This window comes from Nocardioides aequoreus (assembly GCF_000720335.1).
Classification (GTDB): Bacteria; Actinomycetota; Actinomycetes; order Propionibacteriales; family Nocardioidaceae; genus Marmoricola; species Marmoricola aequoreus.
The window spans coordinates 450,980-505,532 of sequence record NZ_JOJN01000002.1 but is presented as its reverse complement, the minus strand read 5'-3'; the positions used below and the strand labels follow the sequence as shown (position 1 = coordinate 505,532).

The 54,553-nt window shown below is 74.0% G+C and carries 58 protein-coding genes and 1 tRNA gene (2 of these 59 cut by a window edge); 32 read left to right on the top strand and 27 right to left on the bottom strand.

Annotation, left to right across the window (positions count from 1 at the left end):
- Positions 1 to 769, bottom strand: partial view of a hypothetical protein gene (locus IG63_RS0104975; protein WP_030483277.1) — the 5' portion only. It extends 182 nt beyond the left edge of the window; only the first 769 of its 951 coding nucleotides appear in the window; its start codon is at positions 767 to 769; its stop codon lies off the left edge, out of view.
- Between the two features lie 145 nt (positions 770 to 914).
- Between IG63_RS0104975 and IG63_RS21335 the strand changes: the two genes are divergently transcribed.
- Positions 915 to 1,331 carry an ImmA/IrrE family metallo-endopeptidase gene (locus IG63_RS21335; RefSeq protein WP_051706158.1) on the top strand — a complete coding sequence of 139 codons (417 nt, stop codon included), beginning with the start codon at positions 915 to 917 and terminating at the stop codon, positions 1,329 to 1,331.
- Here IG63_RS21335 and IG63_RS0104960 read toward each other — a convergent pair.
- Positions 1,296 to 2,522 (bottom strand): tyrosine-type recombinase/integrase, encoded by a 1,227-nt coding sequence (locus IG63_RS0104960; protein WP_157210027.1) that lies wholly within the window; start codon positions 2,520 to 2,522, stop codon positions 1,296 to 1,298. The two genes, IG63_RS21335 and IG63_RS0104960, sit on opposite strands and share 36 nt — an antisense overlap.
- A 79-nt stretch (positions 2,523 to 2,601) precedes the next feature.
- On the opposite strand from IG63_RS0104960, the gene IG63_RS22550 reads away from it, so the two are divergent.
- From IG63_RS22550 to IG63_RS0104940, 5 genes are all read left to right on the top strand, one after another.
- Positions 2,602 to 2,681: transfer RNA gene (locus IG63_RS22550), tRNA-Thr, on the top strand.
- Positions 2,682 to 2,734: 53 nt separating this feature from the next.
- Positions 2,735 to 2,911 carry a hypothetical protein gene (locus IG63_RS22545; protein ID WP_157210026.1) on the top strand — a complete coding sequence of 59 codons (177 nt, stop codon included), beginning with the start codon at positions 2,735 to 2,737 and terminating at the stop codon, positions 2,909 to 2,911.
- A gap of 105 nt (positions 2,912 to 3,016) precedes the next feature.
- Entirely contained in the window at positions 3,017 to 3,391 is a 375-nt protein-coding gene (locus tag IG63_RS20435) for a TraR/DksA family transcriptional regulator (protein WP_051706157.1), read from the top strand.
- Between the two features lie 34 nt (positions 3,392 to 3,425).
- The gene (locus IG63_RS0104945; RefSeq protein ID WP_030483273.1) at positions 3,426 to 4,709 is read left to right on the top strand and encodes an NAD(P)/FAD-dependent oxidoreductase; all 1,284 of its coding nucleotides are present in this window, start codon (positions 3,426 to 3,428) and stop codon (positions 4,707 to 4,709) included.
- Positions 4,710 to 4,863: 154 nt separating this feature from the next.
- Positions 4,864 to 5,286, top strand: a complete 423-nt coding sequence (locus IG63_RS0104940; protein WP_030483272.1) for a hypothetical protein — start codon at positions 4,864 to 4,866, stop codon at positions 5,284 to 5,286.
- A gap of 6 nt (positions 5,287 to 5,292) precedes the next feature.
- On the opposite strand, the gene IG63_RS20430 is transcribed toward IG63_RS0104940, so the two are convergent.
- Both IG63_RS20430 and IG63_RS0104930 read right to left on the bottom strand, forming a co-directional pair.
- Positions 5,293 to 5,667 (bottom strand): hypothetical protein, encoded by a 375-nt coding sequence (locus IG63_RS20430; RefSeq protein WP_036194408.1) that lies wholly within the window; start codon positions 5,665 to 5,667, stop codon positions 5,293 to 5,295.
- Positions 5,668 to 5,731: 64 nt separating this feature from the next.
- Positions 5,732 to 6,130 carry a hypothetical protein gene (locus tag IG63_RS0104930; protein WP_030483270.1) on the bottom strand — a complete coding sequence of 133 codons (399 nt, stop codon included), beginning with the start codon at positions 6,128 to 6,130 and terminating at the stop codon, positions 5,732 to 5,734.
- A 116-nt stretch (positions 6,131 to 6,246) separates the two neighbouring features.
- Here IG63_RS0104930 and IG63_RS0104925 point away from each other — a divergent pair, with 116 nt between their 5' ends.
- A complete protein-coding gene (locus IG63_RS0104925; protein WP_169741758.1) occupies positions 6,247 to 6,666 on the top strand; it encodes a CBS domain-containing protein in 420 nt (139 codons plus the stop codon).
- Here IG63_RS0104925 and IG63_RS0104920 read toward each other — a convergent pair.
- Positions 6,663 to 8,330, bottom strand: a complete 1,668-nt coding sequence (locus tag IG63_RS0104920) for an ABC-F family ATP-binding cassette domain-containing protein (protein ID WP_051706156.1) — start codon at positions 8,328 to 8,330, stop codon at positions 6,663 to 6,665. The two genes, IG63_RS0104925 and IG63_RS0104920, sit on opposite strands and share 4 nt — an antisense overlap.
- 316 nt (positions 8,331 to 8,646) lie before the next feature.
- Between IG63_RS0104920 and IG63_RS0104915 the strand changes: the two genes are divergently transcribed.
- Positions 8,647 to 9,072, top strand: a complete 426-nt coding sequence (locus IG63_RS0104915) for a RipA family octameric membrane protein (RefSeq protein WP_157210024.1) — start codon at positions 8,647 to 8,649, stop codon at positions 9,070 to 9,072.
- Here the strand turns inward: IG63_RS0104915 and IG63_RS0104910 are convergent.
- A complete protein-coding gene (locus IG63_RS0104910) occupies positions 9,048 to 11,228 on the bottom strand; it encodes a CocE/NonD family hydrolase (RefSeq protein WP_084596619.1) in 2,181 nt (726 codons plus the stop codon). The genes IG63_RS0104915 and IG63_RS0104910 overlap by 25 nt on opposite strands.
- 129 nt (positions 11,229 to 11,357) lie before the next feature.
- Between IG63_RS0104910 and IG63_RS0104905 the strand changes: the two genes are divergently transcribed.
- Positions 11,358 to 12,266 (top strand): NAD-dependent epimerase/dehydratase family protein, encoded by a 909-nt coding sequence (locus IG63_RS0104905; RefSeq protein ID WP_030483265.1) that lies wholly within the window; start codon positions 11,358 to 11,360, stop codon positions 12,264 to 12,266.
- Positions 12,267 to 12,351: 85 nt separating this feature from the next.
- Here IG63_RS0104905 and IG63_RS0104900 read toward each other — a convergent pair whose 3' ends face one another.
- From IG63_RS0104900 to IG63_RS0104870, 7 genes are all read right to left on the bottom strand, one after another.
- Entirely contained in the window at positions 12,352 to 17,310 is a 4,959-nt protein-coding gene (locus tag IG63_RS0104900; protein WP_084596618.1) for a peroxidase family protein, read from the bottom strand.
- Positions 17,311 to 17,415: 105 nt separating this feature from the next.
- Positions 17,416 to 18,096, bottom strand: coding sequence for a copper resistance CopC family protein (locus IG63_RS0104895; RefSeq protein WP_051706154.1), 681 nt, complete (start codon positions 18,094 to 18,096; stop codon positions 17,416 to 17,418).
- A gap of 5 nt (positions 18,097 to 18,101) precedes the next feature.
- Positions 18,102 to 18,602 (bottom strand): response regulator, encoded by a 501-nt coding sequence (locus tag IG63_RS0104890; RefSeq protein ID WP_051706153.1) that lies wholly within the window; start codon positions 18,600 to 18,602, stop codon positions 18,102 to 18,104.
- Positions 18,603 to 18,670: 68 nt separating this feature from the next.
- Complete coding sequence (locus IG63_RS0104885) at positions 18,671 to 19,966, bottom strand: sensor histidine kinase (RefSeq protein ID WP_157210023.1); 1,296 nt, start codon at positions 19,964 to 19,966, stop codon at positions 18,671 to 18,673.
- Between the two features lie 46 nt (positions 19,967 to 20,012).
- Positions 20,013 to 20,702 carry a response regulator gene (locus IG63_RS0104880; RefSeq protein ID WP_030483260.1) on the bottom strand — a complete coding sequence of 230 codons (690 nt, stop codon included), beginning with the start codon at positions 20,700 to 20,702 and terminating at the stop codon, positions 20,013 to 20,015.
- 144 nt (positions 20,703 to 20,846) lie between these two features.
- A complete protein-coding gene (locus IG63_RS0104875) occupies positions 20,847 to 21,731 on the bottom strand; it encodes an AfsR/SARP family transcriptional regulator (RefSeq protein ID WP_051706151.1) in 885 nt (294 codons plus the stop codon).
- A gap of 198 nt (positions 21,732 to 21,929) precedes the next feature.
- The gene (locus IG63_RS0104870) at positions 21,930 to 24,206 is read right to left on the bottom strand and encodes a PKD domain-containing protein (RefSeq protein ID WP_030483258.1); all 2,277 of its coding nucleotides are present in this window, start codon (positions 24,204 to 24,206) and stop codon (positions 21,930 to 21,932) included.
- 133 nt (positions 24,207 to 24,339) lie between these two features.
- On the opposite strand from IG63_RS0104870, the gene IG63_RS0104865 reads away from it, so the two are divergent.
- Positions 24,340 to 26,250 carry a cytochrome c oxidase assembly protein gene (locus IG63_RS0104865; RefSeq protein ID WP_030483257.1) on the top strand — a complete coding sequence of 637 codons (1,911 nt, stop codon included), beginning with the start codon at positions 24,340 to 24,342 and terminating at the stop codon, positions 26,248 to 26,250.
- Here IG63_RS0104865 and lepB read toward each other — a convergent pair.
- From lepB to IG63_RS0104850, 3 genes are all read right to left on the bottom strand, one after another.
- Complete coding sequence (gene lepB / locus IG63_RS0104860) at positions 26,166 to 26,672, bottom strand: signal peptidase I (protein ID WP_036194405.1); 507 nt, start codon at positions 26,670 to 26,672, stop codon at positions 26,166 to 26,168. The two genes, IG63_RS0104865 and lepB, sit on opposite strands and share 85 nt — an antisense overlap.
- Positions 26,669 to 28,375 (bottom strand): multicopper oxidase family protein, encoded by a 1,707-nt coding sequence (locus tag IG63_RS0104855; protein WP_036194403.1) that lies wholly within the window; start codon positions 28,373 to 28,375, stop codon positions 26,669 to 26,671. The genes lepB and IG63_RS0104855 overlap by 4 nt, the downstream gene beginning before the upstream one ends.
- Before the next feature lie 82 nt (positions 28,376 to 28,457).
- On the bottom strand, positions 28,458 to 29,639 hold the full coding sequence (locus IG63_RS0104850; RefSeq protein WP_051706150.1) for an MFS transporter: 1,182 nt from the start codon (positions 29,637 to 29,639) through the stop codon (positions 28,458 to 28,460).
- A gap of 216 nt (positions 29,640 to 29,855) precedes the next feature.
- Here IG63_RS0104850 and IG63_RS0104845 point away from each other — a divergent pair, with 216 nt between their 5' ends.
- Together IG63_RS0104845 and IG63_RS0104840 are read left to right on the top strand one after the other, a co-directional pair.
- On the top strand, positions 29,856 to 30,089 hold the full coding sequence (locus tag IG63_RS0104845; RefSeq protein WP_030483253.1) for a hypothetical protein: 234 nt from the start codon (positions 29,856 to 29,858) through the stop codon (positions 30,087 to 30,089).
- A 45-nt stretch (positions 30,090 to 30,134) separates the two neighbouring features.
- Complete coding sequence (locus tag IG63_RS0104840) at positions 30,135 to 30,950, top strand: FHA domain-containing protein (RefSeq protein WP_157210021.1); 816 nt, start codon at positions 30,135 to 30,137, stop codon at positions 30,948 to 30,950.
- A gap of 131 nt (positions 30,951 to 31,081) precedes the next feature.
- On the opposite strand, the gene IG63_RS0104835 is transcribed toward IG63_RS0104840, so the two are convergent.
- The 4 genes from IG63_RS0104835 to IG63_RS23495 form a co-directional block, all read right to left on the bottom strand.
- Positions 31,082 to 31,516 (bottom strand): YkvA family protein, encoded by a 435-nt coding sequence (locus tag IG63_RS0104835; RefSeq protein WP_030483251.1) that lies wholly within the window; start codon positions 31,514 to 31,516, stop codon positions 31,082 to 31,084.
- Positions 31,513 to 32,760, bottom strand: coding sequence for a Na+/H+ antiporter NhaA (nhaA, locus tag IG63_RS0104830; protein WP_051706255.1), 1,248 nt, complete (start codon positions 32,758 to 32,760; stop codon positions 31,513 to 31,515). The genes IG63_RS0104835 and nhaA overlap by 4 nt, the downstream gene beginning before the upstream one ends.
- Positions 32,761 to 33,259: 499 nt before the next feature.
- Positions 33,260 to 33,490: a DUF2510 domain-containing protein gene (locus IG63_RS0104820; protein WP_030483249.1), complete on the bottom strand. Its 231-nt coding sequence runs from the start codon at positions 33,488 to 33,490 to the stop codon at positions 33,260 to 33,262.
- Positions 33,491 to 33,638: 148 nt separating this feature from the next.
- Positions 33,639 to 34,040, bottom strand: coding sequence for a hypothetical protein (locus IG63_RS23495; protein WP_245604328.1), 402 nt, complete (start codon positions 34,038 to 34,040; stop codon positions 33,639 to 33,641).
- 54 nt (positions 34,041 to 34,094) lie between these two features.
- On the opposite strand from IG63_RS23495, the gene IG63_RS23490 reads away from it, so the two are divergent.
- The 8 genes from IG63_RS23490 to IG63_RS22005 all read left to right on the top strand — a co-directional run bounded on the left by IG63_RS23490 (position 34,095) and on the right by IG63_RS22005 (position 36,873).
- On the top strand, positions 34,095 to 34,361 hold the full coding sequence (locus IG63_RS23490; RefSeq protein ID WP_245604327.1) for an Asp23/Gls24 family envelope stress response protein: 267 nt from the start codon (positions 34,095 to 34,097) through the stop codon (positions 34,359 to 34,361).
- Positions 34,358 to 34,651, top strand: a complete 294-nt coding sequence (locus tag IG63_RS0104805) for an Asp23/Gls24 family envelope stress response protein (RefSeq protein WP_030483246.1) — start codon at positions 34,358 to 34,360, stop codon at positions 34,649 to 34,651. The genes IG63_RS23490 and IG63_RS0104805 overlap by 4 nt, the downstream gene beginning before the upstream one ends.
- Positions 34,652 to 34,658: 7 nt before the next feature.
- Complete coding sequence (locus tag IG63_RS0104800) at positions 34,659 to 34,919, top strand: hypothetical protein (RefSeq protein ID WP_030483245.1); 261 nt, start codon at positions 34,659 to 34,661, stop codon at positions 34,917 to 34,919.
- Positions 34,920 to 34,950: 31 nt separating this feature from the next.
- The gene (locus tag IG63_RS0104795; RefSeq protein ID WP_030483244.1) at positions 34,951 to 35,130 is read left to right on the top strand and encodes a hypothetical protein; all 180 of its coding nucleotides are present in this window, start codon (positions 34,951 to 34,953) and stop codon (positions 35,128 to 35,130) included.
- Complete coding sequence (locus IG63_RS0104790) at positions 35,123 to 35,494, top strand: Asp23/Gls24 family envelope stress response protein (RefSeq protein ID WP_051706149.1); 372 nt, start codon at positions 35,123 to 35,125, stop codon at positions 35,492 to 35,494. Before IG63_RS0104795 ends, IG63_RS0104790 begins: the two co-directional genes overlap by 8 nt.
- Before the next feature lie 15 nt (positions 35,495 to 35,509).
- Positions 35,510 to 36,073 carry a DUF6286 domain-containing protein gene (locus IG63_RS21330; protein WP_051706148.1) on the top strand — a complete coding sequence of 188 codons (564 nt, stop codon included), beginning with the start codon at positions 35,510 to 35,512 and terminating at the stop codon, positions 36,071 to 36,073.
- Positions 36,070 to 36,633 carry a hypothetical protein gene (locus tag IG63_RS21325; RefSeq protein WP_030483241.1) on the top strand — a complete coding sequence of 188 codons (564 nt, stop codon included), beginning with the start codon at positions 36,070 to 36,072 and terminating at the stop codon, positions 36,631 to 36,633. The genes IG63_RS21330 and IG63_RS21325 overlap by 4 nt, the downstream gene beginning before the upstream one ends.
- 66 nt (positions 36,634 to 36,699) lie before the next feature.
- Positions 36,700 to 36,873: a CsbD family protein gene (locus IG63_RS22005; RefSeq protein ID WP_030483240.1), complete on the top strand. Its 174-nt coding sequence runs from the start codon at positions 36,700 to 36,702 to the stop codon at positions 36,871 to 36,873.
- Between the two features lie 72 nt (positions 36,874 to 36,945).
- Here IG63_RS22005 and IG63_RS0104770 read toward each other — a convergent pair whose 3' ends face one another.
- Positions 36,946 to 38,739 (bottom strand): hypothetical protein, encoded by a 1,794-nt coding sequence (locus IG63_RS0104770; protein ID WP_030483239.1) that lies wholly within the window; start codon positions 38,737 to 38,739, stop codon positions 36,946 to 36,948.
- Between the two features lie 211 nt (positions 38,740 to 38,950).
- Between IG63_RS0104770 and IG63_RS0104765 the strand changes: the two genes are divergently transcribed.
- The 3 genes from IG63_RS0104765 (at position 38,951) to IG63_RS23200 (ending at position 41,087) form a co-directional block, all read left to right on the top strand.
- The gene (locus tag IG63_RS0104765; protein ID WP_030483238.1) at positions 38,951 to 39,454 is read left to right on the top strand and encodes a hypothetical protein; all 504 of its coding nucleotides are present in this window, start codon (positions 38,951 to 38,953) and stop codon (positions 39,452 to 39,454) included.
- 197 nt (positions 39,455 to 39,651) lie between these two features.
- On the top strand, positions 39,652 to 40,329 hold the full coding sequence (locus IG63_RS23205) for a PepSY-associated TM helix domain-containing protein (RefSeq protein WP_211249191.1): 678 nt from the start codon (positions 39,652 to 39,654) through the stop codon (positions 40,327 to 40,329).
- Positions 40,242 to 41,087 (top strand): PepSY-associated TM helix domain-containing protein, encoded by an 846-nt coding sequence (locus IG63_RS23200; RefSeq protein WP_211249190.1) that lies wholly within the window; start codon positions 40,242 to 40,244, stop codon positions 41,085 to 41,087. Before IG63_RS23205 ends, IG63_RS23200 begins: the two co-directional genes overlap by 88 nt.
- Here the strand turns inward: IG63_RS23200 and IG63_RS0104755 are convergent.
- The gene (locus tag IG63_RS0104755) at positions 41,038 to 41,877 is read right to left on the bottom strand and encodes a sulfotransferase family protein (RefSeq protein ID WP_030483237.1); all 840 of its coding nucleotides are present in this window, start codon (positions 41,875 to 41,877) and stop codon (positions 41,038 to 41,040) included. The two genes, IG63_RS23200 and IG63_RS0104755, sit on opposite strands and share 50 nt — an antisense overlap.
- A 243-nt stretch (positions 41,878 to 42,120) precedes the next feature.
- Here IG63_RS0104755 and IG63_RS0104750 point away from each other — a divergent pair, with 243 nt between their 5' ends.
- The 6 genes from IG63_RS0104750 to IG63_RS0104725 all read left to right on the top strand — a co-directional run bounded on the left by IG63_RS0104750 (position 42,121) and on the right by IG63_RS0104725 (position 49,219).
- Positions 42,121 to 42,516, top strand: a complete 396-nt coding sequence (locus IG63_RS0104750; RefSeq protein ID WP_030483236.1) for a hypothetical protein — start codon at positions 42,121 to 42,123, stop codon at positions 42,514 to 42,516.
- A 304-nt stretch (positions 42,517 to 42,820) separates the two neighbouring features.
- Positions 42,821 to 44,272, top strand: coding sequence for a basic amino acid/polyamine antiporter (locus IG63_RS0104745; protein ID WP_030483235.1), 1,452 nt, complete (start codon positions 42,821 to 42,823; stop codon positions 44,270 to 44,272).
- A gap of 30 nt (positions 44,273 to 44,302) precedes the next feature.
- A complete protein-coding gene (locus IG63_RS0104740; RefSeq protein WP_030483234.1) occupies positions 44,303 to 45,571 on the top strand; it encodes an arginine deiminase in 1,269 nt (422 codons plus the stop codon).
- A 10-nt stretch (positions 45,572 to 45,581) separates the two neighbouring features.
- On the top strand, positions 45,582 to 47,234 hold the full coding sequence (locus IG63_RS0104735) for an alpha/beta hydrolase (protein ID WP_157210018.1): 1,653 nt from the start codon (positions 45,582 to 45,584) through the stop codon (positions 47,232 to 47,234).
- A 6-nt stretch (positions 47,235 to 47,240) separates the two neighbouring features.
- Positions 47,241 to 48,203, top strand: a complete 963-nt coding sequence (locus tag IG63_RS0104730; protein WP_030483232.1) for a calcium/sodium antiporter — start codon at positions 47,241 to 47,243, stop codon at positions 48,201 to 48,203.
- Complete coding sequence (locus tag IG63_RS0104725; protein WP_245604326.1) at positions 48,179 to 49,219, top strand: lysylphosphatidylglycerol synthase domain-containing protein; 1,041 nt, start codon at positions 48,179 to 48,181, stop codon at positions 49,217 to 49,219. The genes IG63_RS0104730 and IG63_RS0104725 overlap by 25 nt, the downstream gene beginning before the upstream one ends.
- Before the next feature lie 88 nt (positions 49,220 to 49,307).
- On the opposite strand, the gene IG63_RS0104720 is transcribed toward IG63_RS0104725, so the two are convergent.
- A complete protein-coding gene (locus tag IG63_RS0104720) occupies positions 49,308 to 50,033 on the bottom strand; it encodes a hypothetical protein (protein WP_030483230.1) in 726 nt (241 codons plus the stop codon).
- Positions 50,017 to 50,601: a sigma-70 family RNA polymerase sigma factor gene (locus IG63_RS0104715; RefSeq protein ID WP_030483229.1), complete on the bottom strand. Its 585-nt coding sequence runs from the start codon at positions 50,599 to 50,601 to the stop codon at positions 50,017 to 50,019. The genes IG63_RS0104720 and IG63_RS0104715 overlap by 17 nt, the downstream gene beginning before the upstream one ends.
- Before the next feature lie 164 nt (positions 50,602 to 50,765).
- Here IG63_RS0104715 and IG63_RS0104710 point away from each other — a divergent pair, with 164 nt between their 5' ends.
- Positions 50,766 to 51,476 carry a CHRD domain-containing protein gene (locus IG63_RS0104710; protein WP_036194400.1) on the top strand — a complete coding sequence of 237 codons (711 nt, stop codon included), beginning with the start codon at positions 50,766 to 50,768 and terminating at the stop codon, positions 51,474 to 51,476.
- Positions 51,477 to 51,488: 12 nt separating this feature from the next.
- Positions 51,489 to 52,112 carry a class F sortase gene (locus IG63_RS22000; RefSeq protein WP_030483227.1) on the top strand — a complete coding sequence of 208 codons (624 nt, stop codon included), beginning with the start codon at positions 51,489 to 51,491 and terminating at the stop codon, positions 52,110 to 52,112.
- On the opposite strand, the gene IG63_RS0104700 is transcribed toward IG63_RS22000, so the two are convergent.
- Complete coding sequence (locus tag IG63_RS0104700; protein ID WP_030483226.1) at positions 52,105 to 52,416, bottom strand: AzlD domain-containing protein; 312 nt, start codon at positions 52,414 to 52,416, stop codon at positions 52,105 to 52,107. The genes IG63_RS22000 and IG63_RS0104700 overlap by 8 nt on opposite strands.
- Positions 52,413 to 53,102 carry an AzlC family ABC transporter permease gene (locus IG63_RS0104695; protein WP_030483225.1) on the bottom strand — a complete coding sequence of 230 codons (690 nt, stop codon included), beginning with the start codon at positions 53,100 to 53,102 and terminating at the stop codon, positions 52,413 to 52,415. Before IG63_RS0104695 ends, IG63_RS0104700 begins: the two co-directional genes overlap by 4 nt.
- A 33-nt stretch (positions 53,103 to 53,135) precedes the next feature.
- Here IG63_RS0104695 and IG63_RS0104690 point away from each other — a divergent pair, with 33 nt between their 5' ends.
- On the top strand, positions 53,136 to 54,197 hold the full coding sequence (locus IG63_RS0104690) for a YihY/virulence factor BrkB family protein (protein WP_051706147.1): 1,062 nt from the start codon (positions 53,136 to 53,138) through the stop codon (positions 54,195 to 54,197).
- A 98-nt stretch (positions 54,198 to 54,295) separates the two neighbouring features.
- On the opposite strand, the gene IG63_RS0104685 is transcribed toward IG63_RS0104690, so the two are convergent.
- Positions 54,296 to 54,553, bottom strand: the 3' portion of a protein-coding gene (locus IG63_RS0104685; protein ID WP_030483223.1) for a LacI family DNA-binding transcriptional regulator. It continues 789 nt past the right edge of the window; 258 of the gene's 1,047 nt are visible here — the last part of the coding sequence; its start codon lies off the right edge, out of view — the gene reads right to left on this strand; the stop codon is at positions 54,296 to 54,298.

Here is a 54,553-nt window from a genome sequence, read left to right as displayed (position 1 = left end):
CCGGGGTGCCAGTAGAGCCGGAGTCCTGGGTGATCGAGAAGGTCCGCCCGGAGGGAGTCGAGCTGCGGAAGTCGACGAGCATCGCCTGGGCCAGCGTGCCGGCCGCGGCCGGCGGGTCGGGGGCGACGTACGGGCCGAGCCAGTCGGTGTCGGACCAGCCGAGGTTGTCCAGCGCGATGGCCGAGGTGGTGTTGGTGCCGTTGGCGACGCCGTACTGCATGGAGGTGACGGCGTCGACCTGCCCGGTCCACGAGGACTGCGAGAGCAGGGTGCCGGCGAGGTCGTAGAGCCGGGCCTCGATGGTGCCGGAGGAGCCGGCGACGATACGTGCCTCGAGGCGGTACCAGGTGTCGCGGGCCAGGGTCCCGGAGGCGACGCCGGTGGGTCCGAGCTCGAAGCGGGTGGTGTTGCGGGTCGCGATGCCGACGCGCTCGGTGGAGACGATCTGGCGCAGGTCCCACCCGAGGCTGGTTGAGCCGGGAGTGCCGTTGATGACCATGCGCTTGTTGTGGGTGGTGGACCCGGTGTCGGTCTTGAAGTAGATCCGGACGTACTGGGTGGCGCCGGAGACGGTCCAGGCGACCGCGGAGAGCATGGCGCTGGCGATCGCGGCGCTGAGGCCGCGGCCGCTGGCCAGTGCCGCGGAGGACTGGGCGACGACGGTGCCGGTGACGGTGTCGAAGGCGTCGCCGGACGCGCCGCCGGAGTTGGCCGGGGTGATGGCGGCGCCGGAGGTGAGGCCCTCGAAGGTGTTCTGCTTGGTCGTCACGCGATGACCTCCCGTGCGCGGAGCAGCCCGTGGGCGGCGTTGTGGTCGGCCAGGTCTCGGCCGAGTCGGACGGTGCGTGCGGCCCACGACGAGGAGGGGTCGATCAGCGGAGAACAGGAGCAGCCGGACACGCCATGACGGGGGAGTGACTCGGGACCGCCTGCACCTGCTCTACCAACACTGCGCCGACCTCGCGCTCGACGTCGAGTGGGCGCCGCTCGGCGAGCACCGTCGAGGCTTCTATCGGCACCCGCGTCTCATCGTGATCAACGACCGGCTCACCCGCGCCCAGGCGACCGCCACGCTCGCCCACGAGCTCGGCCACGAGCGCTTCGGTGACACCTGCTCGACGCCGGCCGCCGAGCGACGGGCGTGGGAGTACGGCGCGGCGTTGATCGTGACCCCCGAGGAGTACGCGGACGCCGAAGCGCTGGTGGGCCACCACCCGGCCGCGCTCGCCCTGCACCTGGAGGTGACGCCGCGCCTCATCGAGGCGTGGCGAAGGTGGTGGTGGACGCGCGGGCGCCTAGTCAGCCCGCGTAGCGACGTCTCGCACTCCTAGCGCGGCGTTCGTCCGGGTGAGCGCCTCGAGCGAGCGCTCCAGGCGTACGTGCTGGTACCCGTGGGTGGTGATGATCGAGGAGTGGCCCATGAGCTCGGTGACGGTGCGCTCGTCGACGCCGCCCTCGAGCAGCCGCGTGGCGAAGGCGTGGCGGGCCTCGTAGATTCGCCAGTAGCGCCCCGAGGGGTGGCCCACCTCGGCGGTGCCCTGCAGGGCCTTCCACTCCTCGAGGTCCTGCTTCTCGTTGAAGGGTCGCCCGGTCGTCGTCGGCCAGACCAGGTCGTGCGGCGAGGCCGGCGCTACCTCGCGCCACTGCAGCAGCGCCGCCTCGACGGCCGGGAGCATCGGCACGACGCGCAGCCCGCGCTTCGTCTTCGGCGGCGTCAGGTGCCAGGCGTCGACCAGGTGCCGCACCCGCATGCCGTCGGGCACGACGAACCCGCGGCGCTTGTCGGCCCGGTCGACGTAGGGGAGAGCCTGCAGCTGCCACTCGATGGTGATGGTCTTGGCGACGAAGTCGAGCGCGGACCAGGTCAGGCCGAGCACCTCGGCGGGCCGCTGCCCGTAGAGCACCTGGACGAGCCAGCGCGACCAGTGCGGCAGGTGGTCGCCGGCGACGCGGAGCACCGCCTCCAGCTGGTCCTCGGGCATGGCGTCGAGGTCGTTGACGGCCGTCCTGGGCGCCTCGACGAGCAGCACGCGGGCAGGCACCTGGTGGCCGTCGAGCATCGCGGCCTTGAGCATCGACGTCAGGGTCATGTGGGTGCGGCGGGCGGTCGAGCTCGACAGCCCCGCGGAGCGCTGGGCAGCCGCGACGGCGCGCACGTCGGCGGGCGTGAGCTGCTCGAGCCGGCGCCGGCCGATCGTCGGAGCGATCCAGCGCTTCACGGCCGAGGCGTCGGTGGCCCAGGGCTTCGCGCGCACGGCGCTCTTGCGGGCCGCGAGCCACGCCGTGGCGTACTTCTCCACGGTCATGGTTGCGCGGGCGGTGGGCACGCCCTCGCGGTCGATCTGGCGCTGACGGTCCCGCAGCTTCTTCTTCACCTCGGCCTCGCTCATGGCCGAGACCGTGACGCGCTTGCGCGAGCCGCCCCCGACGCTCTGCACGCTCAGCGCGCCGATCCAACGGCCGTCGCCCCGCTGGTACACGCTCCCGCTGCCGTAATCCCGCCGTGCCACGTCGTCTCCCACTCACGCAATGTAGCCATGTTTGTAGCCAACTAGATCCCTCTGGCTCGGCTTCGATCGTACTGAAACCGCAGGTCAGAGGGCCAATCGGCGTACCATGAGCGTAACCGAGTCTCTCTCGTAATGAGAAGGTCGTCGGTTCGATTCCGACAGGCGGCTCCACCACTGAGATCAGCTCGGCTGGCTTTCCCGACGAACGGGACTATGGTGGCCGCATGAAGGCGCGGCCGACACCAGCACCCTCGGGTCTCACCGAGCGCTGCCACGCGCCCTCGCACGTGCCGACCGGGGCCGCGCTGCTGGCGATCACGCTCAGCGAGGAGGCCCGCGGCATCACGGGTCTCGACGTCCTCCGCCGCAGCGTCGACCGCGCCCCGCCCTCGCAGTCCTGATCCTTCGCCCTTCGAGGCGACGTCGTGACGGCGTCGCCCCCGTGGCGCGTCCCGCTGCCCCCACTCGGGAGCCAGCGGTGACGCGGCGTACCCCTAGGACTGACCATGACCACCCACATCTCTTCTGCCCTCCCGGGTCGCGCTGACCCTGCGGCGAGGCAGCCGCAGCACGCGCCAGGCACCCAGCACCGGTCGCCAGGACTGAGCGCGGCATCCGCGGCCGTCGACGCCCGGCTCCGCGAGCTGGCGGCCGACCGAGAGGATCAGCTCGCGTCGCTGCCGGCAGCCGACCTCGACGTCGTCGCGGCAGCGCACCGCGCCAGCATCGAGCGCATCCTCGTCGAGGTCAGCGAGGCGCGTGCGCGTCTGCGCCACGGCACCTACGGCCTGTGCGTCGACTGTCACGGCACCATCCCGCGCCCGCGGCTGGAGCTGCGGCCCTACGCGGCGCGATGCGCCACGTGCGCCTCCCAGCGCTAGCGCCACGACCCACACCACGAGCGAGGTACACCTGATGTCTCAACACGTCGCCGTCGTCGGCGCCGGCATGGTCGGCCTGTCCACGGCCTGGTTCCTCCAGGAGCAAGGAGCCAGCGTCACCGTCTACGAGCGCGACCACGTCGCAGCCGGATCGTCGTGGGGCAACGCCGGATGGCTCACGCCCGCGCTGACGGCGCCACTGCCGGAGCCAGCAGTGCTCACCTACGGGATCCGGGCCGTCCTGAGCCCGTCCTCGCCCGTGTACGTGCCGCTGCGCGCGGACCCGTCGTTGCTGCGCTTCCTGGCCGGCTTCGCGCGTCACAGCACCGCCCGGAAGTGGGGGCTGGGGATGCGCTCGTACGTCCCAGTCAACCGGCTCGCCCTCGAGGCGTTCGAGCAGCTCGTCGACACCGATGTCGCCGCGCCGACGCGATCGGCGGACCCCTTCCTGGCGTGCTTCCGCGGCTCCGACGAGCACGCGGCCCTGGTGGAGGAGCTGGAGCACATCAGGGCCGCCGGCCAGGACGTGAAGTACGACGTGCTGACCGCGGACGAGGCCCGGGCTGCGGAGCCGGCGCTGTCCACCCAGGTGAGGTCGGCGGTCCGGCTCCACGGCCAGCGCTACCTCAACCCTCCAGCCTTCATGGAGGCGCTCGCCAGGGCAGTGCGATCACGTGGGGGCGAGATCATCGAGGGCACCGCCGTCGACGACGTCCTCCACAGAGGTGGCGAGGTCCGGCTCGTGACGCGCGCCAGCACGCCAGCGTCGTCCACCCTGGGTCAGGCGGGGATCAGCAGCACGTTCGACGCCGTCGTGATCGCGAACGGCGCGTGGCTCTCGGCCCTGGTGCGAAAGTTCGGAGTTCGACGACTGGTCCAAGCAGGTCGCGGATACTCGTTCAGCGTCCCTGCCGAGCGCGTGCCTGCGGGCCCGGTGTACTTCCCGACCCAACGTGTCGCGTGCACCCCGCTGGACACCCCTGAGGGGGCCAGGTTGCGCATCGCGGGGATGATGGAGTTCCGCGCTCCGGACGCGGCTCTCGATCGGCGACGGATCAGGGCGATCGTGGAGGCGGCGCGGCCGTTGCTCCACGGCGTCGACCTGGACCGTCGGACGGACGAATGGGTCGGTTCACGCCCCTGCACCGCCGACGGGCTCCCTCTTGTCGGCGCGACCACGGCACCCGGTGTCTTCGTCGCCGGCGGGCACGGCATGTGGGGCATCGCGTTGGGTCCGCTGACCGGGAAGCTCCTCGCACACCGCATCGCCACCGGCACCACGCCCGCCGAGCTCGTCCCCTTCGACCCGCTCCGGTGAGCGGACGACGTGCTGCCGCCCATGGAGGACGGCGGGGCGTCCGCCCCGGGCGGCTGCTCGAGGCTGTCTGCGAGGCGCGGACGAGGCTCGGCTACGTTGGCAGATCCGCCACCGCGACCGACAGTGGTGCTGCGCCCACACGACTGGAGAACTCATGAACCTCAGCCACGCGCCCCTCCGCCTCGCCACCGGGGCCTACATCCTCAACAGCGGCCTGAGCAAGCGCGGGCTGCCCGCCGAGGCTGCCGCGGGCATGCAGGGCATGGCGGCCAACGGCATCCCCGCGGTCACCAAGCTCAGCCCCGAGACGTTCGGTCGCGCCCTGAGCGCGGGCGAGATCGCCCTGGGTGCGGCGCTGCTCGCGCCCGTCGTCCCCTCCGCCGTCGCCGGCGCCGCCCTCACCGCCTTCGGCGGCGGACTCGTGCAGATGTACCTCAACACCCCCGGCATGACCCAGGAGGGCTCGCGCGTGCGACCCAGCGAGCAGGGCATCGGCATCGCCAAGGACGTCTGGCTGGTCGGCGCCGGCCTGACGCTCCTCGCCTCGGCCTGGTCGTCGCGCAGGTCCCGCGGCTGAGCCGGGTCAGTCGTCGACGGCGCTGCGTCGGTCGAGCAGCACCGCGGCGGTGTTGAGCCCGGCCCAGCCGAGGGTGACGGCGAGCACCTTGGTGCGGATCTCGGGGTCGCTGATCCTGCGCGAGAGCAGGGCGGCGTCGCCGAGGTCCATCGCGATGCGCAGCAGCATCGCCGCGCGCACGGCGCGCTCGGAGCGGCTGAGCACGCCGACGGCGCTGATGGCCAGGTCGCGCACGCCGAAGCTCTGCGCGAGCAGCTCCAGGCCGTCACGGTCGGAGCGGTCGGCCTCGAGGGCCTGCCACAGGTGCTCGGGGCGGACCAGGGCGTAGACGCCGTAGGTCGCGGTGGCGGTGGACAGCAGTCGGCTCCAGCGTTGGCTCATGGTGCCGACGTACCCGCGCCCGGCCGCGGCAGTCGCGCTCTCGGCCCGGCGGCCGGTGGTGCCTTCAGCGCAGCAGGTCCGCGAAGGGGGCGAGGGCGACGAGGCCGGCGGCCGCGGCGCGGAGGTCGGGGTCCTCGGTGACCAGGGCGTCGGCCTGCAGCCGGGCCACGGCGAGGTGCTCGGCGTCGCCGATCTCGTCGCGTCCGAGCTCTCGGGCGATCCGCCACGCCGTCGCACGGGACACGCGGTCACCGAGCAGTCGAACCTTCACCCCGGTCACGCCCTCGAGCAGGGCCTTCGCCTGCGCCTCCGTACGCCGTCCGGCCACGACGTCGCGATAGAGCAGTGCCATGGCGTCGCTGCGCAGCGACCCGCGCGCCACCAGTGCGTGCCCGGGTCCCAAGGGACCGCCGGACTCGACGAGCCGGATCAGCGTGCCCGCGTCGATGGCGAAGCGCGTCACGGCGTGGCCTCGGACGCGGGGGCTGGTGCGGGGGCCATGGTCCGAGGCTAGGCCCTGAGGCGCTCTGCTCGACCCCGGCAGGTCGCCCCGACGCCTCGGTGGGGTACGACGTGAGCGTGGAGACGGTGAGGGTCGACGACGCGGTGCTGCGCCGACCGAAGACGCTCGGTGCGGGCGCGACGGTCGGTGACGTGCGCGCCCTGCTCGGCGACCACGTGCACGCGGCGCTGCTGGTCGACGGGTCACGCCTCGTCGGCGTGGTGGTGCGCGAGGACCTCGGCGAGGGTCCCGGCGCCGCGCCCGACGGGGAGCCGGCGCTGCCGCTGGCACGGCTCGAGGGCCGCACCGTCCGCTCCGGTACGCCGCTGGGTGACGCGCAGCGGCTGCTCGGGGTCTCGGGGCTGCGGCGCCTGGCCGTGGTCGACGACGCGGGGGTCCTGGTCGGGCTGCTGTGCCGCAAGCGCCGGGGCGACGGCTGGTGCACCGACGCAGGCGTCGAGGCGCGTCGTCGCGAGCGCGCGGGCCGGTCTGCCTAGGAGGTCCCGGGCTGGTCGCGGCCGACGTGGGTCACGTGCACGGTGCCGTCGTCGACCTGCCAGCGCTGGTCGAGCCTGACCGTGTCGAGGAGGCGGCGGTCGTGGGTGACCAGCACCAGGGCACCGTCGTAGGACTCCAGGGCCTGCTCGAGCTGCTCGATCGCGGGGAGGTCGAGGTGGTTGGTCGGCTCGTCGAGGACGAGCAGGTTGACCCCCCGCGCCTGGAGCAGGGCCATCGCGGCGCGGGTGCGCTCTCCGGGGGAGAGGGCTCCGACCTCGCTCGTGACCTGGTCGGCCTTGAGACCGAACTTCGCCAGCAGCGTGCGGACGTCGGCCGGTGGGGTCTCCGGCATGGCCAGCTCGACGGCCGTGCCGAGCGGGAGGTGGTCGGGCAGGCCCGTGCGGGACTGGTCGATCTCGCCGACGGCGACCGACGCCCCCAGCCCGGCGCGCCCGGCGGTCGGCTCGAGCCGGCCGAGCAGCAGTCGCAGCAGCGTGGTCTTGCCGGTGCCGTTGGCCCCGGTCACGCCGATCCGGTCACCCGCGCTGACCTGGACCGAGACGGGGCCGAGGCGGAAGGTGCCGAGCTCGGCGGTGGCGGCGTCGAGGGTCGCGACGACGGAGCTGGAGCGGGGGGCGGCGCCGATCGAGAACTGCAGCACCCACTCCTTGCGCGGCTCCTCCACCTCCTCGAGCCGCGCGAGGCGCGACTCCATCTGGCGCACCTTCTGCGCCTGCTTCTCCGAGGACTCCTGGCTGGCCCGGCGCCGGATCTTGTCGTTGTCGGGGGACTTGCGCATCGCGTTGCGCACGCCCTGCGAGCTCCACTCCCGCTGCACCCGGGCGCGCCGCACCAGGTCGGCCCGGGTGCCGGCGTACTCCTCGTAGCGCTCGCGTGCGTGGCGGCGGGCGACGGCCCGCTCCTCGAGGTAGGCGTCGTAGCCACCGTCGTGGACGGCGACCTGGCTCTGCGCCAGGTCGAGCTCGACCACGCGGGTCACCACGCGGGAGAGGAACTCGCGGTCGTGGGAGACCAGCACCACGCCCGCGCGCAGCCCGCGCACGAAGGACTCCAGCCGCTCGAGCCCCGCGAGGTCGAGGTCGTTGGTGGGCTCGTCGAGGAGCACCAGGTCGAAACGGCTCAGCAGCAGTGCCGCGAGCGCGGTGCGCGCCGCCTGGCCCCCCGACAGCGAGGTCATCAGGGCCTGGGGGCCGACATCGAGACCAAGGTCGGCCAGCACCGGGGGCAGCCGCTCGTCGAGGTCCGGGGCGCCGCTGGCGAGCCAGTGGTCGAGCGCGTCGCCGTACGCCGCCTCCGAGGCCGGGTCGCCCTCGCCCAGCGCCGCGGCCAGACGCTCCATCTCCTCGGTCGCCGCGGCCGCGCCGGTGCGCCGTGCGACGTACGCCGCGACCGTCTCGCCCGGGACCCGCTCGTGCTCCTGCGGCAGCCAGCCGACGAAGGCGTCGGACGGCGCGGTCGTGACGGTGCCCCCGAGCGGGACGAGGTCGCCGGCCAGCAGCCGGAGCAGGGTGGTCTTGCCCGCGCCGTTGGCCCCCACCACCCCGACCACGTCGCCGGGGGCGACGGTCAGGTCGAGACCCTCGAAGAGCGTGCGGTGGGCGTGACCCCCGGCGAGGTCCTTGGCCACCAGGTGCGCGCTCACCCGGTGAGCGTACGGAGGCGACTGCGGAGTCGGTCGAGGCGTCGGCCCGCAGCCCGACGACACGCTCGAGCCAGGGTCCTGTCGTGAGGACGCCGTCGAGGTGCGTGGGGTGGGCGCAGTCGACCATGCAGCCGGCGGGCGCGCCGTCGACGTCGAGGCCGGTCTGCACCACGTGAGGTGGCCGTGGGTGCCGCGAGCAGGCCCCTTCCCCGCAGGCCGCGGGGCCGCGATGATCGGAGCGTGCCGCAGCGCTGGCAGGCACGGCCCGGGAGGGGCGATGGCGGGTGAGGGAGCCGGTGGGCCCGAGGGCCTGACCGTGGCCGAGCGTGAGGTGCTCGACCACGCCTGGCGGTGGTTCGCGCTCCACTCCGGCCAGCGGATGCAGCTCCTCGGCTTCTACCTCGTCGCGCTGAGCCTGGTCCTCGCGGCGTACGGCACGGCGCTGCAGCGGGGGGCCGGGGTGCTGGCGGCGGTGCTGGCCGCCGCGGGCGCGGTCGTCTCGCTCGCCTTCGCCCTCGTCGACCTGCGCACCCGCCAGCTGGTCAAAGCGGCCGAGCTGCCGATGGCCCGGCTCGAGGAGCGGCTCGCCGAGCGCAGCGGCGTGGCCGGGATCCGGCTGCTCGAGACGGTCGAGCGCGCGACCTGGGGCGCCAGCTACCGCCGCGTCATCCTGGGATTGATGCTGTCGGTCGGGCTGCTGATGGCGGGGGGAGCCGTCTACGCGCTCGTCGTCGCCACCTGAGCCGTGGGCCGTCGGCCGCGCCGTACCTGCGCCGCCCCGAGCAGCGTGAGGAGCAGGCCCGCGGCCAGGAGCGCCGCCGACGGGCCGCCGGTGTCGGGCAGTGCGGTGGTGGCCGCGGTCGTGGTGGCTGTGGCCGCGGTGCCGACGGGGGTCTCCACGGCGCCGGCGACGACGACGGCGGGGGCAGCCTCGCCAGCCCCTGCGGCGTCCCCTTCCCCGGCACCGGGCGCGCCCGGGCCGTCGCCCTCGGTCGGCGGCGGCGCGGTGTCGGCTCCCGACGGCGCGGCCGCCCGCAGGGTCGGCAGCGTGAGGCTCTGCAGCGGGAGCGGGTCACCGGTCTGGGTGTCGCCGGTGGTCTCGATGCTCACGGCGGCGGGGGCGTTGTTGCCGCGGTAGTTCGGGGACGCGCCGGCCACGAGCAGCCGCACCCGGTGACCCTTCTCGAAGCGGTGCACGAAGGCGGGCATCGTCACGGTGGCGGGTCGGGTGACGTCGGGGAGCCGCACCGGGGCCGCGAGGTTGCGCACCACCGACGCGGAGCCGTCGGGGGCGACGTCGACGACCTTGAGGTAGAGCACCAGCCTGCCGGCGTCCTGGCCCTGCGTCGCGGTCACGGAGGGCGCCTCCACCTGCAGGCGCACCTGCGGCGACCCGACCACGTCGACGGGCGCGGTCAGCGGGTCGGTGTCGTAGCGCGCGAAGGTGCCGGGTGCCTCCCGGACGGGCTCGACCGCCTCGGGCTGCTCGAAGGCCGACCCGATCACGTCGAGGTCCTCGCCGTTGGACGCGGGACCGGCCGGCACCGTGAAGCGCTCGGAGCCGGCCCTGACGTCCGCGCGGTCGGTCACGAGCGCGCCGCCGGTCAGCGGCGCCCGTGGCGAGCTCGAGAGGTGGTAGGTCGAGGTGGTGCCGACCGGGTAGGAGGCGGCGCCCTGGTAGGCGGGCGTGGCGTTGCCCGCGTAGTCGACCCAGTCGCGGAAGTAGGAGAACTCCGGTCCGGTCGAGACCTCGGTGCGGCCCTTGAGGTGGTGCTCGAACCAGTCGTGGATCCGCTTCGTCACGTGCTGCGTGGCGGGGTCCGGCGCGTCGAAGTCGATCTCGCCCTCGGCCGGCGCCCCGGAGTGGCCGTACTCCGTCCAGCTCATCTTCACCGGCGTGCCCTGCGCCTTCAGCGCCTGGTAGGTCGCGACGGCCTCGTTGAGGTTGAAGAGCGTGTCGGCCTGACCCTGCAGGATCAGCGTGGGCACCCGCACGCGGTCCTGGTAGCTCGCCACCGACGCCCGCCGCAGCTGGGCCACGCTGGCGGGGTCGAGGGTGCCCGTCGTGGCGCCGAGCACGAGCGCGGGGCACACGAAGGAGGCGAAGTTGGGGCAGGCCGAGCTGATCGGGTCGGGCCGCTGGTTGGCGACGTCGCCGGTCAGGCCGAGCGCGGAGAAGCCGAGGGCCCAGTTGGTCTTCACCGAGCCGGATGTCCGCGTGCTGACCCCCTCCTGCTCCTGTCCCGGGAGCGCCAGCTGGTCGGTGTTGTTGGGTGCCAGCGAGTAGCTGAGGTCGTTCCAGGTGATCAGCGGGACGATGGTGTCCAGCTTCGCCGTGACCGACGCGGCGGCGTACTGCACCTGGCCGCCGTAGGAGCCCCCGACCATGCCGACGCGCGGGTCGCCGGGCTCGTCGAGCAGGACCGTGTCGAGCGTCGGGGCCGCACGGGTGTGGTCGGCGTCCTCGAAGGCGATGCCGCCCTCGCCGCCGAGGAAGTCGATCAGCCGGGCCGCGGCCTGACCGTCGTACGCCGGGTCGTCGAGGGTGATCTCGCAGCCCGACCCGCCGAAGCCGAGGCCGGAGTAGCTGAGCACGACGTAGCCGTCGGAGGCGAAGAGGCGGGCGAGCCCGGCCTGGTCGTCCTTGCTGCCGCCGAAGCCGTTGGTGGTGAGCACCGCGGGCACCCGCTCCTGCGCCGACGCCGTGTCCGGCTCGTAGAGGTCGCCGACGACGTCGCAGGTCTGCCGGTCGTCCTCGGGTCCCACCTCGACCTGGAAGTACACGGTGGTCACGGAGTAGGCCGTGCCGGCCCCCGCCGCGGGTCCGGCCGGCGCCGCGGCGAGCCCGGCGGTCGCGGCGAGCGTGGTGGCCAGGGCGAGGGCGGTGGTGCGGCGCACGGTGGGTTCCCTTCAGAGACGACCTCCGGACCAACGAGGGTTCCCGCCCCCAGGTCACGTATGGGGTCACGTCTGGGGTCACGTCCGGGGTCACGTCCGGGGAGCCGGCGGCCGGGTACTGCCCCACCCATGCGCCTCTTCTTCACCGGTGGCAGCGGCAAGGCGGGCCGGCACGTCGCGCCCTACCTCGCCGCCCAGGGCCACCAGGTCACCAACGCCGACCTCGTCCCCCTCGACCACCCCGACGTCACCGACCTGCGGGTCGACCTGACCGCCGCCGGCGAGGTCTTCTCCGCCCTCGCCGGCCTCGCCACGATGGACGAGCTCGAGCTCGACCGGCAGCCGTCGTACGACGCGGTCGTGCACTTCGCCGCCGTGCCGGCGATCCTCAGGACCCCCGACGTCACGACGTACGCCACCAACGTGCTCTCGACCTTCCACGTGCTCGAGGCGGCGACCCGGCTCGGCATCCGCAAGGTGGTCTTCGCCTCCTCCGAGACGACCTACGGCGTCTGCTTCGCCCAGGGGGAGCGCCGGCCGCTCTACGTGCCCGTCGACGAGGAGCACCCCACCGTCCCGGAGGACGCCTACGCGACCTCGAAGGTCGCCAACGAGGTGACCGCCCGGTCGGTGCAGCAGCGCACGGGCGCCGACGTCTACGGCCTGCGCATCAACAACGTCATCGAGCCCCACGAGTACGCCGAGATGTTCCCGCCCTTTCTCGAGGACGCGTCGCTGCGGCGCCGCAACATCTTCGCCTACATCGACGTGCGCGACCTCGGCCAGATGGTGCAGCGGTGCCTGGAGACCGACGGGCTGGGCTACGAGGTCTTCAACGTCGCCAACGCCGACATGTCGGTGGCCGCGACGACCGACGAGGTGCTCGCCCGCTTCTACGACGGCGTCGAGCAGCGCCGCGAGATGGGCCGCGACGAGACCTTCTACGCCATCGACAAGGCCCGCGAGCTGGTCGGCTTCGCCCCCGAGCACTCCTGGCGCGACGTGCTCGACGACCCCGGTCGCCAGCCGGGTCGCTGAGCCGGACACCGGACCGGGGCGCCTCGCCACTCATGGGGGGTTGAGAGGGAGGCGCCCCGGCCGGCGCCCGAGACCGGGGGTCAGGTCACGGTCGCGTGCGGAACGTGATCGTCGTGGTCGCCAGGGGGTTGCCGAAGGCGTCCCGGATCGCGGTGCTGCCGCCGGTGAGGGTCAGCCGGTGGAGCGTGTTGGCCGCCAGGGTCGGGTTGGGGTTGACCGTGATCCTGGTGCCGGCCGCGTTGACGCTGACGACCGAGGCCACCGTGGCGCCCGTCGCCTGGTTGCGCAGGACGACCGTGGCCTCGCTCGCACCGATGACGCGCTCGCTGGTGTTGACCACGAGGTTGGCGCCCCGGGCGATGTTGGTCGCGCCGTCCACCGGCGTCGACGACGTCACGGTCGGCGGGGTGGTGTCGGAGGTCGCCGTGAAGTTGACGACCGTGGTGGGGAGCCGGACCCCGGCGGCGTCGCGGATGCCGTTGGCGCCCGTCCCGACGAAGGTCAGGGTGTAGGAGCCGCCCGGCACCAGGTTGGCGTTGGGGTTGACCGTCACCGTCCGGGTGGCGTCGTCATAGGTCACGACCCTGCCGACGAGGGCGCCCGTCGCGTTGTTGCGCAGCTGCACCGCAGCGGTCCAGTTCGGGCTGGTCACCGAGCGGCTGAAGCGACCGCTCTGGTTGTCGGCCACCGGCACGTTGACCGCGTTGTTGGTCGGCGTGGTCGACACCAGCCGGGGGAACGCCGTGTCGGGCGTCACCGGGTTGGACTCCGCCGACGGGTCGCTCGCGCCGGCGGCGTTCACCGCGACCACGCGGAAGGTGTAGGCCACGTCGTTGAGCAGCCCGGTGACGACCGTGCTGGTGGCGTTGCCCGCCACCCCGGTCACCGTGCGCTCGACGGCTCCTGCCCGGATCACCTGCACCCGGTGCTCGGTCGTGGGCTGGGCGCCGTTCGCCGGACCTGCCGTCCACCGCACGGTCGCCGAGGCGTCGCCGGCGGAGGCCGTGCCGATCACCGGTGCCGACGGCCGCGTGACGGCGTCGACGGTCTGGTCGGAGAAGCGCAGCAGCTCGACGTTGCGCAGTCGGTCGGTGCCGTCGGTGCCGACGTTGTCGGTCACCGTCAGCAGCGATCCGTCCGAGCTGATCGTGTAGTTCGCTCGGGGGCCGGTGAAGACCGCGGTGTCGCGGTCCGTTGCTGCGGGGGAGCGCAGCACCTCCCGGACGATCACGATGTTGCCGGGGTCGACGGTGCGGGCGAAGACCGCTTGCTGCAGGGTCGTGGTGCTCCCGGCGAGGTAGGGCTTGCGCATACCGTCGGCCGAGCCGATCTCGCTGGCGGGGTTCGCCGGGTCGGTGCGCACGCTGAGCCGGGCGTTGAGCCAGGCGTCGCCGTCGATGAGGTCGTCGCCACCCCGACCCTCGATCAGGTCGCTGCCCGTGCCACCCAGCAGCAGGTTGCCGCCGTCGTACGACGTGGTGCCGGGGGGCAGCACGCCGGCCAGGCCGGTCACCCGGCTGATGCCCTCGGCCGTCAGCTGGTGGTCGGTGCCGATGTCGTCGGCCGTCCGGTCGTCGCCGCGCAGCACGTCGTCGAACTTCCAGCCCGAGAGTGACTCGACCAGGTCGAAGCGGTCGCGGTTGGTCTCGACGCCCGGGGGGAGCAGGCCGGTGAAGTCCATGTCGGAGTCAGCAGGCAGTGGGTCGTCCTTGTGCGTGACGAAGTCGAAGCCGAGCATGCCCTCGCTCCGCTGGATGCCGGGGCCGGCCATCATGACGTCGTCGCCACCCTCGGCGTCGTAGTCCTGCTCGCCGCCGTCGCCGTTGAGGACGTCGTGGCCGGGCTCGTTGGGGTCGTCCTGGAAGGGGGCGCCGTTGTCGCCCTGCAGCAGGCTGAAGGGACCCTTGCCGTCCTCGATCCAGTCGTCCCCGTCGTCGCCGAAGACGGTGTCCTCGGCCTCGCCGGCGTAGACGAAGTCGTCACCAGGCCCTGCGAAGGTCTCGGTGATGTCGTTGCCACCGACGACGAAGTCCTTGCCGCGGCCACCCTGGTTGAGGTCGCCGCCGAAGCCCTGGCCCGAGGAGAGGGCGTCGTCGCCGTCCCCGCCCTTGAGGGTGTCGTCGCCCGCCAGGTCCTGCAGGATGTCGTCGCCGAGCCCGCCGACGTGGTGGTCGTTGCCGTCGCCCCCCTGCATCCAGTCGTCACCGTCGTTGCCGCGGATGGTGTCGTCGCCCTCGCTCGACCACACCCGGTCGTTGCCGGCCGTGCCGTTGAAGACGACGTGCTCGCCCCCGCCGAAGCGGATGGTCCCGTCGGGCATGCGGGTCAGCAGCGCGCTCTCGTTCCACGCCGTGTCCGGGTCGTTGGTCACCGCGCCGCTGGTCCCGAGCCGGTCGACCTCGAAGACGTAGTCGGGGCGGGAGAAGCCGTCGGCCGGCAGGCTGGTGACGTCGGTGTTGCGCATCACCAGCTCCGAGAAGGAGTTGCCCTCCAGCTGGGTCAGCAGGTTCAGCCCCGCCGTGCGCGAGAGGTAGTAGAAGCGGTCGCCGTCCTGCAGGTCCTCCAGCTGGGTCTCGAAGACGTAGTTGAAGGTGGCGCCCAGCATGCCGCCGAAGACCATGGGCTTCTCGGCCAGGCCCCCGACCCACAGGTCGATGTCGTCGACGCCCGTGACGGTGCGCCCGCCCTCGTTGGCGTAGGGGCCGGCACCGTTGAGGAAGTCGTAGGCGTCCTGGATCCGCGCGTTCTGCTCCTCCTCCTCGGGAGTCTCCGGCAGCGGCAGCTGCGGGGTGGCCGCGAGCTCGAGCAGTTCCTCGGCGGCAGCGCGCCGGGCGGTCAGGGAGCCGGCTGACCCGATGCTGTCGTGGGTGCCGTACGCGGCGATGAAGTTGGTCAGCGACTCGGGGTGACGCAGGGAGAAGCGGAGGTCGGCCCAGCTCTCGTACGGCGTCAGCGCGGAGTTGGCCGTCTCGTCGTAGAAGGCACGCCTCGCCTCGTTGAGCCGCGGCACGCCTGCGTCGCGGGCACGGGCGAGGTTGATCGTCGCCAGGTCCAGGGGCAGTCCGAGCAGGTTGTTGCGCAGGGCCTCGACGACGAACTCGTCGATCTCCTCGCCGACCTGACGGGTGGTGCCGCGCACCACGGCTCCGGCGGCCTGGTCCGGGGTGAGCTCGCCCGCGGAGCCTCCGTCGGTGAAGGCGGGCGGGTTGAGGAAGGCGTCGATGAGACCGACGTCGTTCCTGCTCCCGTTGGCGTTGGTGCGGGCCACGGTGTCGGTCAGCATGGAGTGGCCGAAGCGGTAGACGGCGTGGGCGAACTCGGCCCGGATGGCGGGGTCGATGGTGGTCCGGTAGCCGGTGCCGCCCTCGCCGAAGACGTTGACCATCGGCTGGACCTTGCGGGCGAACTCCTCGAAGACCAGGTGCTGGTACTCCATCTCGGTGACGAAGCGTGCCGCCTGGAAGAGCTTCTGCCCGTAGTCCCAGCCCGCGGGGCCGGCGCTGCCGTGCCACGCCGCGATGTTCTCGGGGGTCTCCAGCGTCGTGATGAGGTCGTCGATCTCCGCGACCAGCCGGTTGTGCTCGGAGTGGAAGACGTGGTGCACGGAGGTCAGCCCGATGTTCTCGTTGGCGCGGCCGTCGCCCGCGACGAAGTGGGCGCCGAGCATCTCGTCGTCGTAGGTCGTCGGGTCCCCGTCGTCGGTGGTGCCGGCGTCGCCGTCGGGGTCCAGCGGCACGACCGGGCCGGGGCCGTCGGCCGGGTTGCGGTCGCCTGTCGGTGCCGCGTGGTGGGCGATGTCGTCGAGGAAGGCGTGCCCGGTGCGCACCACGTCGTCGGGCAGCGGCGTGCCGTCGACCTCGGTCGACACCAGCCCCGACTCGGTGACCAGCTGGGGCCGGCCCTCCGGGGAGAGCGTCAGGTTGCCGTAGGGGTCGGTGGCCAGCAGGGGCACGTTGGTGACGTCGGTGTCCTCCAGGACCACGCCGAGCTTGTCAAGCGCCTCGGCCTTGACCTCGGTCCAGGGGGCCAGGCCCTCGCCGTCGGACCCGCCGAGCAGCCGTCCGCTGGCGACCGGCCTGCCGTCGGTGGCGGTCGTGTACTCCCGCAGGAAGGCCTGGTGGGCGGGGTGCGAGGTGTAGGTCTGGTTCTGGTCCACCACCGAGGTCGTGGTGTTGGTGTGCTCCTGCACGTTGTCGGCCGTCTCGTCGGCGGGCGTGGCCGGGTCGTCGGCCAGGATGCCGTCGGGACCGGGCTGGTTGGTCGCGCGGGTGAGGACCATGAAGTTGGTGGGGCTGCCGGGGCGGTAGAGCGGGTCCGCCGGGTCGAGGGGCATGAAGACGCTGCCGCCGCCCTTGGTGACCAGGTCGAGGCCGTGGTCGAAGAACTGGCCGAAGAGCGTGAAGAGCGAGTTGTACGGCGCCGAGAGCCCGACGTCGGGGGCGACGTTGGGGATCGACAGCGTGCCCGATGCGTCCGGGGTGGCGTCTCCCGCGGCGGCGACCGCGGCGGGGTTGCCCCCGGTCTGGTCGACGATCAGGTTGCTGATGCGCCGCGGCTCCGGGTCGACGACGGTGCCGCGCTTGCGGGTGTAGTCACCGCGGAACTTGGCGGGCACCAACCTCGGGAAGGTCGTGTCGGCGGCCCCGAACTCCTCCTGGCCGGGGATCAGGTTGTTACAGGTCCCGTCGACCGTGCGCAGGCCCCACGGGAGCTGCGCGCCCTGCTGGTTGCCGTTGGGGATCTGGTCGGGGTCGCTGCCCAGCAGCGTGCCGCAGGGGTTCTCCGGGGTCCGGGTGGCGGCGTGCCGCTCGGAGATGCGGATCTGTCGCATGATGAAGCGCAGGTCCGACCGGTTGAGGTTGAAGCCCTGGCCCACGGCCGCCGCCCCGGAGGCGGCCGGCGTCGTCGCGGGGCTCGGCACCACCGTCACGAGACCGACCAGGAGCGCCGTCGCCAGCGAGCGCCCCAGGAGGCGGCGGGGGTGCGGAGGCCGTGCGTGCTCGCGTGTGCTCGCGTGTCGTCCCGTGCTTGCGTGTGTGGCCATGGTCCTGGTCCCCTCTGCGGCAAGCCGGCTCTGGCGTGGTCCCGCCACGCTGCCGGGCGGCCCTTGGAAAACCCTTGGAGCGCGACGCCGGATCAGGGCGCGCGACTAGCGAGGCGCCGGTGCTGCGGCGTGCACGACCTCGTCCGTGCCCGGGTGGGGTGCGGACGACGACCGGAGGCGCCGCAGCAGCGCGGCGGCCACCGCCAGTCCCGAGAGCGCCGCCAGCCACCACAGCGGCGACGGCACCCAGGTGTCCTCGACGCTCTGCGCCGGCAGGGCGACCTCCGGCACCACCGGGACTGCGGTCGTGCCCGCCCCGACGTCCTGCCCCGAGGGAGCGGAGCCCGAGGTGGTGCCCGGCGCCGGGCCCGCGCTCGCGGGGGCGTCCGCCGGCGCGCGCACCGAGAAGGCGAGCTCGCCCACCACCGTGTGACCGTCCGCGCTGAGCACGCGGTAGGTCACCGCGTGCCGCCCCGGTCGCTGCAGGCGCAGGGGCACCTCGACGCTGGGACCGTCGAGGGCCGGGCGGCCCGTGCTGACGTCCCTCCCGGCAGCGTCCCGCACCAGCACCTGGGCCTGTCCTGGCACCAGCGGATCCGAGAAGACCAGCACCAGGCGCTCGGTCCCGAGGGCGACGGTGTCGCCCGCGCGGGGCGTGCTGCCGACCAGGTCGCTGTGCGCCCGTGCGGGGGCGGGCCACACGGCGAGGAGCACGGCCAGCAGCAGCGCCAGGGCCGAGAGCCGCGCGACCGCCGTCGCCGAGAGGTCGTCGACTCGGCTGCGCATGGTCCCTACTCCTCGCCGGGGGAGTCGGGCGCCCCTCCGCGCGCCGATGGTGCCGACCTCACCTTGGGCGCACCTTGCCGTGCCCCGCTGTCGTGCATCGACCGCCACAACGCGGCCGCCTGCGTGGAGAAGGGCCGGCCGCCGCGCGCCGCGGTCCGGATGCCGTGGAAGAGCTCGTCGGCCGGGTCGCCCTTGACCAGGTAGCCGCACGCCCCTGCCTCGTCGGAGTCCTTCAGCAGCGTCGGAGAGCACGACGAGCTCAGCATCACCACCTTCAGGGTGGGGTGCAGGCGGGTCAGCGCCCGGGTCGCCGCGATGCCGTCGACCTCGGGCAGGTGGACGTCCATCACCACGACGTCGGGCAGCACCGTGCGCACCATCTCCACGCTCTCGGGAGCGTCGGCCGCCGCCCCGACGACGGTCAGGTCCTGCTCCTGGGAGAGCAGCTCGACGAGCACCTCGCGCACCAGCCGGTGGTCGTCGACCAGCATCACCCTGGTGACCATGCGCGCTCCTCCGCTCCGCCGCCTCCCGGTCGGAGTCTCGCCGTCGCACCTTGGGGCGCGCTGGGAGCTCAGCCGGCCATCGACACCGGGAAGCGGGCGAACAGCTCGGTGCCACCGCCGTCGGTCCGGCGGACCTCGAGGCGGCCGCCCACGTCGCGCAGGGTGTCGGTGAGCAGCCGGAGGCCCAGGTGCCCCTCCGGGCTCAGCCCCGGCCGGTCGCCCGGCCCGACGCCGTCGTCGACCACCCGCACCTGCACCTGCGCCCCGTCGGTGGTGAGCGCGATGCGCATGCTGGTGGCGCCGGCGTGCTTCACGACGTTGCGCACGCCCTCCCGGACGATCCGGTAGGCGAGCTGCGCGGTGTCGGGCGGCAGGGTCAGCCCGGGGTCGACGTCGATCTCCACGCGCAGCCTGGTGGCGGCGGCCTCGGTGTGCGCCAGCTGCTCGACGGCCCGCGCGAGTCCGTCCCCCTCGAGGTCGGGCGGGTAGATGTCGGTCATCAGCGAGCGCAGCGCGACGACGTTGCGCTGCACCAGCTCGGTGGCCCGGTCGAGCAGGCTCCGGGCGATGGCCCGGTCGCCGTCGGGCTCCAGGTGCCGCCCCAGCGTGGGCAGCGTGTAGACCAGACCGGCCAGGTCCTGCACCACGCCGTGGTGCAGGTCCTCGGCGATGCGGCGCCGCTCGATCTCGGAGGCCAGGACGGCGTGACGCATCAGGTCGGCCCGCTCGGCCTGGGCCCGCTGGACCCGGCGGCTCAACGAGACCGCCAGCGGCAGCACCACGAGCAGCAGCAGCACCAGGGAGCCCACGATCAGCGGCACGAACGAGAGCACGATGGTGCGGGCGTTCTCCTCCATCCGCTCGGTCGAGAGGTAGGCCTCGAAGACGACCGGCACTCCGTCGGCGTCGAAGGCGCCGGCGTACACCTCCAGGAGCTCGCCCTCGCCCTGCTCCGCGACGTTCTCCTCGCGCTCGAGGTCGGAGAGCTCGGCGGTCGCGTCCCGGGTGCCGAAGAGCGCCGTCACGTCGTCGTCGAGCTCGAAGGTGCGACCGGCCAGCTCGGTCTGGTCGGTCCAGATGAGGCGACCGTCCTGGTCCCAGATCTTCACGTGCCGCACGCTGCCGTCGCGCATGCGGTTGGCCATCACGGTGTCGAGCTGGTCGGTCGCCCCGGGCTCGCCGGCGCGGACGCGGGCGTCGACCAGCGGCGCGGCCAGTCGGTTGGCGATGCCCATCCCCTGGATGCGGGCGTCGTCGAGCGCCTTGGCCCGGGCGATCCGCTCGGCCAGCACGAGCGTGGCGACAGTCAGCAGCACGAGCGCGACGACGCTGAGCATGGTGAAGCGGACGAGGGCCGCCCTCACCTCCGGCTCCGTGGTTCGCTCCGGGCGTCGCCGGCTCCGGTCGCGGTCAGCGGCCAGCCGGAGCATCGAGGATCCCGAGTCTCCCCGCCACCGCGACGGCCTCGAGCTGCGAGTGCGCGCCGAGCTTGGCGAGCAGGGTCTTCACGTAGCCGCGGCACGTGTGCACCGAGATGCCGAGCAGCCGCGCGATCTCGGTGACGGAGCGACCGTCGGCGAGCAGCTGCAGCACGTGGGTCTCGCGGGGCGTCAGGGCGGGCAGCGGAGCCTGGTGGTGGTGACGGCTCGGCGACCCCTCGGCCACCAGCGCCGGCAGCAGGCCGGGGTGGACGTAGAGCTCGCCGAGGCGGGCGTGGCGCAGCGCCCGGAGCAGGTCCGGGAGCGGCTCGCCCTTCGGCAGCAGGGCGCACGCCCCGGCGGCCGCGGTACGGCGCATGACGCTCGCGTCGCAGTGCGCCGTGAGCACGACGACGCGCAGCGACGGGATCTGCACGCGCAGCTCCTCGGTCAGCCGCAAGCCGTCCTCGGGGCCGAGGTCGACGTCCATCAGCACGACGTCGGGACGCGTCTCCAGCACCCGGGCGCGGGCCTCGGCGGCATCTCGTGCCGTGGCGACGCACGCCAGGTCGGGCTCGTGGTCGAGCGCCAGGCGGACGAGGTCGGAGAAGGTGCGGTGGTCGTCGACGACGACGACCCGCAGCGGCTCCCCTCTGCGGGCCGCGGGCACGTGCACGCACATGACCATCCCCCTTGTTCCGGGCCCTCCAGCCCTCCGGAACCCCCCGAGCGGGTGTCCCGCCAGTATCGATGCTCTGGATCGATCGTCAACGGCTGGACTGCACCACCCCGTCCGCGGGACTGGCGGTGTGGGCCCGGAGACCCGTCAGGCAGGCACGAGCTGTGCGGCCAGCCGGGTCCAGGCTCGATCGCTTTGCGATACTTCGACCCCCGGAGTCGCCAGCACGGCTTGACGCAACAGGCGGACCAGCATGTGGACCTCCTCGCGCGCGTCCGTGCCGGCGTCCGCCGCTCCCTCGTCGCGGAGCAGCTGCAGGTAGCACCGGGTCGTCTCGCGCGAGGGGTCGACGCCGAGGTCCTCGCCGAGGCGGTGGCGCAGGTCGAAGAAGCTGCGCAGGGCCTCGGGTCGCCGGCCGCTGCGGTGCAGCGCGCTCATCAGCGTGCGCACGGCCTCCTCGGCGTGCGGGTCCGACACGAGCGCCGCCCGTGCGTGACGGATCGCGGCCTCGTCGAGGTCGAGGGCGAGGGCGAGGGCGGCGGCGCCGCTCCGCGCGGCCACCACCTCGCCCCGCACCCGGTCCCGCTCGCTCGACGCCCAGGACGCCGTGAGGTCGTCGGCCAGCAGGTCGCCCACGGCCAGGTCGAGGGCCTCCTCGTACCGACGGAGCCGCGCCTGCGGCCCGAGGGCGGCCGCGTGGGCCTCCTGGAGCAGTGAGCGGAAGCGGGCGAGGTCGACCTCCAGCAGCACCGGGTCGATCCGGTAGCCCTGCTGGACCGTGACGATGCCGCTCTCGCGGCCACGGCCCCCGAGGCTCCGGCGCAGCACGCAGACGTAGCTCTCGAGCGTGGCCAGGTGGCTGCGTGGCGGGCGACCCTCCCACAGCAGGTCGGCCAGCTGCTCCTTGGAGACCGGTGCCCCCGCGGCGACGGCGAGGATCTCCAGGATCTGGCGGGGCTTGGCCCCCCCGAGGTCACGGACCGGACCGGCGGCACCCACGACTGTGGTGGATCCGAAGATGTTGACCTGCATGTGTCCGCCCCCTGCTGCTCGTCGGTGGCCCCAGTCTCGGGACGGCGCGCGACGACCGGCAGCCGTCGGTGCGGGGGGTGCCGTCGCCGATTTCGAGGGGGTGGCACCCCCCCATCCGCGGGGATGCACGCGGGGGGTGCGGGCACGCGAGAGGGGCGGGTCGCACCCCCAGGAGTGCGACCCGCCCCTCGGCGGTGCTCACCTCCGTCTGAAGGTGAAGCCTGTCGCGCTGCCGCCCACGGCGCTGACGGCGCTCACCGTCGTCGTCGCAGCGGGTGGCGTGACGGTGCCCGCCCCGCGGAAGGTCCAGGCGCCCACCGCGTCGACGTTGGCGAAGCCGAGGACCTGGCCCGTCAGGCTGCTGCCCAGGACCACCGCGACCCGCTGACCGGCGAGCACGCTGGAGGTGCCCGACACCCGCCACTCACGGCCGGCCCGGAACTCCGCCGCCGTCAGGGCGAGGGTCTCCGCTGCCGGGGTGATGGTGACCTCGTCGGTCGCCTCCTGGCCCGACTGGCCGGTGACCGTCAGGCGCAGCACCACCGGCGTCGAGCTGGTCGTGTACGACGGGTTGGGCCCGGTCGTGCTCGTGGGCAGCGGCATCAGCGGCATCACGAACGACGGCGACGCCGTGGTGGCACCGGTGAGCGACACCGGCGGCCCGCTGACCTGCGACCACGCGTAGTCGTCGACCAGGGTGCTGGCCGAGCCGTCGAGGCGCACCGTCGCGCCGCGACGCGCACTCTGGTCGGGGCCGGCGTCGGCCGTCGGCGCCGGTGCCGGGTCGGTCGGGTCGGGGACGACGACGTTGACCTGCACGACGACCGGCTCGCTGGTGCCCGCCGGTCCGCTGGCGACCAGCTCGAAGGCGAGCGGTCCGGCGTACCCGCTGGGTGCGGTGAAGGTCGCCACCGACGCGTCGGCGCCGTTGAGCGTGACCCGGTTGGCGTCGGTGACCGGCACCTCCACGGTGGAGGGCTCGGTGCCGACCGACCCGTCCGGCAGCGTGACCTCGACGTCCTCCGTCGCGAGGGCGGGCACCTGTCGCCAGGCGTAGCTGCTGATGGTCCCGGTCGACCCCGTGCCCGTCAGGGTGACGCGCTGTCCGGGGGCGGCGTCCGTCGGGCTGGCGAAGGCCGCCGCCACGGGCGCCTCGGCCTCGAAGCCGCGCCCCGCCGCGCTCACGGGCACGGTGCTCGAGCCGCCCTTGTCGGAGGTCACGGTCACCGTCGGCGTCGGCGCCACGGTGCTGACCTGCGCGATGCCGTCCTCGAGCGGCTGGCCCATCACCGTGAGCCGGCCGGGGGAGGAGTCCTGGTCGCTGGAGCTCGCCTGCACCGTCAGGAGGTCGGCGTCGGCGTCGTAGGTCGCCCGCGTCACCGTCACCACGTCGGTCAGCCGCACCTGCTTCTGCGCCACCGGTCGGTCACCGACGTTGGCCAGCGTGAGCGAGCGCCCGTCGGGGGACCGGTCGATGCCGTAGCGCCCGTAGTAGACACCGCGGTCGCCCTCCATCCGCGTCTCGACGAAGCCGAGCCCCGCGTCGAGCACGTGGAGGGACTGGCCGGCGTCGGAGCCGGCGTAGACGTCGACGAAGCCGTGCCCGTCGGCGCCCACGCTGTAGGTCGCCGCCCGCGCGTCGACGCCGGCGTTGGTCGCCTTGCGGCCCTGCACGCTGAAGAGGTCGGTGTGGGCGAGCTCGGTCCAGCTGCCATCGGCCTCGCGCCGCTCCACCGAGACGTAGTTGGTGCCGTAGGGGCTGCCGACCACCGGGTGGGGCACACCGGGGTCGCCGACGTAGCCGGCGGGGGCGGCGGGAGCCACCGCAGGGTCCCAGGTGAGGAAGGGACCGATGCGGCTGGCCAGCGCCTGGCCGAAGACGCCCGGGGTGGTGCCGATGTCCTGGGTGTAGTTGATCCCGTCGCCCTGGACGTCGAAGACGTCGACGCCGTAGGGGTGCGTGACGCGGTACTCGCCGTCGGCGATCCCCTTGTCGCGGATGCGCACCCGGCCGAAGACCATCTGGTCGCCGTCGACGACCTCCTCGGCCGCCCAGGCGCCCTCGAGGTCCATCCCGACGGTCATGTCGACGCCGCCGCCGGTCACCTCCGCGCCTGCGAGCTGGTAGAAGAACTCCCCGGGGAAGTTGTCGGGGTAGGAGACCGGGGCGTCGGGGTTCGGCACCTCGTCGGGGAGGGTCGAGCAGAGCGGGTCGTCGAGCGTCGTGCACGCCTCGAGCCGGACGCCGTTGCTGTCGCGGTACCACGCGGGGAAGCCGTGCTCGGCGGTCGGGCCGACCTCGGTGAGGCGCCCGCTGCGGACCTTCAGGGTCCCGTCGGGCTCGGTCGGCGCCACCGGTACGCCGTGCGCGGTCGCGGTCAGCGCGACGGTCAGCGCCACCGCGACGAGCGTGACGAGGCGTCGCCGGCGACGCAGGTGGTGCTCTCGGGGGAGGCGGGGGGCGCGTGGGGACATGGTGCTCAACTCCTCGGTGGGCCGACACCCGTGCGGCCCGCTTGGGTGGCCGAGCCTCGACGTCGCACCTTGGGATCACCTCGGACCGCCCGTCCCAGGGTTTTCCCAACCCTGGTGCCGGAGCCTCGCGCGCATGGACGCGACCGGCTCGGCGACGGGTGTGCACGACGCCGCCGGTGTCCGACGCCGTCCGGCCCGCACGGCCGTGCTGGTCGCCGTGGTCGCGACGGTGGTGGCGACGACGACCGCGACGGCCGCGCTGCTGCTCGGCGGCGGTGCGCCCGCCGAGCTGCCGGCGGGCATCGCGGATCCCGGTCGGGCCGCGGGCTGGGCCCTGCGGGGCGTGCGGCTGGCCGGACTCCTGGCCGCGATCGTGGCGGTCGGATCGGTGCTGGTGGCGGTCGGCCCGGGTCCCGGAGGGACCTCGCCGGCGCGCTGGGAGGAGTGCCGGCGCTCGGCGCGCCGTGCGGCGGCGGCGTGGGCGCTGGCGGCGCTCGTGGGCTACGTGCTCGTCGTCGGCGACGTGGCGGGCGCCGCGCCCACGGCGCTCGATCCCACTCTCCTCGCGCGCGGGTGGACGACGCCCGCGGCCGCGGCGCAGCTCGCCACCGCCGCCGTCGCGGCCGGGGTCGCCCTCGCCTCGTCCGCGTCGTCGAGCCCCGCCCGCGCCCCGGCCCTGCTCGCGGCGTGCCTGCTCGGTGCGTTGCCGGTCCCAGTGGCTGGCCACGCGGGCACCGCCTCCGACGGCGGGCTCGCGCTGGGGGGCCTGGTGGTGCACGTGGGGGCAGCGCTGCTGTGGACCGGGGGCCTGGCCGGGCTGCTGCTGCACCTGCGGAGCGACGTCGAGGGGCTGGCGGCCGGCGCGAGGCGCTTCAGCCGGCTGGCCCTCGGGGCCTACGTGGCCCTGGTGGGCTCGGGCCTGGTGGCGGCCAGCGCCGCGCTGCCCTTCCGGGGCGAGGGGTGGAGCGGTCCCTGGACGAGCGGGTACGCCGCCGTGCTCGCGGCCAAGGTGGTCGCCGTGGGGGTGCTCGGCGCGATCGGCGCCGCCCACCGGCGCCGCACGCTCCCGCGGCTGCGTGCCGGTGAGACGGGCATCTTCGTCCGGCTGGCGTCGGTCGAGCTGGTGCTGATGGCCGCGGCCGCCGGGCTGGCGACCGCCCTCGCGAGGACCCCGGTGCCGGCCCCGGTGGGCGACGTGCACGCGGCCGCCGGCGTGGTCGGGCGGCCCACGGCGACAGGTCTGCTCACCCAGTGGCGTCCCGACGCACTGGTGCTGGTCGTGCTGGCCGTGGCCGTGGGCGGCTACCTCCGCGCCCGACGTCGGGTGGTCGCGCGCGGGGATCCCTGGCCCGCTGCTCGGACGGCGTGCTTCCTCGGCGGGATCGCCCTGGCGGCACTCGCGCTGTGCTCCGGCGTGGCCGTCTACGCGCCGCTGCTGCTCAGCGTGCACCTGGCCCAGCTGGTCGTCGTGCTGCTGCTCGTGCCGGCGCTGCTCGTGCTCGGTCGGCCGCTCACAATGGCGCGGGTGGCCCACGGGTGGTCGCCGCCGGCGTACGTCGGGCGGGTGCTCGACCGGCCCTGGTCGGGGGCCGCCGCGGCCAGCCTCCTGCTGGCGCTGGTCCACCGGTCGCCGCTCACCGTGTGGTGCCTGGAGTCACCGTGGTGGCACCTGCTGACCGTGGTGGCCGCGCTGGTGGCCGGCCTGCTGCTGACGTGCCAGCTGCTGGGGGAGGGAGTCGGACCGCAGGTGAGCGCGCGCAGCCGCGGCTGGCTGGTGGTCGTGGCGGCCACGCTCGGGGTGTTCGCGCTGCAGCTCGCTCCGGGCGGGCGGCTGCTGGCCGGCGACTGGTTCCTGGAGCTGCGGCTCGGCTGGAGCGAGCCACGCGCCGACCAGCGCCTGGCGGGCCGGCTGGCCGGGGTCGTCGCGCTGGCCCTGCTGGTGGTGGCGGTCCTGCCTCGTCAGTCCGCCGACAGGGTGCCGGGCAGCGGCCAGATCGACGTGAGCACCCGTCCCTCCAGGTCCTCGGCGGGCACGGCGCCGTAGTCGCGCGAGTCCACGGAGTTGCCGCGGTTGTCTCCCAGCACGAGCACGTGGTCCGGCGGCACCACGAAGGTCCGGCTGTAGTAGCCGTCCACCGAGCCGGGGTCCACCCAGGCCTCGGCGACGGCGCGGCCGTCGACGTGCAGCACGCCGTCGAGGACGACCACTGACTCGCCGGGGAGCCCCACCACGCGCTTCAGCGTGCGGCGTCCGTGGCGAGGCTCGGCGAAGACGACCAGGTCCCACCGGTGCAGGGTCGCGATCTCGGGCGCCCGGCGGGAGACCAGCACGACGTCTCCGGCCTCGAGGGTGGGCGCCATGCTGGCGGACTCGACCCGCACCGGCACGGCCACGGTGGCCCGCACCGCCGCGACGGCCCCCACGAGGAGCAGCAGGACGGCGCCGAGCGCAGCGCCCCTGCTCACGTGGCCGGTGCCGCGAAGACCGGGTGGTTGGGGTGCGTGGACGAGAGGTCGACCGAGCCGTCAGCCGCGGCGACCAGGAACTGCCCCATCATGTCGTGGTCCTCGTGGGCGAGGTTGTGGCAGTGGATCATGTAGCGGCCGCCCCGGTCGCCGGTCGCACCCGCCGGGCCGGTGGAGCGGCCGTCCGGGTACTGGCTCGGCGCCATGCCGTACTGCACCAGCACCTCGACGATCTCTCCCTCGCCGACGTAGACGACGTCCTTGGGCCCGCGCTCCCAGGGCTGCACGCGGCCCGCTCCGCCGCGGCGGCGCAGCAGCCGGAAGTCGACGAGGTGGATGTGCAGCGGGTGGAACCACCCGCCCGACTTGTTCTCGATCCGCCACACCTCGACCTCGCCGGGCCGGGGCGGCGTGCCGCGCTCGTCGACGAAGAGGTTCCAGTCTCGCGCGACCACGTCGTCCCAGGACATCCCGTTGATGAGGAACTCGTTGGTGACGTCGTCGTGCTCGAGGTCGATGTCGCGCACGCGTCGCGAGGCCGACTCGGGGATCGACATCACCGGGTGCAGCTCGCTGGCCGGCGGTGCCACCACGGCGTTCCACCGGGTGTCGGTCGGCTCGCCCGTGACGCGCAGCTGGAGCACCTTGTTGGTGTGCAGGTAGTCGACGTTGTTCTTGTTGCTCGTGTTGCGCAGCTCGACCCGGTCACCCACCCGGCAGCTGCCGAGGTCGAGCATCACCTCGTAGCGCTCGGCGCCCGCGTGGCGCCAGTTGGTGACCTGCTGCGGCGTCATCACCCCGCCGTCGGTCGCCACGACGTACGTCGGGACCACGGCGTTGGTGCGGGTGTTGACGAAGCGCAGGTTCATCGAGCGCGACAGCGTGGCCAGGAGGATCCGGAAGCGGTAGAAGCGGCGCTCCACGTCGAGGTAGGGCCAGGGCACGCCGTTGACCGTGACCACGTCGCCGTAGAGCCCCGAGCGGTCGCGGTCCATGTAGGCCAGCGAGCCGTCCTTGGCGAACATCGCGTCGCTCACGACGAGCGGCACGTCGTACCGGCCCTGCGGGAGGTTCTCCTTCTCCCACGGGTTCTGCAGGTGGTACTGCGCGAGCATCCCGCTGTAGACGTTCCACGCCGTCTGGTGGGCGCCGTGGTCGTGGTACCAGAGCGTGCGCGGTCCCTGGTGGTTCGGGTACCAGTAGTCCTTCTGGTGCCCGGGCCTGGTGACGTCGTCGGCGTAGCCGTCGTACTGCGGCAGCGACGCCGACCCGTGCAGGTGCACCGACGTCGCCACCGCGTAGCCGAAGGTCGGGTGCACCGGCGGGAGGTCGTTGACGACGCGCAGGCGCACCCGGGTGTGCTGGTCGACCTTGATGAGCGGGCCGGGCACCGTGGGTCCCGCGCCCGGGGCGGCGTACCCGAAGACGGTGGTGCGCGGGGCGCCGGCGTCGAGCACCTGTGCCGAGGCCGACCTCTGGGTGATCTCGTAGTGCAGGAAGTCGCCGTGCTCGTCCGTCATCGGGGTGGGGGTCAGCGGCTCCGGCACGGGCAGCCGGCGGGCGAAGCGCGCCGGCTTCGGCGAGGTGCTGATCCAGTCGGCCGTGCCCGCGGACTCGCCGAGGGGCACGGTGAGGCCCAGGGCGGTCACGCCGGCGCCCACGCCCCCGATCTTGAGCACGTCGCGACGGGTCAGTTCGGTCATGGTCCGTGGCCTCCTGCGCGCCATCGCGCGCCCTCGCAGTCACGCACGAGGGTGCGAAGGCGTCCTTGGGCCGGCCTTGGGCTCAGGGAGCCTGGTCTGGTCCGGGTGACTGCGGCTGCGTCAGCGTCCGGGCCAGGACGGCGGCCCCGGCGAGCGCGCCGGCCGTCAGCCACAGCACCCCGGCGGCCCCGGCGCTGACCGCGAAGGCGCCGGCGGCGGTGGGGACGACGACCTGACCGAGCCGGTTGCCGGTGAGCCGCAGCGACATCGCCCGCCCACGGAGGCCGGGCGGCGTCGACTCGGCCAGCCACGACATCGTCATCGGCTGACCCACGCCCAGGCCGAAGCCGGTCACCGCCACGATGACGACGAGCACCCACGTCGGGACGGGTGCGGGCAGCAGGGCCGTGCCGGCCGCGGCGAGCGCCACGCTGCCGACCAGCAGCCGGGTGCGGCCCACCAGCGCGACCAGGCGGCCCAGGAAGAGCCGCGAGGCCATCGAGAAGCCGGCGCGCACCGAGAGCAGCACCCCGACGGTGCCGGCCGCGATGCCGCGCTCGGTGCCCAGCGCCGGGAGGTAGACCAGGCTGATGTCGACGGCGGCCAGCACGATCGAGCTGACCGTCAGCGCGCGGAGCAGCCCGGCACGGCGCAGCAGGTCGCGCACGGAGCCGACGCTCTCGCCCGGCGCCACCGGCGAGGGTGAGCGGTGGGGCAGCGCCGCCGTCATCACCAGCAGCACCGTCGCGACGGCGGCGGTGGCCAGGAAGATGGCGTCGGTGTCGGGGATGGTCGCGGTGCCGCCGAAGAGGACGATCAGGCCCGGCCCGACCGCCTGGCCGCCCGAGGCGACGAAGGTGTAGCGCCCGAAGGCGGTGTCGAAGCCGTGCGGCCGGGTGGTGTTGGCGACCCAGGCCTGCTGGCCGACCACGGAGCTGAGGTGGCCGACCCCGAGGGTGACGGTGCCGGCGAGGAGCCCCGCCACGCTCCCGCCCAGCACGCTCAGGCACACCGTGGAGGCCACGATCAGCAGCGCGCCGAACACCATCAGCGACTTCTCGCCGTAGCGGTCGGTGAGGTGGCCGACCGGCACCGCGAGCACCAGCGGGACGACGGCGAAGCTCGCGCCGATCGCGCCCAGCCACGACGCGGCGACGTCGAGCTCGATGGCGCGGTAGATCGCCGTGGGCCGCAGCACGAAGGTGATCGCCTGCACCAGCAGGGTGACCACGAAGAAGGCCACGAGGCCGGTACGACGCCTCACGGCTCCCCGGGCGACGTGGTGGTGCGCCGTCTCCCCATGCGCCGCAACCTACACACGGCCACGGCCACGGCCCGGCCCGGTGGAGGCGGGTCCCTGCAGAAAACCTCAACAGAATGCTTAACAACCTGTTGAAGATTGAGTACCGTCGGAGGGGCGACGGCGCTCGGGTCGCCGGAGTGCCACAGCGTCAGCCGAGCACGACCGGAGGAGACCACCATGACCACCGACGAATCGACCGTCCAGGACCGCCAGGTCGTCGACTGGACCGACCTGGGCCGCGAGATGTGGAACTTCCTCACCGGGCGCAGGGCCGCGATCAACTACCGCTTCGTCGACATGACGGTGGAGGTGCCGCGCGACACGGGCCCCTCCTCGCCGCGGGCCACGTGGAAGATCGACGGCACGCTGCAGATCTCCACCTCCGACGCCGTGTACCCGCCGCAGGCCTGAGCCGTGACCCGCGTCGCGGCACGCCACCGGCACGAGACCAGGGTCGTGGCCGACCTGAGGGTCTCGGTGCGACCGGAGGGGCGCGAGCCGATCGGGCTCTCGCTGAGCGGGAGCGGCTCGCGGCTGACCCTGCAGGTCGACGACGCCAGCGCCTTCGCCGGGCAGCGCGACGCCGTCGGCGTCCGCGACATCGCCGACATGCTGGCGCGCTGGGGGCTCGTCATCGACGTCGTTGACACGCGCGGGCGGCGCCTGCTGAGCGTCGGCGACGTGCGCGCCCCGTGGTGGCAGCGCCCGGTGACTCGCACCCGGCACCTGCGGGTGGCCGCCTCGCGTGGGGTGCTGGCGGCGCTGCGCGGGCGCACGCGCCCCTCGCAGCAGCTGCTGCCCAGCGGCGGCGTGGGCGTGCCGCCCACGCCGCTCCCGATCGCGCCGACCTTCCTGCGCCGCCAGGTGCGTCGCATCGCCTCCACCGACACGGCGTACGGCGGGGGCTCGCCGCGGCTGGTGCTGCTGCCCGCCGACGGGATCTGGCGCCCGGAGCTGCCCACCTTCTGGCTGCAGCAGGCCACGACGACGATCGGGTCGGACCCGTCGTGCACCGTGGTGCTGCCCGGCCTCGCGCCCGTGCACGCCGAGGTGCGGGTCGAGGAGGGCGACGAGTACGTGCTCGTCGCCCGCGACCGGCGTACGTCGGTGCACGGCGAGCCGGTCACCCGGCAGGTGCTGCGCACCTCGGCCCGCATCCAGCTGGCCGAGACGGTGCTGACCTTCGTCCGCGAGGAGTTCGCCGACCACGGTCGTCCCCACGGCGGCCGCGTCGGCGGCGAGCTCGGCCGGCAGCGCCCCCAGCACGGCTGACCCCCCCTTCGCCGAGAGGTCACTCCCTGACTCCCGAGAGGTCACTCCCTGACCTCTCGGCGGTCAGGGAGTGACTCCTGGGCGGTCAGGGAGTGACTCCTGGGCGGTCAGGGAGTGACCTCTCGGCGGGGTCACGAGGGAGGGAGGCCGGCGAGGCGTCGTACCAGCGCCAGGCCCGCAGGGGTCCCGGGCCAGTGCCGCTCGAGCGCCTGCGGGCCCGCTCGCCGGACGACGGACCGCAGCACCAGGGCGAGCACGACCACGTCGTCGGCGTAGCCGATCACCGGCAGGAAGTCCGGCACCAGGTCGACGGGGAGCAGGAGGTAGCCGAGCAGGAGCCACAGCCGCCAGCGGACGCCGCGGGGGAGGTCACCGTCGGCGGCGAGACGGCGGACGAGGCGCGCGACGTCGGGTCCGATCCGCAGCAGGTCGCGCGGCGAGACTTCACGCGGTGACGAGCGGGCGGCCAGGAGCAGGCCGCCGACGAGCAGCAGCCACACGACGAGGAGGGCGCCGGCCGTCGCGCCGGCGACGCCCCACCAGGACCAGTCGCCCGGACCGCTCATCCGGCTCTCGGCGCGGCGTCGACCTCCTGCACGTGCTCATCCTGCTCCACGGTGGCCCGACGACGACGGCGGGCGTCCCAGCGCAGGGTCACCGCGGCGAGCACTGCGGCGACGACGGAGCTGAGCAGCACGGCGACCTTGGCCAGGTCGACGGTGGCGCTGTCGGCGTAGGAGAGCTCGCCGATGAGCAGCGAGACGGTGAAGCCGATGGCGGCCAGCAGCGCCACCGGCACGAGGTCGCGCAGCGTCGTGGAGCCCTGGAGCCGCAGGCCGGGGAGGCGGGTGGCGAGCGCGGCGCCGCCCAGGATGCCCAGCAGCTTGCCGCCGAGCAGGCCTGCGACCACGGCGAGGAGCAGCGGCTCGCCCAGCAGCGCGAGGCCGCCGCCCTCGCCCACGACGGTCACGCCCGCGGCGAAGAAGGCGAAGACGGGCAGGGCGAGCGCGGAGGACAGCGGGCGCGCGATGCCCTCGTAGGTGTGCACCCGGGCGTGCTCCTCCCCGTGCCGGGCCGTGGCGGGGACGACCATGCCGAGCAGCACGCCGACGATCGTGGCGTGCACGCCGGACTCGTGGACGAAGACCCACGCGGGCACCGCGACCGCGACGAGCAGCAGCGTGCTGGCTCGCTGACGCCGCGCCAGGAGGGCGAAGAGCGCCACGATCAGCAGGCCCAGCGTCAGCCAGCCCAGGTGGAGGTCGCTGGTGTAGAAGACGGCGATGATCGAGACCGCCAGCAGGTCGTCGACGACGGCCAGGGTCAGCAGGAAGACGCGGATCGCCGAGGGCAGCCCGCGGCCGAAGATCGCGAGCACGGCGAGCGCGAAGGCGATGTCGGTGGCGGTGGGGATGGCCCAGCCGGAGGCCAGGTCGGGGCGACCGCCGATCCTCAGCACCGTCAGGAAGAGCACCGCCGGGACGATCATGCCGCCGACGGCGGCCACGACCGGGACGGCGGCCTCGCGCCAGTTGCGCAGCGAGCCGGCGACGATCTCGTGCTTGAGCTCCAGGCCGACCACGAAGAAGAAGATGGCCAGCGCGCCGTCGGCCGCCCACGCGCCGAGGCTGAGGTCGAGCCGCAGCGCCGAGGGTCCGACGACGGTGTCGGTCAACGCGGCGTAGCCCTCGCGCCACGGGGAGTTGGCCCACGTCAGGGCGAGCGTGGCCGCGAGGATCAGCAGGACGCCGCCTGTCGTCTCGCGGGAGAGGAAGGACAGCGCGGAACGATGGCGCGAGATGGCCGGCACGGAGAGCTCCTGGTCGGTCGACGTGGCAGAGGCCCGGGACACAGGTGTCCCGCAGCCGCCGACCAGACTTCCCGGCTCTCCTCTGACCATCATGCCCGCCAGCCGCCAGCCGCCAGCCGCCAGCCGCCAGCCGCAAGCCCAACCCCCTGGAGCGACGTACGCCGGCGTGAGCCGGGTCATGCCCGCGGCGTCCCGGCGAGCCGGGCTGCGGCCGGGGCGAGCAGCCGTCGTACGGCGGGCCGGGACACCATCAAGATGACCACCAGCAGGGTGACCGGCACGAAGCCGCCCAGGTCCACTGAGCCCGGAAGGCGACGTGCAGCGACCGGAGCGCGACCAGCTTGCTACCGGCGGCCAGGACCGCAGCGGGAGCACCCCTCGACGGCGATCCTGAGCAGGACCGCGATCAGCAGGGGCAGGGTGAGGGTCTCGCTGAGCGCCGTGAGGTACGGCGGCGCCGGGTTGGCGCACGACGACGTAGGCGAAGACGTCGACCACGTCAGCGGGAGGCGCGAGCGCGCGGGCCCGGACCGTCCCGCCCGGTCGGCGCTGCGACGCGCTCCCACCGCGACGCCTCCGGCTCGTCGGCCGGGCTGCGCGACCAGGCCCGGGTCTCGACGCCGAAGGTCTCCTCGGCGGAGGCCGTCGCCCACGCGCCGCCGTCCCAGTGCCGGTGCCGGTGGGGGTCCTGGGGGTCGCGGTACCAGCCTGCGGGTCGTGTCTCGGGCATGCGGACCTCTCCGCGATGGGCGTCGCGGTTGCAGGGCGCCGAGCCGGGCCGCTCGAGCTGCCGCCGGCCCCCAGGATCCCATCGGGACCCTACGTTTGGCGACCCCCGAGATCGTCGTCTTCGCCGCTGAGGGCCAGGTGGCGCCGGCTCAGTCCTCGTCGTGGGGGTCGACCAGGTGCGGGTCGCCGACGGTCACGTCGGAGACGTGCACGTGCTGCACGGTGACGGCCGACTCGGGGAGCTCCCCGACCGTGTCGTCCAGGACCTCGCCGACCAGGCTGCGCGCCTGCCGCGCCGCCACGCGGATGTCGTGGTTGTACTGCACGATCAGCTCCAGGGTCAGCGACCCCAGCTGCTCCTCGCGGGTGGTCTCGAAGACGACCCGGCGCATCGCCGCGTGCCGCAGCTCGGAGTCGAGCCGGTGCCGCAGCAGCGAGGTCAGGGCGGTGGTGGAGACCCGCAGGTAGTCGTGCGGCGGTCGGGCACGGCAGAGCTCGGCCATGCGCGGCGCGGCCATCGCGCGCTCCAGCACGCGGTCGGCGACCTGCACCGGCAGCGCCGCCGGCTGGTCGCGCAGCTGCGCAGTGGCGGCGTCGAGGGCCTCGTGGGCGGCCTCGGAGGGGCGCGGGGTCTCGGGGTCGTCGGTAGGGTCGAGGTCGGCGAGCGTCAGGCCGCGGTCGACATCCAGCTGGTGGCGGAGTACGGCGTCGCCCTGGCCGACCTGGCCTCCGGCATCCGCCGCAACGTGATCGCCAGCATCGAGCGCATGACCGGGCTCGAGGTGACCGAGGTCAACGTCGCCATCCAGGACGTCTACCTGGAGGACGGCGACGACGCCGACGACACCGACAGCGAGCCGCGGGTCCAGTGACCTCGCCCCAGGCGCACGACGACGCCGAGGTCGCCGACCTGGTCGCCCGGGCGGCCCTCGGGGTCGAGGGCGTGGCCGACCTCCACGGGGGATCCCTCGGAGAGGTCGGGACCTACCTCCCCGGTCGCCGTGTGACCGGCGTCCGGGTGGGCGACGGGGGCACCACGGTGCACCTCGTCGTCGCCTTCGACGCCGACCTCCACCAGGTCGCCGACCGGGTGAGGCTGGCCGTCTCCGCGGTCGCCCCCGTGCCCGTCGAGGTGGTCGTCGAGGACGTCGCCACGCCGTGACGACGCGATGACCGACCGCGACGACGCCTGGCGCCGTGCCCGGAGGGCTGCCGCCAAGCGGCACCACCCCGACCGGGGCGGCGACCCGGCAGCGCTGCACGACGCGCTCACGGCGGTCGACCGCGAGTTCGGTCGGTCCGCCCGACCGGCGCGGCCCGTGCTGGTCGTACGCCGCAGCCGGCGGGGGCGCGTGCGTCGCTGGGCCACCCGGCTCGCGCGCCGCGCCGCCGCCCGGCGCCCCGGCGCCACCCGCTGGATCGACCTCTGAGCACCACCACCCACTTCACGAGGAGCACGACATGACCACCTCCACCATCGGACTGATCGCCGGCCTGCTGCTGGCGATCGCCGCCGCGGCCGGCGGCTTCACCGGCTTCCTGATCGCGGTCGTCCTCGGCGGCGCCGGCTACCTGGTCGGCGGCCACTTCGACGGCGAGGTCGACCTGGGCGCCCTCGTCGGGCGTCGAGACCGTGGCTGACGCCGGCGCGGACCTCGTCCAGCAGGGCGGCCCGGGCCGCACGACCATCGCTCCCCGCGTGGTCGAGCGGATCGCCGTGGCCGCCGCGGCCGAGGTCGACGCCACCGCCCGTGCGAGCGGCGGGCTGACCCGCCTGGTGCGGGGCCGCCTGCCCCGCGCCTCCGCTGTCGTGGCCGGGCAGACCTCACACATCAGCGTCGAGGTCGCTGCCACCTGGCCGACGCCGCTGGCGTCGGTCGCCGGCGACGTCCGTGACCACGTCGCCGAGCGCGTCGGCACCCTCGCGGGGGTCGACGTGACCGCCGTCGACGTGACCGTCGCCGAGATCATCCAGTCGCGGGACCTGAGCCCGCGCGTCCAGTAGAGGAGGAGACGCAGCATGACTGATCACAGCAACGACGCCGTGGCGCCCGCGAAGCCTCCCGTCGGGGTCGGTGCGACCCCTCTCGTCGCCCAGCTCCTGGCCCTCGGCCTGGTGGCGCTCGGCGTGGTCGGGGTGCAGGACCTGCTCGCCCGCACCGGCCTGATCGCCCAGGCGCCGTGGACCGACACGGCCGTGTCGCAGGTCGACGGCCTCGCCTCGGACTCGGTCTGGGTCCTGGTCGGAGGCATCGTCGCGGCGCTGCTCGGCCTGGTGGTCCTCGCGACCGCCCTGCGCCGGCGCCCCCGCAAGACGCTCGAGCTCGACGCGCAGACCGGCGTCCGGCTGCGCACCCGCGACCTGCCCCGGCTGCTCCAGGGCACGGTCGAGACGGTCGACGGCGTCACCGACGTCGACGTCCGTGCCTCGCGTCGCTCCGTCCGGGTCGTCGCCACGACCGTGGTGCGCGACGAGCGCCGCCGCGAGGTGGCGACGGAGCTCGAGGAGCGGATCGCCCCCACCCTCAGGGCGCCGCACCGCGCCCCGCGCCCCCGCATCAAGCTGAAGGAAGGTGCCTCGTGATCTCCCGCAAGGTGCTGGCGGTCGACCGGATCGCCTCCCTGCTGCTCGGGCTCGCCCTCATCGCCGGCGGTGCCGCCGCGGTGTGGTGGTGGAGCGGACGCAGCGGGCTCGGCCAGAGCCTCGACACTGCCCCGGTGACCGACGTGACCGCGGCGGCCTGGTGGCCGGCGGCGGCCGCCGCCGCGGGCCTGGTGCTGGCGCTGCTGGGCCTGCGCTGGCTGGCCGCCCACGTCCGCCGCACCACGGTGAGCAGCCTGACCCTGCGCGGCTCCGGCCGCGGTGGCCGGCTCGACGTCGACACCGGTCGGGTCGCCAGTGCCGCCGCCTCGGCGTACGCCGACACCCTCGGGGTGCGGTCGGCGCGCGGCACCGTGCTGCGCGACCGCGGGCAGCTGGTGGTGCGCATCATCGCGACCATCGACCGCGACGCCGACCTGGCCCGCCTGGCCGAGCACGCCGACCGGGTCGCGGCCGACCTGGCTGCGGTGCTCGAGCGGCCCGAGCTGCGCTGCAGCGTCGAGCTGCGCGTCGCCCGGACGCCGGTGTCGCTGGGCCGCTGAGGCACCCACCGAGCCCCCGGGCACGCGCTGCTCGGGTGATCCACCACATCGATGAGAGGAGACACCATGGGAATCGCTGATAAGGCGAAGAACGCTGCCGAGGACCTCAAGGGCAAGGCCAAGGAGGCCGTCGGCGACGCCAAGGGCGACGACAAGCTCAAGGCGGAGGGCCAGGCCGACCAGACCAAGGCCGCGGCCAAGAAGACCGGCGAGAACGTCAAGGACACCTTCAAGGGCTGAGCCCCGTCCGAGACGAGACGAGCGCCCGGAGCCAGCTGGCTCCGGACGCTCGTGCGTGCCGTGGGGGTCCGGTCAGCGGCGCACCGCGACGGGCACCACGGCGAAGCCGGAGACGACCTTGCCGAGGCTGATGGTCTTGCCCCGGGTCTTGGTGCCCCGCACCTTGAAGCTCGTCTTGACGGTGTCGTTCTTCTGGTCGGCGCGGATCTGCTCGAGCACCGCCGGGATACCCGCGGGCTTCGTGCCGCCGATCATGTCGTCCTCGTACTCCTCGTAGAACTCCTCGTAGCTGTCGTAGAAGTACCAGTCCTCGTCGCTGTTGAAGCCACCGCTGAGGGTCAGCGCGCCCACCCGGCCGACCGACTTGCGGTTGGCGATGACCGGCACGGTGACGTAGCGCGTCTCGGCGTCGCGGGAGTAGAGCTCGACCCGGATCGGGGTGCTGCGGTGCGCCTTGATGACGGCGGGGGAGCGGCCGGTGATCTTCTTCCACGTGCCCTGGTGGCGCCAGTAGGTGCGTCCGATGCGCCAGCGGGTGGCGTCGTCGGTCAGCGTGGTGCTGGTCTGGACGCCGGTGATGGTGACGGCCTCGGTGGAGTTCTCCAGCAGCGTGTAGAGCTGCATCGCGAGGTCGGCGACCGGTGCGGAGGCCACGTCGTAGCTGCTGGCGTAGACGTCGCGGTGCTGCAGCGTGAAGGGCGCCCCGCTGCGCCGCTTGCCCGTGATCGTCCAGGACGCCGACGCGGTTCCCTTGCCGGCGCGGTCGAGGGCACGGTCGCTGGCGGCGAAGGCGTTGGCGAGGCCGGCGTCGGCGACGAGGTCCGGCACCGAGACGTGGGTGGTGCCGGTGATCGTGCGGGAGCCGTGGGTCGCCGTCGACGTGACGTCGTACGACGTGGGCGCGGCGCCGAGGCTGCCCCGCAGCCCGGCCAGCCGGTCGCTGGTGAAGGTGCCGGCGGGGCGGGCGAGGTTGGCGACCTTGAAGGCGGAGAAGAGGCCGGGCACGACCGCCACCGCCTCGGCCGGGTGCAGGGCGTACGACGCGTCGCCGGAGTAGTTGAAGGGGTGGCCGAACGCCAGGACGTCGCCGTCGCACACGTCGGTCACGGTGCCGGTGGCCGCGGCCGAGACGAAGCCCCAGCCGAGCGAGGCGGCGACGTTGCCGCCGGGGACGACGTCGCGCACGTCGGCGTCGGCCGAGGCGCCCGCCGTGGCGGCCCGGGTGACGGGGCCGTGGTCGTCGAGCCACCCGGCCATCTGGGAGAAGCGGCGGTCGCTCAGGCCGGAGACCGACATCGGGGTCGGCAGCGGGCGGAGCCCGGAGCCGAGCTGGGCGCGGGTGGCGCTGGTGGCCCCCGCGACGCGGGTGGCGAGCTGGCCGGTGACCCGGGCGCGCTGCGCGACGGAGCCGGCGCGCAGGTCGAGCATGTCGGCGGCCGGGGTGATGCCCGCCAGCGGCGTGCTGCCCTCGGACAGCCCGTAGGAGACGGCGCCGATGAGCTGCGTGCGGCCGGCGTCGGCGTACACCGGCGAGCCGGACATGCCGGCCCAGATGCCGTTGTCGTCGATGGCCGGCGAGGTCAGCTCGGCGAGGATCATGTCGACGCCCGGCGCGATGCCGTCCTGGAGCACCCCGACGACGGTGCCGTCGAAGCCCTCGGGGTCGGTGCCCCGGCTCACAGTGAGCCCGGTGACCTCCTGGCCTGGCGCCACGTCGCTGAGCGGGAAGGCGCTCGTGCAGCCCGCGGGCGCGGCGGCCGCCGGCGTGGCGAGGCCGACGGCGAGGCTGCCGGTGCCGACGGCGAGGGCGGTGAGGGTGGTGACGAGGATCTTGGTCGGACGCGGCCCGAGCCCACGTGAGGTCATGCTGGTTCTCCCCTGTGAGGGCGCGCCGAGGGTGGCGCGCACGGCATCCTCACCTGCGGCGGCACGGCGGCGCAGCAGATCCGGTCAACGCGAGCCCGTGGTCCAGCCCACCGCGCCGGATCGTGCCTCAGGTCCTTGACCGACGGCGCTGCGTAGGATGCCGCTCGTGCGTCCGACCCCCGCGCCGCCACGATCACGTACGCCGAGTCGCGTGCGCGGAGCCGTCGCGGGCGCCGTGTGCGTGGTCGCGGCCGTGGCCGCGCACGTCTGGGCCGGAGGCTCGGTCTCGTGGCTGCCCGTGATCGCCGCGGCGCTCGTCGCGGCGCCCGCGGGCTACGCCCTCGCGGGGCGTGAGGCCGACGTGGCCCAGACCGCGGCGCTGGCGCTGCTCGCGCAGGGTGTCTGGCACACCGGCTTCATGCTCTCCGCGTCCGGGGGCGACCACCACGCCGTCGACGCGGGCGCGATGCTCCTCGCGCACCTGCTCGCCGCAGCTGTCGCCACGGCGGTCTGCTTCACCGGCGAGCACCAGCTCGACGCCGTGCGCCGCTGGGTGCTCGACCTCGTGCTGCCGCGTCTCCTGGCGCTCGTCGACCCGGTCGCACAGCGTCCCGGTCGGCTGCTGCCGCAGCGGAGCGAGACCGCCCCGCTGCTGCGGCACGTCGTCGCCTCCCACCCCCACCGCGGACCTCCGGCGCGGGTCGCGCTGGGCTGACCACGCTCGTGGTCGGAGCGGACCCCTCGGTCCCTCCCGCGCCCGGCTGAGGAGTCCGTCCGGACGCCGCGCCCGCGGCGTCCGGACGTGCTGCCGCCAGGACGCGACGGCGCGGGTGCCTGACGCACCCGTGCCCGCGTGCCTGCCGGCGCGACCCCGCGGTGTGCCGACGCGCGCACCGCCCCGGAGGAGACCCCATGACCCTGCTCGACCCCGACCGTCCCGACGCCCCCGTCGATCCCGCACGCCGTCCCCGGCGCAGCCTGCGACCCCTGCTCACCCGGCTGCACTTCTACGCGGGCACCCTCGTGGCGCCCTTCATCGTCATCGCCGCCGTCAGCGGGGCGCTCTACGCCTTCACCCCGCAGCTCGAGCGGGTGGTGCACGACGACCAGCTCTTCACCGACTCCCGCGGCGAGCTGCTGAGCCTCGACGACCAGGTCGCCGCCGCCCGCGAGGTGGAGCCCGACCTCCCGCTGCTCGCGGTGCGCCCCGCACCCGAGGAGGGGATGACCACGCGCGTGCTCTTCGACGACGGGCGCACCGACGCCTCGCGCCGGCTCGCCGTCTTCGTCGACCCGGTGGAGGGGGAGGTCCAGGGCAGCCTCACCGCCTACGGCAGCTCCGGGTCGCTGCCCGTGCGCACCTGGGTCGACGAGCTCCACCGCAGCCTCCACCTCGGCGACGCCGGGCGGCTCTACTCCGAGCTGGCGGCCTCGTGGCTGGGCGTGATCGCGCTCGCGGGACTCGCCCTGTGGTGGACCGGACGACGCAGGACGGCGTCGCGGTGGCGTCCCGACCGCGGTGCCTCCGGTCGGCGCCGGCGCTCTCGTGGCACGGCGCGGTCGGCACCTGGCTGGTGCTGGGCATGCTGATGCTCTCCGCCACCGGCCTGACCTGGTCGCGGCTCGCCGGGGCCAACGTGACCGAGGCCAGGGCGGTGCTGAGCTGGACCACGCCCACGATCCTGGCCGACCTCGCCCAGGAGGAGAGCGGCGGCGGGCACGACGGCCACGGCGGCCACGACGCCACGGGCGAGGCGGCCGACGACACCCTGGCCGACGGGCCCGGCGTCGGCTTCCAGCAGGCGTGGGAGGTCGCCGCGAGCCAGGACCTGGTCGGCGGGGTCGAGATCACCCGGCCGACGACCCGCAGCGCGACGTACGTCGTCCAGGAGGTCGACCCGGGCTGGCCCACGCAGGCCGACGCCGTGTCGGTCGACCTGGCGGGGCGCGTCGTCGACGTCGTCCGCTTCGACGACTACCCCCTGGCCGCCAAGCTCGCGACCTGGGGCATCGACCTGCACATGGGCACGCTCTTCGGGGTGGCCAACCAGGTCGCCCTCGTGCTGCTGGCAGCGGGCATCGTGGCGATGGCCGCGATGGGCTACCGGATGTGGTGGCAGCGGCGTCCCACCCGCGGCGGCCGGAGGCTGGGCCGGCCGGCCAGGCGCGGCACCTGGCGCCAGGTGCACCCCGGCGCGCTCGTGCTCGTCGTCGCGGTCGCGCTCGCGGTCGGGTGGTTCGTCCCTCTGCTCGGGCTCAGCCTGCTCGGCTTCCTGGTCCTCGACGCGGTGCTGGGCCTCAGGGCCGGTCGTGCGACGCGGGCTCCAGGTAGCCCCACGCCTCGGTGAGCGGGAGCAGCGCCTCCGGCACCTCGCTGGTGGGGGGCAGCGGGGAGGAGGGCTGCACCTCGCCCGACTTGATGGAGTCGCTCCAGTCGCCGAGACCGCGGCGGAAGCTGCGGCGCCGCTTGCCGTAGTCGAGCATGCCCGACTCCCACGGCACGCCGAGGAAGTCGCACAGCTCGCGGGTGACGCGCTCCGGGTCGGCGGTGAGGTCCTCGTAGCGGACCGTGAGGCCTTGGTGGGTCTGCCGCGCCTGCTCGACGGCGCTCACGTAGCGCTCGACCATCTCCCAGTTGCGCTCGTCGGAGTCCATCGGCCGCAGCTTCTGCCGCGAGCGGGCGATGGCCGCGGGGTGGCGCAGCAGGAAGATGAAGCGGGCGTCGGGCCACGCCGCCTCGATCTCGTCGACGATGAAGGCGTCGGAGGGGCACTTGTTGACCAGCTGCGGCTTGCCGGTGCGCGCGAGCTCGCGCGCCAAGTAGCGGTCCCACAGCAGCGCCTGCAGCTCCGAGACCTCCAGCTTGGTGGCCTTGAGCGCGCGCTCGGCGTACTTGGAGTGGATCTCGACGCGGATGTCCTTCAGGTGCGTCTCGTGCGGGGCGTGGACCTGCGAGTGGGAGTCGAGCAGCACCCGCAGCAGGGTGGAGCCGGAGCGCACGGAGGAGATCACGAAGGCCGGTCGACGCAGGATGCGCTGCCCGTCGCGCGGGGCCGGGCCGTCCGCGGGGGTCGGTGGCGTCCGGTGCAGCTGGTAGCCGGTGGTGCGCTGCAGGAGCCGGTTGATCTGCGTCTTCACGCCCGGACCATATTCGAAGGGTGGTGGCGGGGCGACGAGGCGGGGCCGGTCCGCGCGAGGCGGTGCGACCGGTGGCACGCCTGCGGCGACGTCGGGAGTTCGCCAGGAGTTGGGGTGCACATGGGCTGGCCACGGCCGTCGACTGGGCTATATTCGGCGGGTCCCGGATGACGAGGGTCGTCGGGATTCCAGTCGTGGAGTCGTCGAAGGCGGCCCCACGTCCACCATCTCGAGGGGGATCTCTTGCGATTCACACGTCTCTTCGTCGCGCTCGTCGCGATCTTCAGCGTCGGCCTGACCGGGCTCATGACCTCGGCGCACGCCGCCGAGGGCACCGCCGACCGCGCCAAGCCGCGCCACGTCATCTCCTACCTGCAGAGCGGGGAGACCGCGCGCGACGGCGTCTTCTACACCAAGGGCCGGCTGACCAAGGCCAAGGGCCACGCCGTCTACCTGCAGGTCCGCACCGCCAAGAAGCCGAAGTGGCGCACCATGACCGGTGAGCGCTCGGCCCGCAGCAACGGCAAGTTCGGCTTCACCTTCCGTGGCAAGTGCGGCGCGGCCTACCGCCTCGTCATCAAGGAGAGCCCGAGCTACCGCCGCACCGAGCAGCGCGTCGGCAAGGTCCGCTGCTACTGAGCGCGAGCACCACGCACCACTGAGCACGACGAGGGCCCCGTCCGGCGGACGGGGCCCTTCGTCGTGCCCGGACGGGCCACCACGATGACCCGTCCGGGCCCTGGCGGGTCGGGACCGGGCGTAGTACAACGGCAGTGACGGCGTCGGGGGGCCTCGCCGTCCGACGCCACGGACCCCGGGCAGAGGTGAGGCCGGACCTCCTCAGATCTCGGTCATCCCCGCCGACCGCAGCCGCGGTCCCCGAGCCCGATGGGACCCGCACCATGGCACCGAGCCCACCCACGCCCCCGAACGCCCCGGGCGCATGAGCACGCCCACCGAGACCCCGTCGCCCGGCCCAGCCGTGGCCACGATGAGCCTCCCGACGCTGACGGCCATGGTCGTCGGCGGCATGGTCGGCGCGGGCGTCTTCTCGCTGCCGGCGCGCTTCGGCGTCGCCACCGGCGTCCTCGGCGCGCTGATCGCCTGGACGATCGCCGGGGCCGGCATGCTGATGCTGGCCCTCGTCTTCCAGAACCTCGCGATGCGGCGCCCCGACCTCGACTCCGGGGTCTTCGCCTACGCCAAGGCCGGCTTCGGCGACTACGCCGGCTTCAACTCCGCGATCGGCTTCTGGGCCAGTGCGGTGGCCGGCAACACCTTCTACTGGGTCTTCATCATGGCCACCTTCGGGGCCTTCCACGACGGCTTCGGCGACGGCGACACCCTGCTCGCCGTCGTGCTCTCGACCGCGGGCGTGTGGGTCTTCCACACCCTGATCGCGCGCGGCGTGCGCGACGCCGCGGTGATCAACCGCGTCGTGACGATCTTCAAGGTGCTGCCGATCCTCGTCTTCGTCCTGGTGCTGCTGGTCGGCTTCGACGCCGGCGTCTTCGCCGACAACTTCCTGGCCTACAGCGACCTCGGCAGCATGACCGAGCAGGTGAAGAACACGATGATCATCACGACCTTCGTCTTCCTCGGCATCGAGGGCGCCAGCGTCTACTCGCGCTACGCCCGGCGCCGCGAGGACGTCGGTCGCGCGACCGTGCTCGGCTTCCTCAGCGTGCTCTCGATCTTCGCCTTGGTCACGCTCTCGAGCTACGCCGTGGTGCCCCGCGAGGAGATCGCCGCCACCCGGCAGCCCTCGATGGTCGGCATCTTCGAGTCGGTGGTCGGCCCCTGGGGCGGCACCTTCATCAGCGTGGCCGTGGTGGTCTCGGTGCTGGGCGCCTACCTCGCGTGGACGCTGATGGCGGCCGAGGTGATGTACATGCCGGCGCGCAGCGACGACCTGCCCGAGTTCCTGGGCCGGGAGAACGCCCACGGCACCCCCATCACCGCGCTCGTGGTCACCTCGATCGCGGTCCAGTCGCTGCTGCTGCTCACGATGTTCGTCTCCGACGCGCTCAACTTCATGCTCGACCTGTGCACCAGCCTGTCGCTGGTGCCCTACTTCCTGGCGGCGGCGTACGCACTGAAGCTGGCGCTGACCGGCGAGACCTACGAGGGCGAGGACCCCGCGGTGCAGCGCCGGCAGGCGATCATCGCCGGCATCGCGACCGGCTACACCGCCTTCCTCTTCGTCGCGGCGGGGCTGGAGTTCCTGCTGCTCTCCACGGTCATCCTGGCCCCGCTCACGCTGCTCTACGTCAAGGCGCGCAGCGAGCAGGGACGACGGCTCTTCACCCCCACCGAGGCCGTGCTCTGTGCCGTCATCGTCGCCGGCGCGGTCGCCGGCGTGGCCGGGCTCGTGACCGGACGCATCTCCCTCTGACCCGCTCGTCGACCCCCGAAAGGAACCCCCATGACCACTCCCTCGACCAGCCCGGCGCCCTCGGCGGCGTACGGCGTCCACTCCGAGGTCGGCCGGCTGCGCAAGGTGCTGGTGTGCTCGCCGGGGCTGGCGCACCGGCGGCTGACGCCGAGCAACAGCCACGACCTGCTCTTCGACGACGTGATGTGGGTGGAGAACGCCCAGCGCGACCACGCCGCCTTCGTCGACGAGCTGACCACGCGCGGCGTCGAGGTGGTCGAGCTGCACGACGTGCTCGCGCAGACCCTCGAGGTGCCCGGCGCCCGCGACTGGGTGCTCGACCGCAAGATCGAGCCCAACCACGTCGGCCTCGGCCTGGTCGACGGCACGAGGTCCTACCTGGAGTCGGTCTCCTCGGCGCAGCTCGCCGAGCTGCTCATCGGCGGCATGGCCACGCAGGACCTGCCGGAGGACTTCCGCACACCGCACGTCGCGATGGTCCGCGAGTCGACCGGGGCCCGCGAGTACCTGCTGCCGCCGCTGCCCAACACGCTCTACACCCGCGACACCACCTGCTGGCTCTACGGCGGGCTGACGATGAACCCGCTCTACTGGCCGGCCCGCAAGGACGAGACCCTGCTCTACAAGGCGATCTACGACTTCCACCCCGACTTCGTGGGCTCCACGGTCTGGTGGGGCGACCCCGAGCGCGAGTGGGGCCAGGCGACCTTCGAGGGCGGCGACATCATGCCGGTCTGCAACGGCGTGGTGCTGATGGGCATGAGCGAGCGGACCTCCCGGCAGGCCATCACGCAGGTGGCGGCCGCGCTCTTCGCCCAGGGCGGCGCCGAGCGGGTCGTCGTGGCCGGGATGCCGAAGCTGCGGGCCGCCATGCACCTCGACACCGTCTTCACCTTCGCCGACCGCGACGTGGTCACGCTCTACCCCACGATCATGGACGCGGTGCACACCTTCACGCTGCTGCCCTCCGACCAGGCGCCCGGGATCGAGGTCGTCGACCACGGCGACGAGCGCTTCGTCGACGTGGTGGCCGCGGCGCTCGGCCTGGACGCGCTGCGCGTCATCGAGACGGGGGGCGACGTCTACCAGTCGGAGCGGCAGCAGTGGGACAGCGGCAACAACGCCGTCGCGCTCGAGCCCGGTGTCGTCTTCACCTACGACCGCAACACCCTGACCAACTCGCTGCTGCGCGAGGCGGGGATCGAGGTGATCACCATCGTCGGCGCGGAGCTCGGTCGCGGCCGCGGCGGCGGCCACTGCATGACCTGCCCAATCATCCGCGAGCCGGTGGACTTCTGAGGCGCCGGTCGTGCCGGTGATCGAGCGGGTGCGTCGCGGCGTCACGTCGCTGCGCTACGACGTGGTCGGCCTGTGGCTCGGCACGGCCCTGGCCCTCCTCTCCTTCACACCGTCGCTGCTCCCGCGCGGCTGGCTCTTCCAGGGCGTCGTGGCGGGCTCCAGCGCCGCCGCGGGGTACGGCGCCGCCGTCGCCCTCGCGGCGCTCGGGCGCGAGCTGCTCGACCGCGAGCGGCGCGAGACCTCTGCCCGGACCTGGCGGGCCTACCTGGTGGCGCTCGCCGTCGGCACGCCGCTGGCGCTGGTGGCGGGCGTGGTGTGGAACAGGCAGTCCAGCGAGCTCATCGGCGTCGACCCGGTCGACCCGCTGCTCGTGGTGCTCACGCCGGTCGTCGCGGTGGTGACCTTCGCGGCGCTCGTCGGACTGGGCCGGGCGCTGCGCGCGCTCTACCGGCGTACGTCGTCGTGGCTCGAGCGCCACACCAGCCGCCGAGCCGCGCGGGCCATCGGCTTCACCCTCGTGGTGGTGCTGACGGCCGCGGTCTTCAGCGGGGTGCTGCTGCGGGCGGTGGTCGTGGTGATGGACCGCTCGGCCAGCGTCGGCGACCTGCTGACCGGACAGGGCGTCGTGCAGCCGGAGACGCCGCTGCGCTCGGGCGGCGCGGAGTCGCTCGTGGAGTGGGACGGGATGGGCCGGGAGGGGCGCAACTTCGTGGGTCGCGGCCCCGACGCCGACCGGATCTCCCGGCTGACCGGCACGGAGGCCGAGGAGCCGATCCGGGTGTACGCCGGCGTGGGCAACGCCGCCGACGTGCGCGACCGGGCCGAGCTCGCGGTCGAGGACCTCGTGCGCGCAGGCGGCTTCGCGCGCCGCAACCTGCTGGTCGTCACCACGACGGGCACCGGCTGGGTCGAGCCCAGCGCCGCGACCTCCTTCGAGTACCTCTCCGACGGCGACTCGGCGATCGTGAGCATGCAGTACTCCCACCTGCCGTCGTGGCTCTCGTGGTGGGTCGACGAGGAGCGGGCCACCGACGCCGGGCGCGCGCTCTTCGACTCGGTCTACCGCGAGTGGAGCGCGCTGCCGCCCGACCAGCGCCCGAGGCTGTACGCCGCCGGCGAGAGCCTCGGCTCCTTCGGCGGCGAGGCCGCCTTCAGCGGCGACGTCGACATGGCCAACCGGCTCTCGGGCGCCCTCTTCAGCGGGCCCCCGATCTTCAACCCGCTCTACCGCAGCTTCGTGGACGGGCGTGACGCGGGCAGCCGGGAGATCGAGCCGGTCTACCGCGGGGGCGAGACGGTGCGCTTCAGCCTCGACCCCAGCCGGGGGGAGCCCCCGGGCGACGGGCCGTGGGACGGCACCCGCGTGCTCTACCTGCAGCACGCCTCCGACCCCGTCACCTGGTGGAGCCCGCGGCTGGTCTACCAGCGTCCCGACTGGCTCGAGGAGCCCCGCGGGCCGGACGTCGACGGGGCGATGACCTGGATCCCCTTCGTCACCTTCATGCAGACCACGGCCGACCTCGCGCTCGGCTTCGGCACGCCCCCGGGCACCGGCCACATCTTCTCCGGGCAGCACGCCTACGGCTGGGACCAGGTGCTCGGCACCGACTGGCCCGAGGACCGCCTCGCGGAGCTGTCGCGGCGCACCGGCGGGGGCGGGTGATCACCGGTGCTCAGCCTGCTCACCGCGGTCGCCGGGCTCGCGCTGCTGCTCGGCGGCGCCGAGGTGCTGGTGCGGTCGGGCACGCGGGTCGCGACGCGGCTGGGGATCCCGCCGATGGTGATCGGACTGACCGTGGTCTCGGTCGGCACCAGCCTGCCCGAGCTGGCCATCGGCGTCGACGCCGCACGGTCGGGGAGCCCGGGCCTGGCGACGGGCAACATCGTCGGCACCAACCTGGTCAACCTGCTGGTGGTGCTGGGCGTCGGCGCGGTGCTGCGGCCGGTGCTCTTCGACCGGCGCACGCTGCGCTTCGACCTGCCCTGCATGGTCGCGGCCGCGCTGCTGCTCTGGGTGCTGGCCCGGGACGGCGTGCTGACCACGGGCGAGGGCATGCTGATGGTCGCCGCCGCCGCGGGCTACACCGTGGCCGTCGTCGTCCTGGCCAGGCGTGCCCCGTCGACGACCACCGTGGGGTTGCCGGAGGCCTCGCTCCCCGAGGCTCCGGGCCGCGCGGCCCGGCTCGACCCGCTGCTGCTGCTCGGCTCGATCGCGGTCATCGTGCTCGGCGCCGAGCTGCTGGTGGAGGGGGCGGTGGGCGGCGCCCGGGCGGTCGGGGTGAGCGAGGCGGTCATCGGACTGACGGTGGTCGCGCTCGGCACCTCGGCCCCGGAGCTGGTCACCACGGTGGTCTCGACGCTGCGCGGCAACGCCGAGATGGCCGTGGGCAACGTGATCGGCTCGAGCGTCTACAACATCGCGCTGGTGCTCGGCGTCACCGTGCTCGCCGTGCCGGGTGGGCTGGTCGTGCCCGACGAGGTGCTCGACGCCGACCTGGTGCTGATGGTGGGCGCGACCCTGGTCGCCCTGCCGCTCTTCCTCACCGGGTCCCGACTCAGCCGCCTCGAGGGCGGCCTGATGCTGGCGGCGTACGCCGGCTACCTGACGTGGCTGCTGAGCACCCGGCTGTGACGCCGCCGCCGGCGCGCCGTCCGACCCGGGCGGCCTGGCTGCGGCGCCTGCTGATGGTGGCCGCCGCGGTCGTCATCACGGTCGTGGTGGTGCGGCTGGCCGGCCCGGTGGACTGGTCGGCCGTCGGCTCCGCGCTGGGGCACCTCGACGCCTGGCACGTGCCCGACCTGCTGGCGCTGCTCGTGGTGCGGCAGGTGCTCAACGCCCTGCCCCTCGCGCTCTTCATCCCGGGCGTCTCGCCCTGGCGGGCCACCCAGAACGACCTGGGCGCGATCCTGATGTCGATGATCGCGCCGCCGCCGAGCGACGTGGCCCTGCGCACCGCGATGTTCGCCTCGTGGGGCGTGCCGGTCGCCAAGGGTCTCGCCGGCACCGTGATGAACACGCTGACCTTCTACATCGTGCGCTTCGCGGCGCCACTCGCCGGCTTCGTGCTCCTCGCGGTCGCCACGCGCCCACCCGGGCTGCGCTGGTTCGAGCTGGTCAGCATCGCGGTCGCCGCCGGCATCACCGTCGGCATCCTCCTGGTCCTGCGCAGCGAGCCGCTGGCGCGCCGCACCGGGGTCGCCGCGGCCCGGCTCGTGCGCAGGCTGGGGCGCGACGTCGCGGAGCACGACTGGGCGGAGGCGTGCGCCCGCTTCCGCACCGACGTCGAGTCGCACTTCGAGCGCGGCTTCCCCTGCTCGCTGCTGGCGTACGCCGCGATGCTCGCGGTCGACCTGACGATGCTGGTGCTCGCGCTCCGCTTCGTCGGGGTCGGCGCCGACGCGGTCTCGCTGCTCGACGTCGCCATCGCCTACCTCTTCGCCTACCCCTTCACGCTCTTCCCCTTCTCCGGGCTCGGCGTCGTCGACGCGCTCGTGCTGGCCGCCGTCGTCGAGGCCGGCGGCCTGGAGGTCGAGGCCGCGACCCTCGCCGCCCTCGCCGTCTGGCGCACCTTCACGGTGCTCGGCCCGGTGCTCATGGGTCTGGCTGCGGTCGCCCACTGGCGGCGCGGCTCCCGGTCCTCCGGGTGACGCCGACCCGCCCGAGATGCACGCCGATCCGCCTGAGATGCACGCCGATCCGCCCGAGATGACGACATCTCAGGCGGATGGGCGCGGGTCAGCTGGAGACCGCGGGCACGTCGCTGCGCGCGACCACGCGGCCGTCGTCGTCGCGGATCTCGACGACGTCGACCTGCTCGCGCAGCAGCGCGGCGTTCATCCGGCACACGATCGGCACCTGGGAGCCGAGGAAGGTGCCAGAGTCCTCGACCGCGCCGTCGCTGCCGACGAGCAGCACCTGGTAGCTGGCACCCTCGGTCCAGCCGTCCATGTCGAGCACGGTCTCGGTGCCCCAGGTGTGCGCGACCAGCGAGGCCTCGATGTCGACGCCGTCGGGCTCGTCCTCGAAGGCGATCGGCTCGAGCGCCCCCAGCGTGCCGGGGGGACCCTGCGGCGGCTGCTCGTCGCGGCCGCCGAACACGGCACCCGCGACGCCGCCGACGAGGAGCAGCACGACCGCGGCGGCCGCGGCCGGCAGCCACCTGACCAATCGCGAGCGGCGGCCGGACTCCGTCGGGGCGGCCTCCCGCTCGGTCTCGGGGATCGCGAGCACCCGCGCCGCCAGCTCCGGGCTCGGCACCGGCTCGGCCCACGGCACCGGCACCTCGTCGAGGCGGGCCAGCAGCGTGCGCATCTCCTCGGCCTCGGCGGCCGCACCCGGGTCGGCGGCGACGAGGGCGGCGTACTCCTCGGCCTCGGCGGGGCTCAGCTCACCGGCCGCCGCGGCGGCGATCAGCTCGGCCTCGCGGTCGCTGCGGGGACGCGGCTCAGGCGTGGTGGGCATCGGTCTCCTCCTCCCCGAGGGTCGCGCGCATGGCGCGCAGGGCATGGTAGGCACGGGTCCGCAGCGTGGCGACGGGTACGCCGTTGCGCTCGGCGAGCTCGGCGTAGGTCAGGCCGTCGAGCTTGACCGCGACCAGCACCTCGCGGTGCTCGGGCGAGAGGCCGGCGAGCGCCTCGACGAGCACCACGCGGGCCTCGACCTGGTCCTCGGCGCCGGGCTGCGGGGGCAGCAGCCGGGCCACGCCCTCGTCGGTCACGGGGGTGGCGCGACGGGCGCGGGCCCGGGCGGCGTCGACCACGACGTTGCGCGCGATGGCGAAGAGCCAGGTGCGCACCGAGCCGCGTCGCTCGCTGAAGCGGTCGCGGGCCGCCCAGGCGCGCACGAAGGTCTCCTGCACGCAGTCCTCGGCGGCCTGGCGGTCGCCGAGCGCGTTGGCGGCGTACCCCAGCAGGACCCGGCCGTGCTCGTGCCAGGCCGCCGCGAGGTCGAAGCCGTCGGGTGCCGGCGGCGCCGGGTGCGTGCGGTCCGCCAGCGCGATCACCGCCCCCTCGATCGCGACCGTCGACATGGTGCGGCCTCCTGTGTCGTGACGCGCGGGGCCGCGCGTCTCACCGTAGTACGTCGCTGGGCGCACCGGCGTTTCATCGCCTCCGCGATGAACGCGGCCCTGTGCGGCGGCGTACCCCCTCGTGAGGCGCCGACCACCGGGGCCCACGACGAGAGGACGAGTCGATGCCGACGACGCGCTGGAAGCGACCCACCGCGGTGGCCGCCGCCACCACGCTCGCCGGGGCAGCCGCCCTGTGGAGCGCACCGCCCGCCGCCGCCGAGACGGAGGTCGAGCGCCCCGCGACCTTCACCAGCGCCTACACGGTCAACGCCACGCCCGACACGATCATCGACACCGAGGGCAACCCCGCGGAGGGGCAGCCGGGGGCGAGCGGCAGCTTCAGCTTCATGATCAACTCCGACGAGGAGATCATCTGCTACGACATCTCGCTGCAGGGCGTGACGGGGGAGTACGAGAGCCCGGCCAAGACCGCCACCCACGTGCACCAGGCCAACGCCGGCGAGGGCGGGCCGCCGCGGATCGCCTTCCCCAACCCGCAGGGTGAGGGCGAGCGGACCTCGTCCGGCTGCCTGCAGGGCCCCTTCACCACCGGCCTCGACGACGAGGAGACCGGTGAGGACACCGGCACCGGCTTCTCCCTCGCCGACATCGAGGCCGACCCGGCCGGCTTCTCGGCCGACACCCACACGGCCGACTACGCCGCCGGCGCCGTGCGCGGCCAGCTGACCCCGATGCCCGTCGGCGGTGTCGACACCGGCATGGGCGGCGCCGCGCAGGACGGTGGCGTGAGCGCCACCGCGGCGGCCGGAGGTGCCGCGGCGCTCGTCGCCGGTGTGGCCGGCCTGGTGGTGCTGCGCCGCGTCCGCGCCTGAGCGGCGCACGAGATGACGGCGCGACGGGTCGCTCCGCTGCTGGCAGCCCTGCTGGTGCTGCTGGGGTGCGGGGCGCCCGCCGCGCCGGATCCGGCGCCCGCGGCGCGACCCGAGGCCGCGCCCTCGGCGCCCTCGCCGAGCGCGTCGCCCTCGCCGAGCGCGTCGCGCGCGCCTGCCGCCTGGGAGCAGGCGCCCGCGCCGCCCCGGTCGGTCGAGATCCCGGCTCTCGGGCTGCGCGAGCAGCTGGTCGACCTCGGCCTCACCGCCGAGGGCGGCCTCGAGGTCCCGGCCGACCCCGCGCGGGTCGGCTGGTTCAGCGGCGGCGGTCGGCCCGGCGGGAGCGGGCCGACCGTCGTCGTGGGCCACGTCGACTCCGAGACCGGCCCCGCGGTCTTCGCCGGGCTGCGCGAGCTGGGTCCCGGCGACGAGGTGGTGCTGACCGCTGCCGACGGCCGCGCGACGACGTACGCCGTGCGCGAGGCGGTCGACGTGCCGCAGCAGCCCTTCCCGACCGAGCAGGTCTTCGGCGCCACCGCCGGCGACGTGCTGCGGCTGATCACCTGCACCGGGCCGTACGACGACGCGGCGGGTCGCTACACCGAGAACAGGATCGTGACCGCCGTGCCGGTCACGTGAGCGCGCGCAGCGCCGCGGTCGTGACCACGGCGACGACGAAGACGGTGAGCACCCCCGCGCGCAGCACCAGCGCGACCACGCCCGCGGCGAAGCCGGCCACGGTGCGCCAGTCGGCCCCCCACCGGCCGCCCTCGTCGAGCAGCTCGACGACGACCAGCGCGGTCAGCATGGCCACGGGCAGCAGCGCGGCGACGCGGCGTACGCGCGGGTGGTCGAGCACGGCCGCGGGGAGCGAGACGCCGGCGAGCTTGAGCAGGTAGGAGCCCACCGCCGCCACCAGGAGCCCGGCCCAGAGCGCGGTCACGACGACGCCTCCGCCGGTCCGCGCAGCCCTGCGGCGAGGGCCACCACCGCGGCCGCCACGACGGGGACGCCGGGTGGGGCCAGCGGGATGAGCACGAGGGCGAGCAGCCCGCCGAGCACCGCCACGGCCACGGCGCCGCGCTGCCGCAGCTGCGGCCAGAGCAGCGCCAGGAAGACGGCGGGGGCGGCGGCGTCGAGCCCCAGCGCCTGCGGGTCGACCGCCTCGCCGACGAGCGCGCCCACCAGCGTGCCGAGGTTCCACAGCGCGCACAGCCAGCCGAAGGTGGCCCAGAAGGCGAAGCGGCCCAGTCGCGGGGTCGGCTGCGCGACCGCCATGGCCGTGGTCTCGTCGATGGTGGCGTGGGCGACGAGCAGTCGCTGCAGGCCCCGCGGCCGCAGCAGCCGGCTGACCGGGATGCCGTAGAAGGCGTTGCGCGCCCCGAGCAGCAGCGCCGCCGCCGCCCCCGCCACCGGGGCGCCACCGCTGGCGACCACGCCCACGAAGGCGAACTGCGAGGCGCCGGTGAACATCACCAGGCTCAGCACGAGCGTCTGCGCGAGCGAGAGGCCCGAGCCGGTCGACACCGCGCCGAACGTCGCGCCGAAGGCCGCGGCGTACACCCCGAAGCCGACGGCGGTGCGGGTCAGCCGCGCACGGTCAGCGGCGGCCACGGCGTCGGGCTCCACGGTCACAGACTCCCAGAGCGGTAGGTTGGCGCCGTGGCGGGGATCGTGCAGGCAGCCGACCGCGCGCAGCGTCGCCACTCGGTGCTCGGGCTGCCGCTCGCGGTGTTCTACAAGTTCTTCGACGACCAGGGCAACTACCTGGCCGCGATGATGACCTACTACGCCTTCGTCGCGATCTTCCCGCTGCTGCTCCTGGGCACCTCGATCCTCGGCTTCCTGCTGCAGGGCAACCCCGAGCTCGAGGCCCAGGTGCTCGACTCCGCGCTCGCGCAGTTCCCCGTCATCGGCCAGGACCTCGGTGCACCGGAGGGACTGACCGGCTCGGTCACCACCATCGTGCTGAGCACGACCATCGCGCTCTACGGCTCGATCGGTCTGGGGTCGGCGATCCAGAACGCCATGAACGTCGCCTGGTCGGTGCCGCGCAACAGCCGCCCCAACCCGATCCTGCTGCGCCTGAAGAGCCTGGTGGTGCTGCTCGCCGCCGGGGTCGCGCTGCTGGGCGTCAGCGCGGTCGCGATCATCGCCCAGCGCTCCGACTGGCTCGACGCCCTCGGCGCCGTGGGCCACTGGCTGGTGGTGCTCGCCTCGACGCTGGTCATCACGGCCGGGATGACGCTGCTCTTCCGGCTCGCCGCGGCTCGGAGCCACCCGTGGCAGAGCGCCGTTCCGGGGGCGCTCTTCGTCGCGCTGATGTGGCAGGTGCTGCAGCAGGCGTCGGCGGCGTACCTCAACCGGATCGCGGAGGGCACCTCGCAGGTCAACCAGGCCTTCGGCGCCATCCTCGGCCTCGTCGGCCTGATCTTCATCGCCTCGGTGATCGCCGTGCTCGGCATCGAGCTCAACATCGTGCTGGTGCGCCGCCTCTGGCCCCGCGCGCTGCTGACTCCCTTCACCGACTCCGTCGACCTCACCGAGGCCGACCGCCGCGCCTACACCAGCTACGCCCGCGCCCAGCGCCACAAGGGCTTCGAGGAGGTCTCGGTCGACTTCGGCACCCCACCCCACCGGGAGCCCGACGACTCCGACGAGCCCGACCACCCCGACCAACCCGCCGAGACGTCACTCCCTGACCGCCGAGAGGTCACTCCCTGACCCTCGAGACGTCACTGCCTGACACGGGTGTGTCAGGGAGTGACGTGTGGGCGGTCATTCCCTGACCTCTGGGCGGTCATTCCCTGACCTCTGGGCGGTCAGGGAGTGACCTCTCGGCGGGGGGCGGGGCCGGAGGAGTGGCGTACGACGAGCTGGGTGGGGAGCACGCGGACGGGGGCGGGCGGCGCCTCCGGTGAGGCAGGTACGGCGCCGGGCCGGGTCAGCGCGGCGAGGGTCTCGACCGCCCGGCCGCCGGCCTCGGTGGTGCGCTCGGCGAGCGTGGTGAGCGGCGGGTGGCAGAAGTCGGCGCCGAAGATGTCGTCGAAGCCGACCACGCTCAGCTGCTCCGGCACGCG

Coding starts and splice junctions, on each gene's coding strand:
- IG63_RS0104800 (WP_030483245.1), top strand. CDS start 34,659: ATGACCGACCGCGACGACGCCTGGCGCCGTGCCCGGAGGGCTGCCGCC.
- IG63_RS0104880 (WP_030483260.1), bottom strand. CDS start 20,702: ATGTGCGTGCACGTGCCCGCGGCCCGCAGAGGGGAGCCGCTGCGGGTC.
- IG63_RS0104895 (WP_051706154.1), bottom strand. CDS start 18,096: ATGCGCAGCCGAGTCGACGACCTCTCGGCGACGGCGGTCGCGCGGCTC.
- IG63_RS0104770 (WP_030483239.1), bottom strand. CDS start 38,739: ATGACCTCACGTGGGCTCGGGCCGCGTCCGACCAAGATCCTCGTCACC.
- IG63_RS0104940 (WP_030483272.1), top strand. CDS start 4,864: ATGAACCTCAGCCACGCGCCCCTCCGCCTCGCCACCGGGGCCTACATC.
- IG63_RS21330 (WP_051706148.1), top strand. CDS start 35,510: ATGACTGATCACAGCAACGACGCCGTGGCGCCCGCGAAGCCTCCCGTC.
- IG63_RS0104875 (WP_051706151.1), bottom strand. CDS start 21,731: ATGCAGGTCAACATCTTCGGATCCACCACAGTCGTGGGTGCCGCCGGT.
- IG63_RS0104905 (WP_030483265.1), top strand. CDS start 11,358: ATGCGCCTCTTCTTCACCGGTGGCAGCGGCAAGGCGGGCCGGCACGTC.
- IG63_RS0104795 (WP_030483244.1), top strand. CDS start 34,951: ATGACCACCTCCACCATCGGACTGATCGCCGGCCTGCTGCTGGCGATC.
- IG63_RS0104745 (WP_030483235.1), top strand. CDS start 42,821: ATGAGCACGCCCACCGAGACCCCGTCGCCCGGCCCAGCCGTGGCCACG.
- IG63_RS0104715 (WP_030483229.1), bottom strand. CDS start 50,601: ATGTCGACGGTCGCGATCGAGGGGGCGGTGATCGCGCTGGCGGACCGC.
- IG63_RS22005 (WP_030483240.1), top strand. CDS start 36,700: ATGGGAATCGCTGATAAGGCGAAGAACGCTGCCGAGGACCTCAAGGGC.
- IG63_RS0104820 (WP_030483249.1), bottom strand. CDS start 33,490: ATGCCCGAGACACGACCCGCAGGCTGGTACCGCGACCCCCAGGACCCC.
- IG63_RS22545 (WP_157210026.1), top strand. CDS start 2,735: ATGAAGGCGCGGCCGACACCAGCACCCTCGGGTCTCACCGAGCGCTGC.
- IG63_RS20430 (WP_036194408.1), bottom strand. CDS start 5,667: ATGAGCCAACGCTGGAGCCGACTGCTGTCCACCGCCACCGCGACCTAC.
- IG63_RS0104865 (WP_030483257.1), top strand. CDS start 24,340: ATGGACGCGACCGGCTCGGCGACGGGTGTGCACGACGCCGCCGGTGTC.
- IG63_RS0104845 (WP_030483253.1), top strand. CDS start 29,856: ATGACCACCGACGAATCGACCGTCCAGGACCGCCAGGTCGTCGACTGG.
- IG63_RS0104890 (WP_051706153.1), bottom strand. CDS start 18,602: ATGGTCACCAGGGTGATGCTGGTCGACGACCACCGGCTGGTGCGCGAG.
- IG63_RS22000 (WP_030483227.1), top strand. CDS start 51,489: ATGACGGCGCGACGGGTCGCTCCGCTGCTGGCAGCCCTGCTGGTGCTG.
- IG63_RS23205 (WP_211249191.1), top strand. CDS start 39,652: ATGACCCTGCTCGACCCCGACCGTCCCGACGCCCCCGTCGATCCCGCA.
- IG63_RS0104720 (WP_030483230.1), bottom strand. CDS start 50,033: ATGCCCACCACGCCTGAGCCGCGTCCCCGCAGCGACCGCGAGGCCGAG.
- IG63_RS0104835 (WP_030483251.1), bottom strand. CDS start 31,516: ATGAGCGGTCCGGGCGACTGGTCCTGGTGGGGCGTCGCCGGCGCGACG.
- IG63_RS0104870 (WP_030483258.1), bottom strand. CDS start 24,206: ATGTCCCCACGCGCCCCCCGCCTCCCCCGAGAGCACCACCTGCGTCGC.
- IG63_RS0104740 (WP_030483234.1), top strand. CDS start 44,303: ATGACCACTCCCTCGACCAGCCCGGCGCCCTCGGCGGCGTACGGCGTC.
- IG63_RS0104710 (WP_036194400.1), top strand. CDS start 50,766: ATGCCGACGACGCGCTGGAAGCGACCCACCGCGGTGGCCGCCGCCACC.
- IG63_RS0104945 (WP_030483273.1), top strand. CDS start 3,426: ATGTCTCAACACGTCGCCGTCGTCGGCGCCGGCATGGTCGGCCTGTCC.
- IG63_RS20435 (WP_051706157.1), top strand. CDS start 3,017: ATGACCACCCACATCTCTTCTGCCCTCCCGGGTCGCGCTGACCCTGCG.
- IG63_RS0104900 (WP_084596618.1), bottom strand. CDS start 17,310: ATGGCCACACACGCAAGCACGGGACGACACGCGAGCACACGCGAGCAC.
- IG63_RS0104855 (WP_036194403.1), bottom strand. CDS start 28,375: ATGACCGAACTGACCCGTCGCGACGTGCTCAAGATCGGGGGCGTGGGC.